Source organism: Nocardia sp. NPDC049220, from assembly GCF_040647855.1.
In the GTDB taxonomy this organism is placed as follows: Bacteria; Actinomycetota; Actinomycetes; order Mycobacteriales; family Mycobacteriaceae; genus Nocardia.
Genome location: NZ_JBEZDA010000001.1, coordinates 748,600 through 806,270 on the forward strand (window position 1 = coordinate 748,600; position 57,671 = coordinate 806,270).

Sequence of the window (57,671 nt, forward strand, 5' to 3'; positions counted from 1 at the left end):
CTAGCCTAATGACCTGTAGAGACGTTCACCCGGGTGGGAGTTTCTTATTCTCCAACCTGGGAGCATCCTGAATTCCCCATGTCATGAAGTCGGTATCCGGAAGCCAACCTTTCCCGACGATATTCCTTTCTGTCTGGATTTCTTTTAGGCGCGCGATCGCGCCATCGATGGCCTTATCGCCGAGATCGAGTTCCCGTAACGCCTGACGGAGAACCCCTGGATCGACCGCGTCGACACTTTCCAATACTCTTCGGTCCAGCGGCTGCCCTCTAAATTTATCCACGAAATGAGAACTAATGAATGGCGGCCCTTGGTTTTCTGGAAAAGAATACCCATGATCGATCGCTACGAGATCGCCGTTCGGCGTCACCCGAAAATTGCGAAGCGGACGGTCGAGATTGCCGATGATATAATCGAGCACTGCCATCTGTTGCGATTGCAGGCTATCATAGGTACGAATGCTGGTAGCAGGCTCCGAATGTACGAAATTCTGGTTCGATCCCAGCCCCTTGGGCCCTTTGATAATGGCGGTCGGCGGCACCAACGTGAAGCCGAGCAGTTCGTTAACCCGGTATGCCGCGACTTCCCGCTTGGCAAGTTCACCACTGATCTGCGGAATCAAATTTTTCATAGAAAAGTGAACATTTTCTCCAATAGCGGGCTTGTAGATGCTCATGCCGGTACTGGATACTACTTTGTAGGTCCCGTTTCTTCCTTCCCCGACAATCGGGATCAGCCTACGGAACTGAATATTTCCAATAGCACGTTCGGCGTCGCTGGGCAGGAATTCGACCCGCCGCATTGTGGCATCGGCGTTTAAATACTCACCCAACCCACTTTTGATGACATTGGAATCATTGCGCCAACTCGTTGCGCATATGTCGACAAGTCGTGCGAAAGATTTTTCTATACGGTCGCGCGCGACGATCAGGATTCTCATAATTGTTCCGACCTGGATCAGCCCGATGCCAGCCGGATATCGAGGATACTCAAAGGTGGTGAAATCGCATGGGGCGGACCGAAAACGGCACCCGGCCTGCCGCACCCGACGTCCGAAGCCACGAGTTCCATCCGCACAACCTCGATTCACACAACCGACGAGGCGACCAACGACTGGATCGAACTTCGCCGAATCCACTGGAGAAGAGTAAGCATACTCATCCACCAGAAATTCAATCTGTCGATGCTCCCCTGTCCTGGCTCGCCGCAACGAAAAACCCTTGCCGCAAAGGGGGGGGGGCTTGCCGACAGCGAGGACGACATTATCGCGCTCACGCTACCGGAGATCCGCCGCCTGTTGGTCGCGTTCGTCCCGACCTGCCATCACCTGCCCGACCACAACTGGGCCTGGTCACGCTGGCGACGACGACAACACCAAGCCCGGCTATCGCACTACCGCCGCCACGGCCACCCACTCAGCGAACGAGATCGAGTTTCAAACTTGACGGCGACCCACCCGACCCAATCCCCAGCCAGTCCAGGTTTTCCGCCCTCGCGGGCGATGCGTTGACCGTTTTCGACGGCCATCGTGCGTTGGGACTGGGGCGGACGGAGATGCGATAGTCGCGCGTCACCAACCTTGTCCAATGCCAGTCAACGCGGCAAGTTCTGTGCTTGGTGCCATTCGTTCAACCCGAGCAGCCACTCGATAAAGCAGATCAGATACTCCTCCCGGAGCAAGCGGTCGGGCCAGCCAGATCATCCACAACCCGTTGCCTGGACGCTGCGGCCCGCCGCTCGAGGTAGCGAAGCACAACAGCGTCTGCAACTGCTGATGCAGATGCGCCTCGGGCTCTTCGACCAGAAGCAAGGTCAGATCCGATTCGCGGGCGGTCTCGAACTCAGCCAACACCGTGGCGATGTAGAGGGCGTTCGCATAACCCAGCCCCGAGATATCGATGGAGGCGGTCAGCGGCAACTCTGCATCGCCGAGCAGCATCCGCAACGCGCGGGAGATCGCGGCCAGACTTGGATCCGTCATCGTTAGGCCTGTTGCCTGCCGGTGCGCACCGGACGTAATAGCCCCGAGGGGCGCAGGTTGACCGCAGTGTCGACATCTCGCACCGCGTCGTCTTGCGCGAGTGCAGTGAGATGTTTGCCAGCCCGCTCTACGAACGCGTCGACCTGCTCCCGCTCACCACGCAGAGCCTCGAGCATCACCCGAACGCGGACACCACCGGCGACACCGAGGTCGCGAACCGCATCGCGGAGGGCCGGCAAATGGACATGGCGGATCGCCGTGCGCAAAATCGGCTCACCGGCCGATTCTCGGCCTTCACCTATCTGCCAGACCGTCGCACCACGACGCCGCCCCATCGGCGGGCATGTGTAGGTCAAGGACCAGCGGGCTGACCGCTTGCCCTCGGCCGTCGCTCCGGCCAGAAATACATCGTGATAAGTGCCTCTGCCTGATCTGGGTCTATATCGGTGAGAACAGCGTACAACTGCACCTGTTCGTCCGGCCCGCACCCGTCGTTCACGTCACTTTCGGCCAACGCTGGTCCGCGCCGACCATCCAGAGCATCGGTAAGCTGCCGCAAAGCTTCGATCACCGTCGTTTTCCCGGCGTTGTTCTCGCCGGCGAGGAGCGTCACCTCTGGGCGCAGCCGCACCCGGACTTTGCGGCACGACCGGAAGTTCATCGCCCCGATCTCGGAAACAAACATGTGCACCCCCACTACCCCTTGTGGCCCCGAGGAGCCACGATCGCTCGGCCAGTATTACTGCGCACTCCTATCTTTCGCACGTTCCTGGCAGGAGAGTTACCGGACCTCGGAAACACGTGACGCTGGTTGCTCAAAGAGGAATGTGACCGATCGCCTCGTTACCGCGGTGGGGCTGGCCGGTGAGATCTGCTGTGGCCCAGAATATTCGGTGCTGGCCACAGGACGCCCTTCCCCTGGTGACAGACATGACGTCATGACCGACTAGACGACAGGCCTACCTGACCACAGCAACTAGGACGGTTCGATCTGTACGCCTGCCAGTATCTTCGACTGGTCCGAATCGCGGGTTTTCAGCCGCGAATTCGCGACCGAATCAACGATGATTTGGACCGATTGCGATCTCTTGCTAAATCATCGCTGTCTCAATGCTGAAAAGTTGCGTCTGCATCAAACGCTGGTGCCACCCGGCTGGCTTGCGCTGCGACCCCCTGGGTGTGATTCCATCGCCGTGGCAATTGCTCTTCGAGGTAGGCCGACGCCAACGCGCGCGCCTGTGCTTCCATCTGCATCTCCACACCGACGACGGTACCGCGGATTGCTGACGAAGCGGTCGGAGTTTCGTTGCGGACTGATGCTGACCAGGCGAAACCTGGTCGCGGCGGATGATGTCCGCTCAAAGGTTATTCTGCATCAAAACTTGCCCGCGTTTCACTCGTCTATCATCGCGCGTCGCGGCCTATCGGCGGACACCTGAACTGGGTCTGTCGCGACCTCGGCATCCCATGAGCTACCGGTGCGACCATCGCCCAGGCACCCCAGTGCGCGGATCAGCGCCGCGCAGCAGACGAAGCCGCCGATCAGGGCCATCGCGACAGCCGACATGGATCGATCCTCTCCACAACCGATGAGATGCCCGGTCCGCTGGAGTTTTCCGCGTGACCGGGCTCTGTCGTTTCTACCTCGACATGCCTCGCTGATCTCGATCTTTACGGTGTGTTGACGGGATGGCGGTCCACCTTGACGGCATTCTTTCACCGGTATCAGGCAGGGGTGTTAATGAAGTGTCAATGCTCGTCGCCGACCCGCTAAGGACTCATAAGGACGCTCGGCATCGGGCCGGATGCCCGATTGACTCACCTGGCGCGCTCCACGGAATGGGCGCGAAACGGAGGTTGCGTACGTTATGTCTGTCGTCGTGTTCACGGTGCTCACCGTGGCGGTGTTCGCCCTGCTGGGCCTGATCCAGCGGGGGGTGGAAAAGCTGTGATCGCCAACCTGATCGGTCTGATTCTGGCCATCCTCGTCGCGATCTACCTGGTCGTGGCCCTGCTCTTCCCCGAGAGGTTCTAGGTGAACACGACCACAGCGGGGATAGTCTTCGTCGCATCCCTGATCATCGCGCTCGCGCTGGTGCATGTGCCGCTCGGCGATTACATGTACCGGGTCTACAGCAGCGCGAAACATTCGCGCGCGGAGCGCGTCATCTACCGGGCCCTCGGGGTTCAACCCGGCGTGGAGCAGACCTGGGGTGTGTATGCCCGTAGTGTGCTCGCGTTCTCCGCGGTCAGCATCCTGTTCCTGTTCTTCTTCCAGCTGATCCAGGGCAAACTGCCGCTGCACCTGAACGATCCGGGCACCGAGATGACACCGGCGCTGGCGTGGAACACCGCGGTCAGTTTCGTGACGAACACGAACTGGCAGAACTACTCCGGCGAATCCACCCAGGGCCATCTGGTGCAGATGGCGGGGCTCGCGGTGCAGAACTTCGTGTCGGCCGCCGTCGGCATGGCAGTGGCCGTCGCGCTGGTCCGCGGCTTCGCCCGCAGGCACACCGGCGATCTCGGCAACTTCTGGGTGGATCTGGTGCGCGGGACCATCCGTATCTTGCTGCCGCTCGCCTTCGTGTCCGCGATCGTGCTGGTCGCCGGTGGCGTTATCCAGAACTTCCACCTGCACGACCAAGTCGCGCAGACGCTGAACGGCAGCGCGCAGACGATCACCGGCGGCCCGGTGGCCAGCCAGGAGGTCATCAAGGAACTGGGCACCAATGGTGGCGGCTTCTACAACGCGAACTCCGCGCATCCGTTCGAGAATCCGACGACCTGGACGAACTGGCTGGAGATCTTCCTGCTGATGGTGGTCAGCTTCTCGCTGCCGCGAACCTTCGGCCGGATGGTCGGCAGCCGAAAGCAGGGTTACGCGATCGTGGCGGTGATGGGCACGATCGCATTGATCAGTGTGACCTTGACCAACCTGTTCCAGTTGCAGGCTCATGGCACGGTGCCTACGGCGATCGGCGCGTCGATGGAAGGCGTCGAACAGCGGTTCGGCGTGGCGGATTCGGCGACCTTCGCGAGCGCGACCACGCTGACCTCCACCGGCGCCGTCGACTCGTTCCACGACTCCTACACCAGCCTCGGCGGCATGATGACCATGTTCAACATGCAACTGGGGGAGGTTGCCCCGGGCGGTACGGGTTCGGGCCTCTACGGCATGCTCATTCTGGCGGTGATCACCGTCTTCGTCGCGGGCCTCATGGTCGGCCGGACCCCCGAGTATCTCGGCAAGAAGATCACGCCGAAAGAGATCAAGCTGGCCGCGTCGTACTTCTTGATCAGCCCGCTGCTCGTGCTGATCGGTACGGCGATCGCCATGGCGATGCCGGGTCAGCGAGCGGGGATGCTCAATTCCGGGCCACACGGCCTGTCCGAAGTGCTGTACGCCTTCACCTCCGCCGCGAACAACAACGGATCGGCGTTCGCGGGGTTGACCGGCAACACCGAGTGGTACAACACCGCGCTCGGTCTGGCCATGGTCCTCGGCCGATTCCTCCCGATCATCTTCGTGCTGGCGCTGGCCGGTTCGCTGGCCCAGCAGGGCACCACTCCCGAGTCGATCGGCACGCTGCCGACGCACCGGCCGCAGTTCGTCGGCATGGTGGTCGGTGTGACGGTGATCCTGGTCGCGCTCACCTTCCTGCCCGCACTCGCACTCGGGCCGCTCGCTGAAGGAATCCACTGATGACCACTCCCGCAATCGAATCGACCGCATCGGCGGGCTCCGGCCCGAAGTCCGAGCATCGCGGCAAGGGTGTGCCGAAAGGTGTACTGGACCCGAAGATGCTGCTGACTTCGCTGCCGGATGCGCTGCGCAAGCTCGATCCGCGCACGCTGTGGCGCAATCCGGTGATGCTCATCGTGGAACTCGGCGCGGTCTGGTCGACCATCCTCGCGCTGGTCGATCCCAGTTTCTTCGCCTGGGCGATCGTGGTGTGGCTGTGGCTCACCGTCGTCTTCGCCAATCTTGCCGAGGCGGTGGCGGAGGGCCGCGGAAAGGCTCAGGCGGACACGCTCCGCAAGGCGAAGACCGACACGGTCGCCCGCAGACTGGTCGACTGGTCGCCCGGTGGGCGGATCACCGAGGAGAAGGTCGGCGCGCCCGAGTTGCAACGCGGTGATTACGTCATCGTCGAAGCGGGCCAGGTCATTCCGGGCGACGGCGATGTCGTGGAAGGTATCGCCTCGGTGGACGAGTCGGCCATCACCGGTGAATCCGCTCCGGTGATCAGGGAATCCGGTGGCGACCGTTCCGCGGTGACCGGCGGAACCACGGTGCTGTCGGATCGGATCGTCGTCCAGATCACCCAGGAACCGGGCGCCAGCTTCATCGACAAGATGATCGCTCTGGTCGAGGGCGCGAGTAGGCAGAAGACGCCGAACGAAATCGCGCTGAACATCCTGCTCGCCGCGCTCACCATCATCTTCGTTTTCGCGGTCGTCACGCTGCAGCCCATGGCGATCTTCGCGAAAGCGAACAACCCCGGCGTGCCGGACACGTCGGCACTGGACGTGCACGGCGTCACCGGCATCGTCATGGTCTCGCTGCTGGTCTGTCTGATCCCGACCACTATCGGCGCGTTGCTGTCGGCGATCGGCATCGCGGGCATGGACCGGCTGGTACAGCGCAATGTGCTGGCGATGTCCGGCCGCGCGGTCGAGGCCGCGGGTGATGTGAACACGCTGCTGCTGGACAAGACCGGCACCATCACCCTGGGCAACCGGCAGGCCTCGGGATTCGTTCCGATGCCCGGTATTCCGGACGACGAGCTGGCTGATGCCGCGCAGTTGTCCAGCCTGGCCGATGAAACCCCTGAGGGCCGATCGATCGTGGTCTACGCCAAGCAGGCGTTCAACAAGCGGGAGCGCACACCCGGCGAGTTGACCGGCGCGCACTGGGTGGAATTCAGCGCGCAGACTCGGATGTCGGGTGTCGACCTCGCTGATGGGCACCAGTTGCGCAAGGGCGCGGCCAGTGCCGTCACCGAGTGGGTGCGGGCGCAAGGTGGCGTCGTGCCCGATGCCGTCGGTGTCACCGTCGACGGCATCTCCGCGTCCGGTGGTACGCCACTGGTGGTCGGTGAGGTGATGGACGGCACCGCGCGACTGCTCGGCGTCATCCATCTCAAGGACGTCGTCAAGCAAGGCATGCGAGAGCGCTTCGACGAGATGCGCCGAATGGGTATCCGCACCGTGATGATCACTGGCGACAACCCGTTGACCGCGAAAGCGATCGCCGACGAGGCAGGCGTGGACGACTTCCTCGCCGAAGCCACTCCGGAGGACAAACTGGCGCTGATCAAGAAGGAGCAGGACGGTGGGCGGCTGGTCGCGATGACCGGTGACGGCACCAACGACGCGCCTGCGCTCGCGCAAGCGGATGTCGGCGTGGCGATGAACACCGGCACCTCGGCGGCCAAAGAAGCGGGCAATATGGTCGATCTCGACTCGGACCCGACCAAGTTGATCGAGATCGTCGAGATCGGCAAGCAACTGCTCATCACTCGTGGTGCGCTGACCACGTTTTCGATCGCCAACGACATCGCCAAATATTTCGCCATCATTCCGGCGTTGTTCGTGGCGCTGTTTCCCGGACTGGACGCGGTCAACATCATGCGGCTGTCCAGTCCGCAGTCGGCGATCCTGTCGGCGGTCATCTTCAACGCGATCGTGATCGTCGCGTTGATTCCGCTGGCGCTGCGCGGCGTGCATTATCGGCCGACCAACGCGTCGAATCTGTTGAGTCGCAACCTGACGATCTACGGCCTGGGCGGCATCATCGCGCCGTTCCTCGGTATCAAGATCATCGACCTCGTCGTCCAACTCCTCCCCGGGATGTCCTGAAATGCCAATTCTTGCCATGCGGAAGTCAACCTGGATCCGACAGCATCTCGCCGCGTTGCGCGCGTTGCTCGTTCTCACGGTGATCACCGGAATCGTCTACCCGGTGGCGGTATTCGCGGTCGCACAACTGCCCGGCCTACACGACAAGGCGAACGGGTCACTGCTCGAGTTCGATGGAAAGGTGGTGGGCAGCAGTCTGATCGGACAGTCGTTCACCGATTCCGACGGCAACGCGCTCGCGCAGTACTTCCAGAGCCGGCCGTCCGCGGCGGGCGACGGCTACGACCCGCTGTCCACCGCGGCCAGCAACCTCGGGCCGGAGGACGTCGTGGATTCCGCGCCGGACGCGCCGAGCCTACTCACCACCGTCTGCCAGCGCAGCAAGGAGATCGCCGACCGTGAGGGGGTCGACGGCACTCGCCCGTTCTGTACGGCCGATGGTGCGGGTGCGGTGCTCTCGGTGATCGGTCCGCGCGACGCCTATGGCCAGGTGTCGCATCCGGTGCGGGTCGTCAGCGTCAACGAGGCGTGCCCGGCGTTGCCGTTCCTGGCCACCTACCGTGGGGTCCGGGTCGACTGTGCCGAGCCGGGGCAGGATTACTCGGTCGGTCGCATCGTGCCGATCCCCGGCGACGCCCCGGCTGACCCCGCGGTGCCTGCCGACGCCGTCACCGCCAGCGGCAGTGGGCTGGACCCGAATATCTCCACGACATACGCGGCCATCCAGGTGGCCCGAATCGCCAAGGCGCGCGACATCTCCGAGGAGCAGGTTCGTGCGGTGATCGACGCGCACACCAGTGGCCGAACCCTCGGGTTCCTCGGCGAGCCGCGGGTCGATGTGCTCCAGCTCAATCTGGATCTGGACCGCCGCTACCCGTATCGCGGCTGACCTACGCGTTCGACAACCGCGGGCGGCGACATCGGGTCGCCGTCCGCGGTTGTCAGTGCCCGCGGGCGATCCAGTCGGCCAACGACGGTTTTTCGGCGCCGATGGTGGTGGAGTCACCATGACCGGTGTGCACGGTGGTCTCCTCCGGGAGAGTGAGCAGCCGGTTGCGGATCGAGTCGACGATGGTGTCGAAGTCGGAGAAGGAACGACCGGTCGCGCCGGGCCCGCCGGAGAACAGGGTGTCACCGGTGAACAGGGCCTTGGCCTCGGGAAGATGTAATGAGACCGATCCGGGCGAATGGCCGGGAGTGTGCAGGACCTGGAGGTCGGTGCGTGCCACGGGAATGCGCTCGGTGTCGGCGAGTGACCGGTAGGCGAGGTCCGGATGGGTCATCCGCCACAGCGGTTCGTCACCTGGATGCAGCAGGATCGGGGCGTCCAGGCGGTCGGCGAGTTCGGGGGCGACGGTGACGTGATCGTTGTGCCCGTGGGTGCAGATGATCGCGCGCACGGTGCGGCCGGCGACGGCCGCGACGATCGGATCGGCGTGATGGGCGGCATCGATCACGACGACCTCGTCGTCGTCGCCGATCACCCAGACGTTGTTGTCCACGTCCCAGGTACCCCCGTCGAGCGAGAAGGTGCCTGAGGTGACCACCCGGTCGATACGAACGGTCACCAGACCACCACCGAGCGTAGGACGTCGGCGGTGTGCATCTTGTCGAAGGCCTGCTCCACCTGGTCGAGCGCGATGCGTTCGGTGACGAAGCGCTCCAGCGGCAGCCGTCCCCGGCGATGCAGGTCGACCAGCGTCGGGAAGTCGCGTTCCGGCAGACAGTCGCCGTACCAGGAGGACTTCAGCGCGCCGCCGCGGGAGAACAGGTCGATCAGCGGCATCTCGATCGTCATGTCCGGGGTGGGGACACCGACGAGGACGACTGTTCCCGCCAGGTCGCGACCGTAGAACGCCTGCTTCCAGGTCTCCGGTCGGCCGACCGCATCGATGACGACATCGGCGCCCCAGCCGTCGGTGTACTCCTGGATCTTCGCCACCACGTCCTCAGTGCTCGCATCGATGGCATGGGTGGCGCCGAAGTCATTGGCCCAGCGCAACTTCTGCGCATTGGTGTCGACCGCGATGATGGTCGTCGCCCCGGCCAGTCGCGCGCCCGCGATCGCCGCGTCGCCGACACCGCCGCAGCCGATCACCGCAACCGAGTCGCCGCGGGAGACATTGCCGGTGTTCATCGCCGCGCCCATACCCGCCATGACGCCGCAGCCGAGCAGGCCGGCGACCGCGGGATCGGACTCCGGATCGACCTTGGTGCACTGACCTTCGTGCACGAGGGTCTTGTCGATGAACGCGCCGATGCCGAGCGCGGGGGTCAGCTCGGCGCCGTCGGCGAGTGTCATCTTCTTGCTCGCGTTGTGGGTGGCGAAGCAATACCAGGGGCGGCCGCGCTTACACGCCCGGCATTCGCCGCACACCGCCCGCCAGTTGAGGATCACGTAGTCGCCGGTCTCGACATGGCTTACCGCCGAACCGACGGTCTCCACCACTCCCGCGGCCTCGTGGCCGAGCAAGAACGGGAATTCATCGTTGATCGCGCCCTGCCGGTAGTGCAGGTCGGTGTGGCAGACCCCGCATGCCTGCACCCGTACCACCACATCGTGCGGTCCTGGATCGGGAACTATCACGTCGACGAGCTCGACCGGCGCGCCCTTGGAGCGGGCCACGACCCCGCGCACGGTTTCGGACACTGTGCCTCCTACCGGAATTGGCCAATTGCGTGTACCCGACCGCCGGCCGGGCCCGCGATCTGTGCACCGTCCATACTGCGGCGCTCTGACACTACCTTCGGGCGATCGGACAGCGCAGCGAATCGCCGCATGGTTGACATTCCACATTAGAGGTTTATGCTCTACGTATTCCACTATGGAATATGAAACTGTCGATAGGAACAGGCATGGACATCTCGACCGGTACCCGCGCCTCGAATGCCGAACGCGACAAGGTGGTGCGGCTGCTCGGCCAGCACATGGCGGACGGGCGGATCGATCTCGCCGAATACGACACGCGCGTCGCCCAGGTATACGTGACTGCCGCGCGGGAGGACCTGCAGGTGGTGCTGTCCGATCTGCCCGCGCTCCGCGCGGAGGCCACCGAACCGGCGCACACGCGGCCTCGTCTGCCGATCTGGCAGCGGATCGAGGGCACCGCCTGGCTTGGTGTGAGTGTGCTCGTGCTCGCCATCTGGGCGGCGATCTCGTTCGGGGTCGGCGAATTCACCTATTTCTGGCCGGTGTGGGTAATCGGCCCGTGGGGCGCGGTTCTCGCGTTCCGGATGGTGGCCGGCTTCGAAGGCGGCTATCGCACGAGCTGAGTCGATCTCGACGCTGCCACTCGGGCAGCGGGTGTCGGCGCCGAGTCGTGTCGGGGCTACCACCTACCCCGCGTGGTCGGCCTATCCGGCGGGGGGGGATGGTGGGTCGCGCCGGTGGCGACGTCCGGACGGGGATTGGCTGTTGGCCTGCTCGGCAGCGTGGTCGGACGGCGCGAGCCGAGGTCGGCGCCGGTACTCCTGCGAGGCTGTCCGGTCTCGTCCGAGAGGCCCGGAGTCTTCCGGCGGGTACGGGTCTCGATCAGGCCGTGCCGCGTCGGAATCGGTACGGCGCCGCGCGGTTCGGGGCGCCGGGTCATATCTCATGGGTGCTGGGCCGGACTGATCGGATCGCCGGTTCGGCCGAGCGGTCGGCCACTCGTCGTCTCGGGCTCGCCGGTCGGCATCCTCGGGGGTTTCGCGGTAAGGAGCGTCGTCGTGCTGCGGGTGGGCAGGCCTGTGTTGTGTGGAACGCGCGCCCTGGTTGTCCCGGGATGTCGCAGCGGCCGAAGGTCTTTCGCGGCGGGGTAAGAAACGCGGCTCGGCGGAATCGAACGCCTCGTGGTGATCGTGCGGAGTGGGCGAGGACGCGCCGCGAGCCCCGGCGCTCGACGACGCCGATCCCTGCTTGGAGCCGGTCCGCGCCGGTGTGAGTTCGGGCGGCCCGGGCCGGAGCGCGGGGAGTTCGCGAGTCGCCTGGGCGGCGCTGACGCCTTTCTCCCGATAGGTCGCCACAATGTCATGAGCGCGCAACCAGGCGCCCGGATCGTGGCGAGCAACCGGATCCAGCTGCGGCACGGTGTGTTCGAGCAGGTCGAGCAGGTCGAGCAGATCGCCCGGCGCGGCGCCGAGCGCGGCGCGGATGGCCGGGAAGGTGTCCGGGCGGAAGGTCCACTTCCACTCCCACTGCGGGTGGACATCGCTGCCCGCGCGTCCGTGGAAGACGAGGTCGCCGGAGCGGATGATCTTGGCGCGGATGGTCGATCCGCCGGATTCGATGATGAGCTCGCCGGTTTCGGTGCGCTCGATGTCGATTCCGTCGTGCTCGAGCAGGTCGGCGTCCTCGTCCGGCTCGCCGCGGCGCAGCCGAGTGGCGAGGGCATTCCACGCGGCGCGCGCCGACCACTCCGGCTCGTCGGCATTCCGACCGGTTTTGCCGATCCGCAGGGTCCGCGAAATCCAGGCGATGAGTTCGGTACGTGCCGAGATGCCGACGGGTGGCGATTCCTCGTCCGCGTCGCGCGGTCGCGTCGCGCGGCCGGTTCGCACGGTGTGGTCCTGTTCGTCGATGTCGTCCCAGCGCGGCGGCCCCGACCTGCGCGGAGAATTCCCACGAATGGGAGCCTCCTCGGGCTCGGCGGTGTCGTCCCAGCCGGCGCCCCGCCCGGCCGCGTCGCCATCGGCCAGCCGTGCGTTCAGTGCGACCTCGAACCACCCGACGATCAGTCCGGCTACCCCGAGGCCGCCTCCGATCGCCGCCTCCACCCACACATCGCCGAGCAGCGCACTTGTGCTCCGCTCACAGGCGTGCAGGAACACCAGGCAACCGAGCACCAGCGCCGTGATGCGCACAAGGCGGAACGTCGTGCAGGTCCCTGGTGAGGGGGCAGACATACTGTTGCGCTCCCGACATTCGCTGGCGAATCAGAGGGATCGTATGCGGCTGGACGCCCGGGCGTCACCGCAAGTTCGAGACTCGCCGGGAGGGTCGGATCCGCATCCGTCCGATATGTGTCGGGCAGCTGCCAGGTTCCGCACCACGCCGCGATGACCTGGCAACCGTCGGCGCACGCGTTGCGCGAGACGGTTCGGCGCGGTAGACATCGAGGTGCGCTGTCCCGGCAAACCTCGAGCGCATCGAAATGCGCGCGATCACGCGATGACTCGATAACCTACGTGTACCACCGACCGCGACTCGGCCACGTGCGCCGTCGGGCGTCGGGGGTGCCCGGCATTCGACGGATACCGTGATTGGTCGTCGAATCATCTGTGACCAGGCAGAACACGGAAAGGTCGTCGAACTTGCACCTGAAGAGTCTGACGCTGAAGGGGTTCAAGTCCTTCGCGTCCGCGACGACACTGCGGTTGGAGCCGGGCATCACCTGCGTGGTCGGACCGAACGGATCGGGCAAATCGAACGTCGTCGACGCGCTCACCTGGGTCATGGGCGAGCAGGGTGCGAAGGCGCTGCGCGGCGGCAAGATGCAGGACGTGATCTTCGCGGGCACCGCGGGCCGGGCGCCGCTCGGACGTGCCGAGGTCACGCTCACCATCGACAACTCCGACGGTGCGCTGCCGATCGACTACGCCGAGGTGTCCATCACCCGTCGCATGTTCCGCGACGGCGCGGGCGAATACGAGATCAACGGCAGCTCGTGCCGTCTGATGGATGTGCAGGAACTGCTGAGTGACTCCGGCATCGGTCGTGAGATGCACGTCATCGTGGGCCAGGGGCAATTGGCGGCGATTCTGGAATCGCGCCCGGAAGACCGGCGCGCGTTCGTCGAAGAGGCTGCCGGTGTACTCAAACACCGCAAGCGCAAAGAGAAGGCAGTCCGCAAGCTCGAGGCCATGCAGGCCAACCTGGCCCGGCTCACCGACCTCACCACCGAGCTGCGCCGCCAGCTCAAGCCGTTGGGCAGGCAGGCCGAGGTGGCCCGCAGGGCGCAAACCGTGCAAGCCGACCTGCGCGACGCACGCCTGCGCCTGGCCGCGGACGATCTGGTCACCCGTCGCCGGGAACTGGAGAGTCAGCAGAGCAAAGAGGCATACGCCCGCGAACAGCAGATCACCGTGCACACCGAGCTGGACGCCGCCAATGCCGCGCTGGCCCAGCAGGAGTTCCAGCTTTCCCGGCTGACCCCCAGCGCAGAGGCCGCGGCGCAAATCTGGTTCCAGCTCTCTGCGCTGGCCGAGCGGGTCAACGCCACTATCCGCATCGCGGGCGACCGCGCGCGTCATCTGGACACCCACACCCCCATTGGCACCGGCCGTGACCCCGAGCAGCTGGAGGCCGAGGCCGAACGTGTCGAGGCCGAGGAAGCCGAGTTGCGTGCGGCCGTCGAGATGGCCGCCGAAACCCTCGAGGCGGCCAGAGACCAGCTGGCCGAACGGGAGTACGCGGCCAAGGCCGCCGAGCAAGCGCACATGGCCGCCGTGCGGGCGATCGCCGATCGTCGCGAGGGCCTGGCTCGGCTCTCCGGCCGGGTCGACACCCTGCGCACCAGAACTCAGTCGGTGGACGCGGAGATCGCCAGGCTGTCGGTGGCCATCGGCGACGCCAGGCACCGCGGCGAGGCGGCTCAGGCTGAATTCGACACGGTGCAAGCCGAACTCGACGAACTGGATGCGGGCGAAGCGGGTCTGGACGCCCAACACGAGCACGCCGTCCAGGCGTTGGCACTGGCCGATCAGCGTGTCACCGAGTTGCGTGAGCAGGACCGCGAGGCGAGCAAGCGGGTGGCGTCGCTGACCGCGCGCATCGAGGCGCTCGGCATGAACCTTGCCCGCCGCGATGGTGTTGCCTGGCTGGTGGAAAACCGGGCGCAGGGGCTGCTCGGCCCGCTGTCGGAGGTGTTGCGGGTGCACGGCGGGTTCGAGGCGGCGGTCGCCGCGGCACTCGGCCCGCTCGCCGACGCCGTCGCCGCCGACACCGACCACGCCGCGCACGTCGCGATCCACGCGCTCAAGGCGGGTGACGGCGGGCGCGCCGCCGTGGTGTTCGGCGTGGACGGCGAGCAGCGGCCGCAGCTCGGCGCCCTGCCCGGGGCGGCGCAGTGGCTGAGTGAGGTGGTCGATTGTCCCGACCGCGTGCGCGGCGCGATCATGGCTCTGACCACGGGGATCGCGGTCGTCGACGATCTGACCGGCGCGCGTGCGGTCGTGGCCGCCCGGCCGGACGTCCGGGTCGTCACTCGCGACGGCGACCTCGCGGGAAACGGCTGGCTGCTGGGCGGCTCCGACCGGGCGCCGAGCCAGCTCGAGATCCAGGCCGACATCGATGCGACAAAGGCGGATCTGGTCGCGGCCCAGCGCCGCGCCGAGGAACTGGAGGCGGCGCTGTCCGGTGCGCTCGCCGAACAGACCGACCGTAAAGACGCCGTCGACCATGCGCTGCTGGCGCTGCACGAATCCGACCAGGCGCTGGTGGCGATCTATGATCGGCTCGGCAGGCTCGGCCAGACCGCGCGTACCGCGCGCGCCGACAGCGAGCGGCTGCTGGCCCAGCGCGCCGAAACGGAGGCGAGCCGGGAAGAAGCGCTCGCTGCGCTCGCCGACCTGGAGGATCGCCTGCGGCGCACCGAACTCGAGCAGTCCGAGGTCGATGCCGATGGACTCGGCACGGCCGGCACCGAATCCGCCGGCCGCGCGCGCGAGGAAGCGGCGTCCGCGCTCGCCGAGGTGCGTGCTATGGAGGTCGAGGCCCGCTTGGCCGTGCGCACCGCCGAAGAACGCGCGGAATCGGTGCGCGGAAAGGCCGACGGGCTGCGCAGGGCCGCTCGCGCCGAGCGAGAGACCCGTGCCCGCGCCGAGCGTGCGCAGGCCGCGCGCAAGCAGGCGGCTGAGGTGGCGGCCGCCGTCGCCGAATCGGGCACGAAGATCGCCGCCGAATTGGAGAAAGTGGTCGGCGAGGCCGTCGCCCGCCGTGATGACCTGGTGCGCAGGCGCGGCGAATGCGCTGCCCAGGTCGAGCAGGTCAAGGAGCGCGTGCGCGCACTGACCACGCAGCTGGCGCAGCTGACCGACGCGGTGCACCGTGACGAGGTGGCCAAAGCCCAGGCGGCGCTGCGCATCGAACAACTGGAGGCGACCATCGCCGAGCAGTTCGGCCTCGCATTGAGCGACCTGATCGCCGAATACGGCCCCGATGTGCCGCTGCCGCCGTCGGAACTAGAGATGCACGAGTACGAGCAGGCACACCAGCGCGGGGAACAGGTCAGTTTGCCTGCCCCGATGCCCTACGATCGGCAGACCCAGGAGCGGCGCGCCAAGCGCGCGGAGAAAGATCTCGCCACGCTCGGCAAGGTGAATCCCCTTGCGCTGGAAGAGTTCGCGGCCCTCGAGGAGCGTTACAACTTCTTGGCCACCCAACTCGAGGATGTCAAGAGCGCGCGCAAGGACCTGATGGACGTAGTCGCCGAGGTCGACGACCGGATCCTGCAGGTGTTCACCGAGGCCTACGCGGATGTTGAGCGCGAGTTCGTCGGGGTGTTCGCGAAGCTATTTCCCGGCGGGGAGGGGAGATTGCTGCTCACCGACCCCGCCAACATGCTCACCACAGGTATCGAGGTGGAGGCGAGGCCGCCGGGAAAGAAGGTCAAGCGGCTGTCGCTGCTGTCCGGTGGCGAGAAGTCGCTCACGGCGGTCGCCCTGCTGGTCGCCATCTTCCGTGCTCGGCCTTCTCCGTTCTACGTGATGGACGAGGTGGAGGCCGCGCTCGACGACACCAACCTGCGCCGCCTGATCGGCTTGTTCGAGCAGTTGCGCGAGAAGAGCCAGCTGATCGTGATCACCCATCAGAAGCCGACGATGGAGATCGCTGACGCACTCTACGGCGTCAGCATGCGTGGCGACGGTATCACCCAGGTGATCTCTCAGCGGTTACGCGGTGAGAACCTGACCCCGGCGGCGCGCCCGGCCGAGCCAGCACGGGTCTAGCGGCCGCTACGCCGGTCGCCGTGCCTGATACGGCTTGGCTGTGTGCCGTCAGAAAGCGCATCGGCGCCGCACCGCGGCGGGGCGATAGCGTCGAAGGACGCAGCTGCGTCAGTGCCGTGTCGATCGCTGCCGCGCCCGATGGATCAGCTTCCGATGGCGTTCGGTCCGGCGGGAGGAGGATCCGTCCGGCAGCCGTCACGGCCGCCGGCGGAGGGACGGGTCACGGGCTGTTCAGAGCAGGTCGCTGACGTCGTCCGGCACGTCGACGGCGTATTTGCGCAAGATGTCCACCGAGATCACTTCCAGGGCGTTCTCGTGGGTCGCTGCCAGCACGACAGGTGCGGCGACACCGTCCTCGTGTGCGTGCAACCACCGTACGGCCACCACGCACCACCGGTCGCCCGGCTGAAGGCCCGGAAAATTGTTCTCCGGACGCGGCGTACTGAGATCGTTGCCGATGGATGCCTGATGCTCCAGGAACTCCGCCGTCACAACGGTGCACACGGTATGGCTACCGAGATCCTCCGGCCCGGTGCTACAGCAGCCGTCCCGGTAGAAGCCGGTGAGAGGATCGGTGCCGCACTCTTCCAGCGGCCCCCCAAGCACGTTTCGATCGGTCACGTCGCCGATCCTATTGTCACTTCGCGAGAAGTTCCGCAGGACAAGAAATCTCGGGGGCTGTGTCGGTGCTCGACGGGTCGCTTCCGTGGTGCGGCACGCTCGGCGTCCGCCGAGCTCACGCCGTGGTCGCCGGGCCGGGCGCCGACCGCTTGGTACGGCTCGGCGACCCTCCCGGCGCGGTCCTTCTGCAAGGATGGTCCGCGTGAGACCCGAAGTGTGGATCCTGATCGCCGCGGTCGCCGCTCTGCTGCTGGTGGTGCTTGTCGCCGGTTTTGTCCGGTACAAGCGCGGCCGCGTGTCGCTGACCCCGCCGCCGCAGGACAAGGAGGTGACCGACCGGTCCGGCGGCTACACCGCGTCCGGTGGATTCAACTTCAGTCGCGGCGGCACGACGACCGCGGCCGAGCCGGAGCCGATCGAACGCACCGACACCGAGGGACAACCGCACGTCGGCGACGATGCCGCGATCCCGCGCGACGCACCCGTGCGCGGCATCACCAACGTGCCGCTGCCGGAGGCGGACGTCGTCGAGGCGCCGACCGAGTCCGAGAGCGCCCCGGTCGACACCACCGCCGATACCACGGGGGATGTGTCTTCCGCCGGTCCTGCCGCGGCTACCGAAGGCGTGGAATCCGTCAAGGGACCGGCCGCGGCGGCACCGACGGAGGCCGGATCCGGCACCACGCCGGTGGCGGACGCGGGCACGCACCCGACCACCGAGTCGAGCGCCACCGAGGAACCGACAGCGACCGTCGGGTCGGAGGCGACAGCGCCGCCCGCGCCCGCCGAGCCCGGCACAACCGCCGCCGACGCCGCCGGGTCCGGCACGGTGCCTCCCGAGTCGGACATCAGCGCCGCGGCCGACACCACCGAGTTCATCGCCCCGGATACCCCTGCGGGCGTCGAGACCGTGGCACCGCTCGAGGAGATCGAACCCACCGCCGGCCGTCTGGTCCGCCTACGCGGACGCCTGTCGCGCTCACAGAACGCGGTCGGCAAGAGTCTGCTCGGCCTGCTCGGCGGCGGCGACCTGGATGAAGACTCCTGGGACGAGGTGGAGGACACGCTCGTCCTCGCCGACCTCGGTACCGCCAGCACCGCGGCGGTCGTGGCCCGGCTGCGCGAGGAGATGGCGGCCCGCAGCGTGCGCAGCACCGATCAGGCGCGGACGGTTCTGCGCGAGGTGCTGATCGAGCAGCTGCGACCCGAGCTCGACCGCTCGATCCGCGCGCTACCGCACGCCGATCACCCGTCGATCCTGTTGGTCGTCGGTGTCAACGGCACCGGCAAGACCACCACCACCGGCAAGCTCGCGCGCGTGCTGGTCGCCGATGGACGCCGGGTGCTGCTCGGTGCCGCCGACACCTTCCGAGCCGCGGCCGCCGACCAGTTGCAGACCTGGGGCGAGCGCGTCGGCGCCGAGACCGTCCGCGGCCGGGAGGGCGCTGATCCCGCCGCTGTCGCGTTCGACGCGGTGGCAGCGGGCATCGACCAGGGCGTCGACGCGGTGCTCATCGACACCGCGGGCAGGTTGCATACCAAGACCGGCCTGATGGACGAGTTGGGCAAAGTCAAGCGCGTCGTGGAGAAGAAGGCCGCCGTCGACGAGGTCCTGCTGGTGCTGGACGCGACCGTCGGTCAGAACGGTCTGACGCAGGCACGGGTGTTCGCCGAAGTGGTGAACATCAGCGGTGTCGTGCTCACCAAACTGGACGGGACGGCCAAGGGTGGCATCGTCTTCCAGGTTCAGCACGAGCTCGGGGTGCCGGTGAAGCTGGTCGGCCTCGGCGAGGGTGCCGACGACCTGGCCCCCTTCGAGCCCGCCGCGTTCGTGGACGCCCTGCTGGGCTGATCCGCCGTATCGAGTTCGCCCGCGGCGCCACCGCAGTGTGTCTGGGCCGGCTCGATCGGCGCCGCGGCGCGGGAAACGGTGCCCGCCTCCGATCGGGTGCCGTGCCGAATGCCGCTCAGCTCCTCCTGCTCGCCTACCGCTACCCCGAACCCGCCGACACTGCTCGCACGCGGCACGAAACCGCGGGTATGCGCTACGAAACGTGGTAGCAACACAGCGGCGCCATCCGTTCACGTAGGTGAAACACCGCAGCTCTACGGATGAAACACCGAGTGAGGACCCTTCTGTGCAGGTCCATTTGCCGGAATCGGCAGGGCCCGAGATGAGGAGGACGTTGAGGTGGCTTTTCCCCTTACCGGTGCACCGGACACTGGTGATACGGCATGGATGCTGGCGAGTTCGGCGCTCGTGCTGCTGATGACACCGGGCCTGGCTTTCTTCTACGGCGGCATGGTTCGGTCGAAGAATGTGCTCAACATGATCATGATGAGCATCGGCGCCATGGGCCTGGTCGGCGTGTTGTGGTCGCTGTACGGCTACTCGACGGCTTTCGGTGACAACAAGTTCGGCGTGATCGGTGATCCCACTCAATTCTTCGGGCTCGCGGGCCTGATCGGTGGCAACTCGGTCGCCGAGGTCAAGGACGCGGCGGGCGTCGTCACCACGGAGGCGGTGAACATCCCGCTCGCGGGCACCATTCCGGCGACCGTCTTCGTCGCGTTCCAGCTGATGTTCGCCATCATCACGGTTGCCCTGATCTCGGGAGCGGTCGCCGACCGTCTGAAGTTCGGCTCGTGGCTGCTGTTCGCGGGCATCTGGGTGACGGTCGTCTACTTCCCGGTCGCGCACTGGGTGTTCGACTTCGACGTGAAGGATGCCGACGGCAACCTCGTGCACGAGGGCGGCTGGATCGCCAACAAGCTCCTCGCGGTCGACTTCGCAGGTGGGACGGCCGTGCATATCAACGCCGGTGCGGCAGGCCTGGCGCTGGTGTTGGTGCTCGGTAGACGCAAGGGCTGGCCGACCACTCCGTTCCGTCCGCACAACCTGCCGTTCGTCATGCTCGGCGCCGGTCTGCTGTGGTTCGGCTGGTTCGGCTTCAACGCCGGTTCCGCGGTGACCTCCGGCGGCCTCGCCGGTTCGACGTTCATCGTCACCGCGTTCGCGACCTGTGCCGGAATGCTGGCCTGGTTGCTGGTGGAGAAGTTCCGCGACGGAAAGCCAACGTCGCTCGGCGCGGCCTCGGGCATCGTGGCCGGTCTGGTCGCGATCACCCCGTCCTGTTCCGCGGTGAACGTACTCGGCGCGCTGGTCATCGGTGCGGTAGCCGGCGCGCTGTGTGCCCTCGCGGTCGGTCTGAAGTTCAAGTTCGGTTTCGACGACTCGCTCGACGTGGTCGGGGTACACCTGGTCGGGGGCCTCATCGGCACGGTGATGGTCGGTGTCGTCGCGGCGCCCGAGGCGGGTGCCGGGAAGACCGGTCTGTTCTATGGTGGCGGATTCGATCAGCTGTGGCGCCAGGCGGTGGGCGCCGGTGCGGTACTTGCCTTCTCCTTCCTCGCGTCGCTGATCATTGCCTATATCGTGAAGTTCACCATTGGGCTGCGCGCGAGCGAGGAAGCCGAGGTGGTGGGTTTGGACGAGTCCGAGCACGCAGAATCCGCCTATGACTTCGCCGCTGTGGGTAGCACGGCACGTTCGGCCGTCAAGGAGGCATGACGAACATGAAACTGATCACCGCCATCGTCAAACCGTTCACGCTCGAGGACGTCAAGACCGGGCTCGAGCAAGCGGGTGTGTTGGGCATGACCGTCAGTGAAGTGCAGGGATACGGCCGTCAGAAGGGGCACACCGAGGTGTACCGCGGTGCCGAATACTCGGTCGATTTCGTGCCGAAGGTTCGTGTCGAGGTCGTCGTGGACGATGCGTCCGTCGACAAGGTGGTCGAGGTGATCGTCGAAGCCTCCCGCACCGGCAAGATCGGTGACGGCAAGGTTTGGGTCACACCGGTGGAGTCGATCGTCCGGGTGCGAACCGGCGAACGCGGTATCGACGCGCTGTAACGGAATACCAGTCGAGCGGCGGCCCCGTTCCCACCGGATTCCCGGTCGGGGCGGGGCCGCACGCGTGAATGGACGGTGGATGGTGGGTAGTCGATCCGATCACGACGGTGATCCGACAATGACCGAAGCGGTCAACAGCAAGTCCAACGCGGCGGCCGATCTGGTCCGCGCACGATCCCACCTGCTCGACGGCGGCCTGCCCGGAAATCCTCGGCTCGACGCCGAATCCTTGCGGCAGGCCATGGTCGACCTCTTCGAGTTCTGGCTGACCAGCAAAGCGGCCGAACTGGGCATTACCGCGGACAGCGGCCTTGCTGTCCTGGCCGTCGGCGGCCTCGGCCGCCAAGAGATGCTGCCGTACTCGGACCTGGATCTCGTGCTGTTGCACGACGATATCGACCCCGCCAGGGTGGCCGAGGTCGCCGACCAGCTCTGGTATCCGTTGTGGGATGCGCACATCAAACTCGACCACAGCGTGCGGACCGTGCCGCAGGCGCTGCAGGTGGCGGCCGACGATCTGATCGCCGCGCTCGGCATGCTGGAGTCCAGGCACATCGTCGGTGCCGAGGATCTGAGTAACCTGCTGATCGGCGGGGTGCGCCGGGAATGGCGGTCCGGGATCCGCACACGGTTCGACGAGCTGATCGCCCAGGCCGAGGCCAGGTGGGAGCGCAGCGGCGAAATCGCGCACCGCGCCGAGCCCGATCTGAAGAACGGGCGTGGCGGATTGCGCGACATGCAGCTGCTCGATGCCCTCGCCCTCGCCCAGCTGACCGACGCCATGCCTGGGCTCGGCCCGGACGTACCCGGCGGCGGATTGCCGCAGGCACGCCGGCGACTGCTCGACGTGCGTACCGAACTTCATCGGGTGGCGCGGCGGTCCCGCGATCAGTTGCGTGCGCAGGACGCGGACGAGATCGGCGCGGCCCTGCGCATCGGTGATCGGTTCGATCTGGCGCGCACACTGAGCGATTCGGCGCGAACGGTGAGCTACTCCGTGGACGTCGGACTGCGTACCGCGGCCAACGCGCTGCCACGCCGGGGACTGGCACGGCTTCGTCGCATGCCGGTGCGGCGACCACTCGATGAGGGGGTGGTCGAGCACGCGGGCGAAGTCGTGCTGGCGCGGGACGCGCGCCCGCGGCGCGATCCCGGCCTGATCCTGCGCGTGGCGGCGGCGTCGGCGCAGACCGGGCTGCCGATGTCGGCCACCACGCTGAATCGGCTGTCAGAGGACGCGCCGGAGTTTCGCGAGCCGTGGCCGAAAGACGCACTCAATGATCTGCTCGTCCTGTTGGGCGCGGGCCGTGGCGCCATCGACGCGATCGAGGCGCTGGACCGAACAGGACTGTGGGGCAGGCTGTTTCCGGAATGGGGTGTCGTGCGTGACCTGCCACCGCGCGACGTACTGCACACCTGGACCGTCGACCGCCACCTCGTGGAGACGGTCGCTTACGCCGGTGCGCTGAGCACCCGGGTGGCCCGCCCCGATCTGCTTGTCCTCGGCGCGTTACTACACGACATCGGCAAGGGCCGCGCAGGCGACCACAGCATTGTCGGCGCGGACCTGGCCACCCACATCGGTCAGCGTCTCGGTCTGTGGCCCTCGGATGTGCGCACGCTCAGCGCCGTGGTGCGCCATCATCTGTTGCTGTCGGACATCGCCACTCGGCGTGATCTGTCCGATCCCGACACCGTGCAGCACGTGGTGGACGCGCTCGGTGGCGAGCCGCAATTGCTGGAACTGCTACACACTTTGGCCGAGGCGGATTCGCTGGCCACCGGTCCCGGTGTGTGGGGGGACTGGAAAGCCGCGCTGATCGGCGAACTGGTCCGGCGCTGCCGGCTGGTCATGGCAGGGGACGAGTTGCCGACGCCGGAGCCGATCGCGTCGGAACTGATCGCAAAGGCCGCCGCGGGCGGCGTCTACGTCGATCTAAAGCCGGGGGAGAGCAAACACACCTACACCGTCACCGTCATCGCGCCCGATAGCCCCGGTTTACTGTCCGACGCCGCCGGCGTGCTGGCGCTGCACTCGCTCCGGGTACTGTCGGCCGCGCTGGGCGTCGAAGGTGCGTCGGCAGTAGATACTTTCGTCGTCGCACCCATATTCGGCGACCCCCCGGACGCTGGACTACTGCGTCAGGAGTTGATCCGGGCAACGACTGGGCATCTCGATGTGGCCGCCGTTCTGGCCGAGCGGGAACGCGCTGCCGGCGGCGTCGGCGCGGGCCGGTACGCGCGGGCTCAGCCGCGGGTGCTTTGGTCCGGCACCTCGGTACCCGGCCAGGTGATCCTCGAGCTGCGCGTCGGGGACCGAATCGGTTTGCTGAGCCGACTCGCCGCCGCGCTGGCGGGTTGCGGTGCCGACGTCCGGTGGGCGAAGGTGGTCACGATGGGGTCGGCCGTGGTCGACAGTTTCTGCCTCGACCTCGGTGCCGACGATACCTCGGTTCGCCGGGACGCGATCGAGAAAGCCATCCTCGCAGTGGTTCCCAGAGTTGAGCCAAAGACGTCGTAATGCCGCGCTCAGTCCAGTGAAAGTAATTGTGAACTGCCATCTTATGCAGTGATCAATCTGTTGCACGCTATTTGCTAGATCCGGACTGCTAGAGATTCGGTGCGCCCTACGATCAGAGCGTCTGGCTATCGCGAGCACGAGGGGAGCAGGTCGGTGGCAATTGAAGTCGTTTCGGCGTCGATGATGACAAGTGATGAGACCACCCACATGGCGCGCTGCGTCGGCGGCGACCGCTGGGTGGTCTCCTGGCTACCAGGTCGCACATTCACCGGACAACAGGCGGTCACCGCGATGACGATCGCCTCCACGGTCGCCACGTCCCCGATCCCGTCGACGACCGAATGGGCCGTCCTCGACGACTTGGCACTCGAACTGGGCCTGACCGCCCGCGAGGCTGTCTTCATGGTGATCGAGGAAAACCGCGACTACCGTAAAACCGTCAAACCACGCCGCCGCGTCCTGGACTAGCCGGCCCGCTCCGACTCGAGGGCGCACCGCCTGCACGATCACGTTGGCGATCCCACTACCCTGGGAGAGAATGTGACGTCCCCCGAGATCAGGAGCGCGATCGGTGTTCGAATCCCTGTCCGACCGGCTTACCGGTGCCCTCAAGGATCTGCGTGGTAAGGGGCGTTTGTCGCCGGCCGACATCGACGCCACCTGCCGCGAGATCCGGCTCGCTCTGCTCGACGCCGATGTCGCGCTGCCCGTGGTGCGTGGCTTCATCGGCCGGATCAAAGAGCGCGCCAAGGGCGCCGAAGTCTCCGGGGCGCTGAATCCGGCCCAGCAGGTCGTGAAGATCGTCAACGAGGAGCTCGTCGGCATCCTCGGCGGCGAGACCAGACGGCTGAACCTGGCCAAGAACCCGCCGACGGTGATCATGCTCGCCGGTCTGCAGGGTGCGGGTAAGACGACGCTGGCGGGCAAGCTGGCGAAATGGCTGAAGGGCCAGGGGCATCAGCCGCTGCTGGTCGCCTGTGATCTGCAGCGTCCGGGTGCCGTCACGCAGTTGCAGGTGGTCGGTGAGCGCGCGGGCGTGCCGGTCTACGCACCGCACCCCGGCACCTCCGTCGGAGGTGGCGAGAACCCGCTGGGCATCACCGCCGCCGACCCGGTGAACGTGGCGCGCGGCAGTATCGTCGAAGCCGAGCAGAAGCAGCACGACGTCGTCATCGTCGATACCGCGGGTCGTCTCGGCATCGACACCGAGCTCATGCGGCAGGCCGCCGGCATCCGCGACGCGGTGCGTCCGGACGAGACCCTGTTCGTGCTCGACGCCATGATCGGTCAGGACGCCGTCAGCACGGCAGAGGCGTTCCGCGACGGTGTCGGCTTCACCGGCGTCGTACTCACCAAACTCGACGGTGACGCTCGCGGTGGCGCGGCGCTGAGCGTGCGTGAGGTCACCGGTGTTCCGATCCTGTTCGCCTCCACCGGTGAGAAGCTCGAGGATTTCGACGTCTTCCACCCGGACCGGATGGCCAGCCGCATCCTCGGCATGGGCGACGTGCTCACCTTGATCGAGCAGGCCGAGCAGGTCTACGACGCGCAGCAGGCCGAGGACGCCGCCCGCAAGATCGGCAGTGGTGAACTCACCCTCGAGGACTTCCTCGACCAGATGCTGGCCATCCGCAAGATGGGGCCGATCGGCAACCTGCTCGGCATGCTGCCCGGCGCCGGCCAGATGAAGGACGTGCTCGCCCAGATCGACGACAAGCAACTCGACCGCGTGCAAGCGATCATTCGCGGCATGACCCCCGCCGAACGCGACAATCCCAAGATCATCAACGCCTCCCGCAGGCTGCGCATCGCCAACGGCTCCGGTGTCCAGGTCTCCGAGGTCAATCAGCTCGTCGACCGGTTCTTCGAAGCGAAGAAGATGATGGCCATGATGGGCCGTCAGATGGGCCTGCCCGGCTCGCGGCGTGGCAATACCAAGAAGGGTAAGAAGGGCAAGAAGGGTGGGCGTGGTCCGACGCCGCCGAAGGTGCGCGGTGGGTTCCCCGGCATGCCGGGACTGCCCGCCGGCATGCCTGATATCTCCCAGATGCCTGCCGGTCTCGACCAGCTGCCGCCCGGCCTGGAGGGTTTCGATCTCTCCAAGTTGAATTTTCCGAAGAAGTAAATTTCTGCCCGAGCGTGGCATCGCTGGGGTAACTCTCATGCTGCCCGGACAGTAGGTTGGAGGTAGCTGACGAGTTCGGGAGGTTGCTGTGCATCTGCGAGGTGTGGTTCTGCCTGGTGCTGAGATGCGCGATCTGTGGGTGCGGAACGGCCTGCTGTCCTTCGAACCCGTGCCCGGCGCCGAAACGCTGTGTCGCACCGGGTGGATCGTCCCCGGCCTGGTCGACGCGCACTGCCACGTGGGCATCCGGTACGGCGGGGGCCATGAGGACCGAGTGGGCGCCATCGCGCAGGCCGAGACCGAGCGGGAGGCCGGCGCCCTGCTGCTGCGCGACGCGGGCTCGCCGATCGACACCCGGTTCATCGACGACCACGAGGAACTGCCCCGGATCATCCGTGCGGGCCGCCACATCGCCCGCCCGCGGCGTTATATCCGCGAGCTGGGTATCGAACTCGACGACGAACGTGACCTGCCGGACATCGTCGCCGAGCAGGCGCGCCTCGGCGACGGTTGGGTGAAGATCGTCGGTGACTGGATCGACCGTTCCGTCGGCGACCTTTGCCCGTTGTGGAGCGACGCGATCCTGAAAGAGGCCATCGACGCCGCCCACGCCAACGGCGCCCGCGTCACCGCACACGTGTTCGGCGAGGACGCACTGCCCGGCCTGATCAACGCTGGTATCGACTGCCTGGAACACGGCACCGGGCTCACCGACGAGACCATCGAGATGATGGTCGAACACGGCACCGCCCTGGTTCCCACACTGGTGAACATCGACACCTTCCCGGAGATCGCCGCGAGCGCGCACAGGTTTCCGGTATACGCCGCGCATATGCGGGACCTGCACCGCGGGGTTCGCGGTACCGTCGCCGCCGCACACGAGGCGGGTGTGCCCATTTTCGCGGGCACCGACGCGGGCGGATCCATCCGACACGGGCGCATCGCCGACGAGGTCGCCGCGCTCGGCGCTGCGGGCCTGTCCCGGCACGACGCGCTCGGCGCAGCCTCCTGGAATGCCCGTGCTTGGCTCGACCGGCCGAGTATCGAGCACGGCGCTCCCGCGGATTTCATTGTCTACCAGGACGACCCGCGCACCCATCCGGAGGTGCTCACCGCCCCGTACGCCGTCGTTCTGCGCGGACGAGTGTTCGGCACACGCGATCCGGTCACCAGCCACCGCTGACTTTCGGTCGGCGTGGGCCCATTTCGCCGGCGTGCGGCGAAGTTGCGGTCGGCACTGGTGAGCTGACCGGCGGAAACCTACCGCGAATGCCGTTGCCGCTCGATACACTTTGCCGATGATTGCCCCTCCGTGGCGAGCGTCGTACGGCATCGACGCGCCGTCGGTGTTGCGGCTGCTGGGAGTTCTCGCGGTCGGATACCTGGCGGCGGCGCTGGTGGTGGCGCTGTTCCAGCACATGCGCCCGTGCGTGCTGCTCCTGGTGATCGGTGTCGTTCTCACCGCGCAGTTCGGCTTGTTCCTGCACGCGACCAGGCGGGGCAAATTCCAGGTCTGGGCCCAACTGCTCGACGACCTCGACCTGCGCGGGGACGAGCGATTACTCGACATGGGCTGCGGTCGGGGCGCCGTGCTGCTCGCGGCGGCGCGGCGGCTGCCCGCCGGATGCGCTGTCGGCTTGGACCTGTGGCGCGCGGTCGACCACTCGTACGCCGGTCCAGCCGCCACCGAACGCAACGCCGTCGCGGAGAACGTCGCCGAACGCATCCAATTGCGCACCGGCGACATGACCCGAATGCCGTTCCCGGACGGCGCATTCGACGTGGTCGTTTCCAGCCTGGCCATCCACCGCATCCAGACCGTTGAGGGCCGGGCCGCCGCGGTCCGCGAGGCCGTGCGGGTGCTGCGCCCCGGCGGCAGGTTGGTCATCGTCGATATCGGCAGGACCCGCGAATACCGCACCGCCCTCGCCGCGAGCGGCGCCACGGCGCTTGCCGGTCGCCCGCTCGGCTGGCAGATGTGGTGGGGCGGCCCCTGGATGCCCACCCGAGCCCTGACCGCGACCGCGCCGGGGTAGCCGGCTCGTCGCTCGAGGATCAGTACCGGGCATCCGGCTGTCGGCTCGTCGACGCCGGGCGCGATTTCTGGCGAGACCGGCTCGTCTGGCACAATGGACCACCGTCCATCCGGACAAGTGTCAGCCCGTCTCCGGTTACGCACCGCGCGGCGGTCACACACGCCAAACGCAAAACCGGGCTCGCAGACCGTGCGGGTTGCTGAATTGCGTCGTGACCAACCAACGAAAGGCAGATCAGCAAGTGGCTGTTCGCATCAAGCTCACCCGTATGGGCAAGATCCGCAACCCGCAGTACCGTGTGGTCGTCGCGGACGCCCGCACTCGCCGGGACGGCCGGGCCATCGAGTCCATCGGCAAGTACCACCCGAAGGAAGAGCCGTCGCTCATCGAGATCGATTCCGAGCGCGCTCAGTACTGGCTGGGTGTCGGCGCACAGCCGACCGAACCGGTCCTCCAGCTGCTGAAGATCACCGGTGACTGGCAGAAGTTCAAGGGTCTCGACGGCGCCGAGGGCACCCTGAAGGTCAAGCCGGCCAAGACGTCGAAGCTCGACCTGTTCAACGCCGCGCTGGCCGCTGCCGACAACGAGCCGGTCGCCGAAGCGGTTACCCCGAAGAAGAAGGCGGCCAAGAAGGACGAGGCTGCCGAGACCGAGGCCGCCGAGTAATGCTGAGCGAGCGCAGCGAGGCGCGTTCATGAGCGCCGTCGTCGCCGATGCCGTCGAGCACTTGGTTCGCGGCATTGTCGCCAACCCCGAGGACGTCCGCGTCGAGCTGATCACCGGCCGTCGCGGACGCACGGTCGAGGTGCACGTTCATCCCGATGACCTGGGTAAGGTGATCGGTCGCGGTGGACGCACCGCGACCGCGCTGCGCACCCTCGTCGCCGGTATCGGTGGTCGGGGTATCCGGGTCGACGTGGTCGACACCGATCAGTAGATGCAACTCGTCGTAGGTCGGGTCGCCAAGTCACACGGCGTGCATGGCGAACTCGTCGTCGAGGTACGTACCGACGAGCCCGGGGCGCGTTTCTCGCCGGGTTCGGTGCTGCGTGGTCGGCTGGCGCGATCCGAGGAAATCCGCGATTTCACCGTGGAGTCGGCCCGAGAGCACTCGGGCCGACTTCTGGTGTCTCTGGCGGGTGTCGTCGATCGCACCGCCGCCGACGCGCTGCGCGGCACGCTGTTCGTGATCGACAGCGCGGACCTCCCGCCGTCGGAGGATCCGGACGAGTTCTACGACCATGAACTGGAGGGGCTGGAAGTCCGGCTCACCGACGGCACAGTGGTCGGATCCGTCCGCGAGGTGCTGCACTCCGCGGCAGGCGAACTGCTCTCGGTGCACGCCGCCGAGGACGGCCGGGAGATCTTGATTCCGTTCGTCACCGCCATCGTGCCGACGGTGTCGGTCACCGACCGCTTTGTCGTCATCGACCCGCCCGAGGGTTTGCTCGACCCGGAATGAGTCGGGGTGAGACGGTTCGCTCGGCCGACGGGGTGCGTCGACGCCCGGGTGACAGGAGGCAGGCATGAAACTCGATGTCGTCACGATCTTTCCGGAGTACTTGGAACCGCTGCGCACCGCGCTGCTGGGCAAGGCGATCGACAAGGGGCTGATCTCGCTCACGGTGCACGATCTGCGCCGCTGGACTCACGATGTGCACAAGTCGGTCGACGACTCCCCGTACGGCGGTGGACCCGGCATGGTCATGAAGCCGACTGTGTGGGGTGCGGCTCTCGACGAGGTCTGCCCGGATGACGCACTGCTGGTCGTCCCTACTCCCGCAGGCGTGCCATTCTCCCAGGCCACCGCGCATCGCTGGGCCGCGCAGCGGCATCTCGTCTTCGCCTGTGGTCGCTACGAGGGCATCGACCAGCGGGTCTTCGACGACGCGGCTCGCCGTGTCCGAGTGGAAGAGGTCAGCATCGGCGACTACGTGCTGATCGGCGGCGAGGCGGCGGTCCTCGTCATGACCGAGGCCGTGGTCCGGCTGCTGCCCGGCGTGCTCGGCAATCAGCAGTCCCACCAAGAGGATTCGTTCTCCGACGGCCTACTCGAAGGGCCCAGCTATACTCGCCCGGTCTCCTGGCGTGGCCTGGATGTTCCGCCGGTCCTGCTCTCCGGCGACCATGCGAAGGTGGCCGCTTGGCGCCGCGAACAGGGCCTCGCCCGCACGCGTGCGCGCCGCCCGGATCTGCTGCGGGACCATGACGCGTAACTCGGGGACCGGAGAATAGGTCGTGGCTCGGCGACCTGGACCGGCACCGGGAATGCGTCGAGCGATCAGACCTCATTCGACCCGGTCGAGGTCCTCCGGCTTGTGTCATGCTGCGTGGTCTGTGGATTCTCGCACATCGCAACGTCCATACCCGTGCGGTCGTCAGGGGAGAAGTCCGTGGCGGCGAGCCGTTACGACCGCTTCGTGGCGAGAATGCGCGTCGAGCTTGACCATCGCGTTGCGCAGGTAGCTCTTGACGGTTTCCGTTCCGAGCGAGAGACGTTGTGCTGCTTCCTGATTGGTGCAACCGAGCGCGACGTGGGAGAGCACATCGAGTTCGCGGCGCGACAGGGTCTGGCTGTCGGTGCGCGGTGTGCCGACCAGAGCGCGGGTGAGCCGTTCGGACACCGCGTGCAGGCGGCCGCGTAATCGGTCGTCCTCGGTGGAGCGGGCCATGCCGCGCAATTCGGCGTGGATGTCGCGCAGTTCCTCGGTGATCTCGGGTGTCGTATCGGCCGCGGGCACGGTCGCCGCGAGCAGCCGCAGCCGGCGGTCGACCTCGTCGCGGATGGTGATCTCGATGGATAGGCGGCGAGCCGCCTGGACGAGGAGATCCGCGGTGCGATCGCCCAGCGGGCTGCTGCCGCGGGTCGCGGCGTAGAGCACGGCGCGGGATCGCTGGTCTACGACCACCGGGACGGCGAGCACGGAGCGAATACCTTCGCCGGAGACCGGGCCGTCGTAATGGTGGGTGATCGAGGAGGAGTTGGGATAGTCCGCGACCGAGGCGGGATGCCCTGAATCCATCACACGCCCGCCCAGCCCCGAGGCGCGCGACACGGACAGACCGCGTAGGCCGTTGGTTACGGTGCCGACGAATTCCGACAGCAATAGCGCGTCCTCATGTACTTCCCCGCCGAAGACCACCGGCACTGCAGCCTTGCCCGCCACCCAGCGGATCTCGGCGCGCAACGCGTCCCCGTCACGCGGACGCAGCAATGCGGTGTGGGTCACGGGGACTCACCCCTTTTCGGGGGTAGTGGCAAACGGGATGTGACCTACATCCTATTGCACACCCGGGTTGCGCCGGGTCACGGTACGAGGAGAAGCGAGATGGGCACCGATCCGAATCAGCGGGTGCGCGACCTGCTGGACTGTTACGACCGGAGCGACGCGACGGCGGCGGATCTGCTGTGTGATCGGCATCCGGCCGAGCAGGTCGCCTTCACCGTCGTCGAGGCAGACCTGTCGTCGACCGATCTCACCTACGGCGAGCTGCGCGAACGTTCGGCCCGTTTCGCCGCGGCGCTCGCCGAACTCGGTGTGCGGCCCGGCGACCGGGTCGCCACGCTGATGGCGAAGTCGGCGGACCTGGTGGTCGCGCTGCTCGGCATCTGGCGCCGCGGAGCCGTGCACGTCCCGCTGTTCACCGCGTTCGCCCCGCCCGCGATCGCGTTGCGGCTCGCGGTCGCCCGCGTCTCGATCGTCGTCGCCGATGCCGACCAGGCGCCGAAACTGGCCGCCGGCCCGAATCTGCCGGCCGAGCCGCCGTGGCGACTGATCGTCACCGGCGCGGACGTTCCCGAGGGCGCGCTGCGCATGGCCGATCTGCTCGACGCCCACTCGGCCACCCACCCGCATGCCGGGCCGGTCACGATCGGTGGCGACGGACTGTTGGTTCAGTTGTTCACCAGTGGGACCACTGGCACGCCCAAGGGTGTCCCGATTCCGCTGCGCGCGCTCGCTTCCTTCCATGCGTATCAGGAATTCGCGCTCGACGTACGGGCGGACGACGTGTTCTGGAATGCCGCCGACCCGGGCTGGGCCTATGGCCTGTACTACGCCATACTCGGCCCGCTGGCCACGGGGATCCGCAGCATCCTGCTGCACGCGGGCTTCTCCGCCCTGCTGACGCGGCAGGTGCTCGAAAAATTCGGCGTCACCAATTTCGCCGCGGCCCCCACGGTGTACCGAGCGCTGCGTGCCGACCGCACCATGCCGCTGATGCGTTTCCAGCTGCGCCGAGCGTCTTCGGCGGGCGAGCCGCTCACGCCCGAGGTCGTCGCCTGGTCGATCGAGTCCCTGGGTGTCGCGGTGCGCGACCACTACGGCCAGACCGAGCACGGCATGGTCATCTGCAACGCCTGGCACGACGACCTCGATACCAGCACGCCGATGGGCTCGATGGGCCACTCGCTGCCGGGCTGGTCCTGTGCTGTGCTCGCCGACGACGCCGACACCATCGCTCCCGCAGGTGAACTGGGCCGGATCGCCATCGACACCGAGCACAGCCCGCTGCTGTGGTTCCTCGGCTATCTCGATGCCCCGGAACGTACCGCCCAGCGCTACACCGCCGACGGCCGCTGGTATCTGAGCGGCGACGCGGGATCGCAGGACGCGGACGGCTTCTTCCGCTTCTCCGCTCGCGACGACGACGTGATCATCATGGCGGGCTACCGTATCGGCCCGTTCGAGGTGGAGAGCGTGCTCGTGGTGCACGATCAGGTCGCCGAGGCGGCTGTGGTCGGCATGCCGGACGAGCTGCGCGGCGAGGTGCTGGAGGCGTTCGTGGTGCTGCGCGACGGCGGCGCGGGCGGCGCCGAACTGGAGGCCGAACTACAGAGTCTGGTGAAGACGAGGTTCGCCGCGCACGCCTACCCGCGCAAGGTCCATTTCGTGCCGAGTCTGCCGAAGACGCCCAGCGGCAAGGTGCAGCGATTCGTGCTCCGGCAGGGGGAGGTTCGGTGATGTCGCTGCCCAGTGATGCTTCCGGCGTCTCGGACACTGCGCTGCTCGTTCAGGTACGTGGCACGTGCGCCCGCTGCGGGAACTGGCCGAACCGCCACTGCCGCAGTTCGCTGTGCGTCCGAAGGACGGCGCGACGGCCCTGTTCCAGGCCGGTTTCGCCATGGACAGAGGTGCCGTGCTGGCCGGTTCGGCCAGCACGGTCAGCGCGCAACCCCACGGTGACCTGCAGCGGCGGCTGGCCCAGCGTCGCGTTCAGGCGCTACGTCTCGAGGATGAGACCGGCAGGTCACCCACCGAGCCGGCGCATGGCTCCACGACACTTCCTCGGCTTCCTCGCCCCCGCCCCATGCCTTCCCGAATTAGCTACTGGCGTCGGCGTGGCATTGGCAATGCTCGCGCCGGCAACGCCGGACAAGCAGATGGCCAACGGGACGATAGATGCTCGCATGACTATTCCTTCTGAAATTTGCTTGCCGCCGAGTATTCGAGGGGTTGGCGTGGGTCTTGCGGTGGGGATCATTGGTCCACCAACTCACGGAGTGCTTTTGCAATCCGCTGGATCGTCTCCATAGTGGGATCAGCACTTGCGATAAGTGCTTCTGTTACTTTCGGGTCGACATAGGGCTGAATCTCGTCAGGACACGTTGAATTGCGGGTGGTTCGGTCGATGTCCATTGCGGCTCAGTCGCTGGTGGGGGCTATGGACATGCCTGCGATGAAGCCGGTATGTCCTTTGTGGTACCAGCCCTGTGGTTTCACCACGAGCAAGTTGCAGGTCGTCAGTATCCTCTGAGGTCGATAGTCGATGTGCGCCAGCGAATATGTGACGATCGCGGCGGGACCGGTTCTGAGCGCTTCCTGGAGTGTCCATGGATGCTCATCACGCTCACGCTCATCGACAATGACCGACCGTCCCAGGTCCAGGCCGAAGGCGGGTGCGAGTGCCCCGCACCGAAGCTCTTGGAGGGTTCGACTTTCCTCGTCGGTGAACTGTTGGGCGTTCAGATACAGAATCGCGTACGACATAGCGCGCTCCAGTGGCTAGTCTTGGTGCGCGCCCGGTGCAGAGTCCGGCGGGGTTTCGCTCCGAGATACCGGACCATCACCGTTTGGCTCTCCAGGCCGTGCGGTGGTGTCCTCTCCCTCTGGGACGAGAGGGAGAGGCTGGTCTGTACCGGGCGCGCTTCTTCAGTGGACCTGCTGCACAGCAAGATTCGAAGCGCTATCGTGGATATTCCATGGGGGAATCAGTGCTCTTCCACCACGGAACCTGCCATATTTCACCGATCCACTTAGCGGGGGTAATGATGACCACTGGATCTACGCTTCCCAGACGGGCTTTGGGCCGTCAGTTGAAAGGGCTCCGAGAGCGAAACGGCATCACGCAAGCCGATGCCGCACGCATCGTGGAGGTTTCACCCCAGTCGTACGGTCGTCTCGAAGATGGCAGGGTTACCAAGATAACCAACTTGGGAATAAATGCCCTAGCTAACGCTTCGGGCCGACGACGAGGAACGCAGACTACTCCTCGATCTGGCGCAAGAGATACGTGTATCGCAAGCTTCGGGCGGGGGCTGGTGGCGGGCCTATGCTGATGCCATTCCATCCGCGTTCAGTTACTACCTGGCACTGGAAGAGTCTGCCAATCACGTCATCTCGTGGCAGACGACACTTGTGCCCGGGTTATTGCAGACCCGCGAGTATCGCCGAGCGCTCATGTGGGCCGAGCGGCCAGACATGCCACCGGAGGAAGTTGAGCGCATCCTAGATATGGTAGGCAAACGGCAAGATCTGCTGACCAACAATGACTTTCGGTTCGAGGCGATCCTCTCTGAGGCGGTGCTGCGCTACATGGTAGGCGGCCGAAGAGTCGTTGCGGATCAGTTTCGGCACCTTATCGACTTGTCGGCGCTACAGAACGTATCGGTGCGCATCGTGCCGTTTACCGCAGACAGCCCGGTGGGTCTGCTAACCCGGTCGTACGTCCTGTTCGAGTTCCCTCCGCTGCCGACATCTAGGCTTATCGAACCGCCCGTGGCCTATATGGAGGGATTCGTCGGTGATCTCTACCTGGAGCGGGACGTTGAGGTGGCTCAGTATGTAGACGTAACCCGCAGGTTGGCACATGTAGCGTTACCCGAAGCGGCATCCAGGGATATGGTGCTGACAAACCTGAAGGAGTGGGATAAATGATCGACCTGTCCGGGGCGAAGTGGTTCAAGAGCAGCCGGAGCCAGGGGGCCAAGGATTGCGTGGAGGTGGCGCATCTGGACGGGGGCATGGTCGGCGTGCGGGATAGCAAAAACCCTTCCGGCCCCGCGCTGGTCTTCACCCCAACCGAGTGGGATGTATTCCTGTCGGGTGCACACAACGGCGAATTCAACCGTTACTGACTGGAGTTCGCACTCGTGAAGCCCCGCTTCGGCGGGGCTTCGCTGTTCCGGTGCCGGTGAGTGCTTGCGCATGGTGTCGGAGCGTCCCAGTGGATGTCATCGCCGAGCCAACTGCTACGACATCAACGCGGTCGCGGAGAACTTCCTCGGCCACCGCGGAGAAGAACTGTTCCACCACCATCGCTTCCACACCGTCGAAGCGTTCGCGACCGCGCTCGACGACTACATCACCTGGTACAACACGACTCGAATCAAAAGCTCGAGGGCCTGACCTCGGTGCAATACCGGCTCGAGCCCTTGCCGCCTGAAAACTGATCACCGGTCCAACTTTCGGAGCAGTTGCGGTTCATCGCGGGAGGACGGTTTTGCGTTTCGGAGCGCCGGGAGCCCTGCGGTGGTCGGTGGCGATGATGGCGTCGAGTCGTTCCCGATGTATCGAGACGAGTTCGACGTCGGTGCTGCGCTCCAGCGGTTCACCGAACCTGCGGCCCTGCGCCTTCCGGCGCGGCGTGACGCGGTCGCCGGGCCGCGGAACCAGCCATCCGGCTGGCCAGGTCACAGTTTCAGTGCGTTGTCGGACCGGGGGTTCGGTGAGTGCGAAGGACATCAGTCGTGGCATGCGTCCTCCTTTCGGCTGCGGAGTCGGGCTCGGCGGTAGGCGCTGGCGCCGATGCCGTTGCGTTGGGTAAAATGCGCCGATCGGTGACGATGTCGCGCACCGGGTCCGGGGAGGTCATGACCTTGATGTTGTCGCGTTCGCCGATCACGCGGACTTCGATCGTGTCGGTCACCACGGCTCCAATGTGCTCGACCCGTACCGGCAAGGGCAGATTCGGGACGACCAAGGACAAGCTGGACAGCGTTGGCCGTGGTTGCGGTTCGTATTTATTCGGCTGACGTGGTGACCAACTCAGGTGTGAGTAAGCCGTTGGAGGTCGATCTCGACGGGCTCCGAGCCCACGGAGCAACTGTCGAGAAGATCGGCGAGCAAGCTCGGCAGATGGTGGAGGGACTGCGACGCAGTCTTGCCCTGGAAGGCCGACCTTGGGGTGACAACGAGTCCGGCAAGGCCTTCGAGAAGTACTACCTGCCCGACGCGGAGAAGGGATTGGCCGGCCTCGGTGCTCTCGCGCAGGCGCTGAGCTCGTTCGGTAGCCAACTGACCGCCGCCGCAAACAGTTTCGAGGCGCAGGACCGTCACGGCGCCGTGCAACTGCACAATACCGGCGGAAGGCCGGCCGAACCTGGAGCAGATGACGCCAGCCCCCCGGGCCACACGCTGCCCGGCGCTGTCGGGGGCGAACCGCGATGGGCGCCATCGTCGTCCACCGCGGACAAGGCATGGGATCCGGCACCGCCGACCGGTAGTGACGAGTCGGCCGTGCCCGATGCCGCGGACCGTTCCGCTTCCCCATCACCTGGCGATACGGGATCCGGTACACCGCAACCGACCGACGGTTCGACCGAGCAACCCGGCGCGATGCCGGGGGCTCCGTATCCCCGACCCGATCGCGATACTCGGCCAGGAGCACCGCCCGCCGTGAACTCCTCGGTCTCCGCCGACCGCAACCACTCCGCGGCGACGACTCCGCGACGTGGCGAGACAGCCGCGGTGCCACAGCCCGTCGGCAAGATCGCACCGCAAGGCGTCACCGCACCGAACGCTGGCAAGCCGCCGGGCACGCCATGGTCGAGAGCGGGCGCGCAGCCTCCTCGGCGGACAGCGGACGAAACCCCCCGACCGACGCCCAAACCGACACCGCGCCGACGGAAAGACCCCGATAAGAAGCCACGCCCCGCGCCGACCGCGGCACCCTGGCCGCACACCGATCCCGTTGCGGTCGAGCGCCTGGCCCGGTCGCTGGCGGCACGGCACGATATCGACGTGGTCGGATTCAACGACCCCCACCTCGACCACCTCACGGTCGCGGAGTTCGCCACGGCCCTCGATGACGTGCTCACCAGGTACCGGGTACCGGGCCTCCGCGTGGTCGAGATCTCACCACTCGCAGGCACTGTCGTGGCCACGCGGCGCGATGACGTCATCGAGATCGACGGGCGGATGGTGTCGCACTGGTCGGTCGTCCTCGACGCCGGGGTCGCGAAAGATCGGCGTCGACTGGCCGAGGTGTTGGCGGCTATCCGGTCACCGGAACCGGTCGTGGCCTGCTCCACCGAGCGTCCTGTCTACGCGGCGACTGTCCGGCAGCTCGGCCGCGTCCTCGACCTCGGCGCGGGTGGCGTCGCTCGGCGCCGCGCGCAGCGAGCACTGATCGCCGAGTACCTCGAACTCGTGGGTACCGGGCACTATTCCGACGACCTCGGCCGGGTGCTGCGCGGCTTCAAGCACTGGCGCAGCGCGCTCAGCGGCCGAAGTTTCGAGCACGGGCGGCTCGAACCCGGCGAAGCGCTGGCGGAGGCGTTCACCGATGTCGTGCTGAACGGTCGCTACGCCACCGCACCCGCGCGGACATTGCATCGGCATCTTGTCGAGAGCACGCAAGGAGATGTAATTCACCGCAGATGGGAATAGTGTCCTCGCGCGAAAGCTGACGTAGCCTCGATTCGTTCATCCTGCCGGAATGCATGTGGCTGGCGCGTCATTGGGGAGGCGCCAGCTCTGTGGTATGGCGGTTCGAACTCGAGCGGAAGTGGTGCGTCGATGACAACGGCGACGACGATGTACCCGTTCGATGTGCTGGCCGCAATTCCAGCTCCCGTCCAGTACGCGCTGTGGCAGGACCAGTATCCGTCAGAACAGCAAGTGTACGGCCCGCTCCGGATGGAGGGTTACTGGCGGGCTGCGGGCGACCGGTTTCTCCAGCACAGTCAGGCATTGCAGCCCACGGTTTCCGGCCTGCCCGAGGTGATCAATCGCGAAGAACCGGTCAGGGCCGCAGCAGAGTTCGAAAAGGCCCTCCAGCAGCACGCCGCAGTTTGCTACAACTTCGCTGACCAGTGCAGGGAGCAGCACGAGACGGCTCTGCGGACGGCAGTAGAACTAGCGCTGTTCGGGATCACCGCGGCCTGGCAGTTTTATGTCGCCTGGACGGGATCCTCGGGCCTGGGCGGCATCGCCGTTCTGGCCACATGGAGGCAGAAGTGTCTGGCCTATCTGGCCGCCTGGTCGGAGCGCGTAGCCGTGCGATCGGCGGCGAGAGCGGCCGAGCGGGTGAGCCTGCTGAACAATATCGTTGTGCGCGTGGCCCCATCGGCCGCGAGCATGATCGAGCGTGCGGCCCTGCCCGCCGCTTATGGGGTGGGTTCCGGTGCGCTGGACGCCGGGATCGATATCACCGCACAAACGATCGCCCTCGACGGTGTGCAGGACTGGGATTCGGTCGGTCTTTCATTCGCCACCGGTGCGGGCGCGACCTTCGCTGGCATAGCCGGCGCACGATGGGCCGAAAAGTATATGCCACACGCGCAGTCCAGCCGCGGGGGCCGAATGGCGGTTGCGGGCATCAGCGGGACGTTCGGCGTCGTGGGTGGTGTGCTCACCGCCCGCCTGTTGACCGGAGAGTTTCATCTGAGCCCGGCGGACCTACTCGGCGGTGCCGCCCTCGGCATGGTGGGTCAGCACGCGCACGCGAGGCCCGAGCCGACCACCCCTGGCGATGCCACCCGCTACCTGCACCAGCCTCCTGCTCGGGAGGTTATAGATGCGGTCGACCAGAAGACCCACAACACAGTGGAGGCAGCCGACGCGAAAGTCTCGGAGGGCGGGATGCGGCCCCCGGAGAAGGGCGCGGTTCCAGCTCGACCCGTGCCGGAGGCGCCGGAAACCACTGCTGCGGGTGGGGAGGGAATGCCTTCGGAGTGGTCGGGAATCGTCGCCGGGACAGGCCGGTTCCGCGAGTTTCAGCCTGACACGGCACAGCCGCACGCGCCCATAGCAGTCACCGGTGGGGTGGGGACGCATCCGGTGTTGCAGCAGGCACCAGGCATCGTCGAACACGTCAAACCCAAGGCCATACCTCTGGATGCCCCACCAGCCCCGATACTTTCCGGTGTGGGTGCAGATCCGGCCCGGGCACCGAGAATGTCTGCCCACGGCGACGGCAGCCCGGGCGAAAACCGGGGAGCCGATCCCATGCCGAGGCCATCGCCGCCACCCGCTTCGGGGTCGGTATACGCATCCGGTACCGTTCCGGGCCCCTACTCCGGATCCGGCGGTTCGGGACCGGTCATGAGCGGCCCGAGCGCAAAGAGCCCCGGCGGCAACGAGCCACCCTCGTCCCCTCCGCCTGCTGGCGGCCCGCCGCCACCACAACACGATCCGGGCATCGCGACTACGCGCGCCGATCCCTCCCCAACGACATCACGGGGAGACCCCCCCGATTCCCGAACGAACGCGGTATCGAAGGACATAACCGATGCCGCGACATCACCGGCTCGTCCGGACCCCGGTGACGCAGACACCGGGACGAACGTGCATGCACACCACAATGATGCCGACGCTGGCGCGCGTCACGACGCGATGTCAGTGACCCGGGACTTCGGTCCAGGCGATATCGTCCGAGCGCCCGCGGCTGGGCAGGCAGTCGCCGAATTGATGCATCGCTCGGGTTGGCGGGACACCGACCGAGTCCAGTCGGCGGCCCGGATGACCACCCAAGTGGTGACCTTCGGGCTTGCCCGTATGCAGACCAGAGTGACACTGGCAGCGACAGCGCTGCCGTGGAATGGGGCCGTTACGCTCCGGTTCACCTTTCCTGACCGTGCCCCACGGTTAGAACACCTCGCCACCCTACGGCCGCTGTTGGACAAGGCGACGGGCTCGAGCTGGAGAGTCGAACAGTTCTCCGACGGCAACAAGACAATCACCGCTATCCGAGCCGATCTCGTCGATGAACAGCGAACGGGTGGTCACGACCCAGCAACTGAACCGCACACGCCAGGTACGCAAGGCCCCGTCCAGCCACACATGAATGTGCACACCAGGCTATTCGACGGGGCACAGTTGCGCACCGCGCGCGAACGAATGAATCTGACGCAGCAACAGTTCGCGGAAGCGATACGCCAGGCGGGTCAGAAATTGGGGGAACCGAACAACTGCACCAACGGCGAGGTATCGAAGTGGGAGTCCGGCCGACACATGCCAGGGCCGCGTTACCAGCGGGCGTTGACGGAAGTGACCGGTGAGCATTTCGGGTCGTCGACAGAGCCGGCCATCATGGGAAGGTTGTCCGATGGAGAGCGATTGCGCGCTGCCCGCGAAGGGTTGAACCTGTCTCAGGATGAGTTCGCCGCCGAGATACGCCGGGCAGGAGAAGAATTGGGGCGACCAAACGACTGCAGCCGCCACGCGATACAGAACTGGGAGGATAATCGCACGTCGCCTGGGTGGCGTTACCGGTCGGCGTTGGAGTTGGTGACCGGTGAGCGGTTCGGGCCGTCGACCGAAACAGCGCAGACTACTGGAACAGATTTCGCGGTGCCGGATGATGTGAACACACAGTTATCCGATGGCGAACGGGTGCGCGCCGCGCGCGAGCGGATGGGCTTGTCGCAGAACGAGTTCGTGGACGAGATACGTCGAGCGGGAGAGGAATTGGGGGAACCGAACAACTGCACTCGCCCCCAGCTATCGAAGTGGGAGTCCGGCCAAAGTACGCCACGGCCGCACTACCTGCGTGCGTTGGAGGAAGTGACCGGTGAGCATTTCGGGTCGTCGACAGAGGCGGCCTTCACGAAGGGACTGTCCGATGGAGGGCGATTGCGCGCCGCGCGCGAACGAATGAACCTGACGCAGCCACAGTTCGCGGAAGAGATACGCCGGGCCGGGAAGGAGCTAGGGCAACCGAACTACTGCGGCTCGCGCGTAGTACAAGATTGGGAGCACAATCGCACGTGGCCTGGGCCGCGTTACCAGAGAGCGTTGGAGGCGGTGACCGGTGAGCGGTTCGGGTCCTCGACCGAAATTGCGCAGATGGCTGAAACGTCCTTCGGGGCGCGGGCGCGCGCCGCTCGCGAACGCCTGGGCATGTCGCAGGAGGAGTTCGCCGAGGCACTGCAGCAGGCAGGGCGAGAGCTGGATGAACCGAATGAATGTGGCAGGCAACTCGTGGGGGAATGGGAGACCGGGCGTGTGACGCCTGGGCCGCGTTACCGGCGTGCGTTGGAGGCGGTCACCGGCGAGGACTTCGGGCAGTCGACGGATACCGCACAGACAGCTGGAATATCCTTTGGGTCGCAGGTGCGCGCTGCGCGCATCCGGATGGGCTTGTCGCAGGAAGAGTTCGCTGCCGAGGTACGCCAGGCAGGAGAGAAATCCGGACAACCGAACAACTGTAGTGCGGACGCGGTACAGGACTGGGAATCGAACGGCAGAATGCCCAGGCGTCTTTACCGGCGTGCGTTGGAGGCGGTGACCGGTGAGGACTTCCGGTCGTGGACGAAAGAAACGCAGACGGCGACGGAAGAAGCGCTGACGGCTGGAGCATCTTTCGGGACGCGGGTGCGCGCCGCCCGCGAACGACTGGATCTGTCGCAGGAAGAGTTCGCTGCCGAGATACAGCGGGCAGGACAGGAGTCCGGACAGCCGAACAACTGCACCCCGATGATGGTGTCCAGGTGGGAGAGGGATCAGGTGATGCCGCAAGCCCGTTACCGGCGTGCGTTGGAAGCGGTGATCGGCGAGGACTTCAGGCCGCCGACCGAAGAAGCACCGGCAACTGGAACATCTTTCGGAGCGCGGTTGCACTTCGCGCGTGAGCGGATGGGTTTGTCCATGGAGGAGTTAGCCGTCAAGATACGCGAGAAAGGACTGGAATTGGGAGAACCGAACGGATGCACAAAACAACTCGTATCGAAGTGGGAGAAAGATCGCGTAACGCCGGGCCCGCGATACCAACGAGCCCTGACAGCAATAATGGGTGAGCCATTCTGAATCGCTGCTCTCTGGCCGGGTGCTGACCGGCCGCATCATCGGTATCTCTGTGCGTAGATCTGCGCACAGAACACGGCCAAACGGCCCGGTCGAGGTGAGATCCGATGGGACCTCCAGTTCGCTTCGGGCTGACTCTCCGGCCGGACGGAAAGCGGCGAACCTCGGTGGACCGCAACGCGAATCCTCATAATTCAGCGATCTGATCACGGGCTGTACCGGGTGTGTCGACGTCCATTCCGACAACAATCGCGACGACCGCCGAGCATCGAGTACCGGACCGACCGTGGCCCTGGTCGACAACCGAGACGACCGCCATGCCACCTGCTGATAACTGTTGTTGACCGCCCTGACCCGCTGCTGGTGCCCGCGCCGTGTTCACCGAGGCTGCGATTCTCCGGGAACTACGTGGACAAGACCGCCTCGGCCAGTGATGACGCCCGCTGGATGCACATCGGCGACAACGGCGCGATGGGCGACGAGGGTTACCTGGCGATTCCGGCGGGATCAAGGACGCAGTCATCCGCGGCGGCGATACCATCTGCCCGTACGCGATCGAGGAGTTCCGCTACGTCCACCCCGACATCCTGGACGACCAGGCGATCGGTGCGCCGGCCCTGAAACACGGTGCGGAGTTGATGGCCTGTCCAGGTGCGCGCGGGCGCGACCTGCCGGTGGACGCGGCGAAGTGGGTGCGTTCCACCGGCGAGTTGGCGCGCTTCGACATCCTCGCTACGTCCACGTGCTCGAGGAATTCCCGATGACCGTCGCCGCACGGACGAGATGCGGGAAATATCCAGGCAACTGCTCGGACCGGGCGACAGCTGATGTGGGCCGGTTCGCCCGGGCACGAGTCATGTGTCGGGCGGCGACGGTAGTGTCTCGGGACGTGACGACAGCGCCCGAGACCGCCAGTGCAGAGTCCGACCCGACCCAGTTCCCTCCCGCGACCCCTCGCTTCGACAGCGCGAGCAGCGTCGGTGTGAACCGTCGCATCGCCGAGGAACTGGCGGTGCGCGAGACCCAGGTGCGCGCCGCCGTCGAGCTGCTCGATGCGGGCTCGACCGTGCCGTTCATCGCGCGGTACCGCAAGGAGGTCACCGACGGTCTCGACGACGCGCAGCTACGCCTGCTCGATGAGCGCCTGCACTATCTGCGTGAACTCGACGAGCGCAGGGCCACGATCCTCGAGTCGATCCGCGGCCAGGGCAAACTGGACGACGCGCTGCACCAGCAGATCATGCTCGCCGAGACCAAGGCCCGGCTCGAGGACATCTACTTGCCGTACAAGCCGAAGCGGCGTACCAAAGCGCAGATCGCGCGCGAGGCGGGTCACGAGCCGGTCGCCGATGCTCTGATCGGTGACCCGGCCACCGATCCGGCGCAGTACACCGCCGAACAGCTCGACGGCGCGCGCGCGATCCTGGTCGAGCGATTCGCCGAGGACGCCGACCTGGTCGGCGAATTGCGCGAGTTGATGTGGCACCGCGGTCAGGTCAGCTCGACGGTGCGGGCGGGCAAGGAGGAGGCCGGCGCGAAGTTCGCGGATTACTTCGAGTTCAGCGAGCCGTTCACCAAGTTGCCATCGCACCGCATCCTCGCGCTGCTGCGCGGTGAGAAGGAGGAGGTGCTCTCCCTGCAACTCGCGCCGGACGTCGAGGAGCCGGAGCCGGGTGAGCGCACGATCTACGAGGGTCGTATCGCGGTTCGGTTCGACATCGCCGACCGGGGCCGTCCCGCCGACTCTTGGCTGCTGGACACGGTCCGCTGGGCGTGGCGCACGAAACTTCAAGTGAGCCTGGGCATCGACACTCGGATGCGGCTGCGCCAGACGGCGGAGAAGGACGCGGTCGACGTGTTCGCCGCAAATCTGCGCGATCTGCTGCTCGCGGCGCCCGCGGGTACTCGCACGACCATGGGCCTGGATCCCGGCTACCGCACGGGAGTGAAGGTCGCGGTGGTGGATGCCACCGGGAAGGCGGTCGCCACCGAGGTGATCTATCCGCACAAGCCGCAGGGGCAGACGGAGAAGTCGCTCGCGGTGCTCGGCGCGCTGGTCGCCAGGTTCGGCGTCGAACTCATCGCCATCGGCAACGGTACCGCTTCGCGGGAGACCGATGCTCTTGCCGTCGAGTTGATTGCGCGCATTCCGGAGAACAAGCCGACCAAGATCGTGGTGTCCGAGGCAGGCGCCTCGGTGTACTCCGCCTCGGCCTACGCCTCACAGGAACTGCCCGACATGGACGTGTCGCTGCGCGGCGCAGTGTCGATCGCACGGCGGCTGCAGGATCCGCTGGCAGAGCTGGTGAAGATCGAACCGAAGTCGATCGGCGTCGGCCAGTACCAGCACGACGTGTCCGAGACCCTGCTGGCCCGCTCGCTGGGCGCCGTGGTCGAGGACGCGGTGAACGCGGTCGGTGTCGACGTGAATACGGCGTCGGTGCCGCTACTGTCGCGAGTATCCGGCATCGCCGGATCGGTGGCGGAAAGCATTGTGGCGCATCGGGATCACAATGGCCCGTTCCGCAGCCGGACGGCTCTGCTGGACGTACCGCGGCTCGGTCCGAAGGCGTTCGAACAGTGTGCTGGCTTTCTGCGCATCCGCGGCGGTGACGACCCGCTCGACACGTCCGCCGTGCACCCCGAGGCGTACCCGGTGGTGCGGCGGATCCTGGAGTCGACCGGCCGCGGCGTCGCGGAACTCATCGGCAACACCACCGCACTGCGCTCGCTGCGTGCCGACGAATTCACTGACGATCGCTTCGGTGTGCCCACCGTCACCGACATCATCGCCGAACTGGAGAAGCCGGGCCGCGACCCGCGTCCGGAATTCAAAACCGCCGAGTTCGCCGCGGGTGTCGAGAAGGTCGCCGACCTCGAACCGGGCATGGTGCTCGAGGGTGTCGTCACGAACGTGGCCGCGTTCGGCGCGTTCGTCGACATCGGTGTCCACCAGGATGGCCTCGTGCACGTTTCGGCCATGTCGCACAACTTTGTCAAGGACCCCCGCGAGGTGGTCAAGTCCGGCGATGTGGTCAAGGTGAAGGTGCTCGAGGTCGATGTCGCGCGGCAGCGAATCGGCCTGTCGCTGCGCCTGGACGACGAACCCGGAGTATCGGGAAAGGGCGGCGACAACCGTCAGCGTGCTCAAGGTGGCCGATCCGGCGGCGGCGAACCGAGGCAGCGGCAGAATGGTGAGAACAAGCAGCAAAGCCAAGGTCGCACTCAGGGACAACGGCGCGACGGCAATCAGCGCCGCAGCGCGCCCGCGCCCAGTGGTGCGATGGCGGACGCGTTGCGCAAGGCAGGATTCGGCCGGTAGTCCGGTGAACGGGAGGGAGTAGGACGGTGCGACGGTGGATCCAGGAGGACGTGATCGCACAGGGGCGACTGCCCCTGCTGTGCTTCCTCCTCGGGTTCATCGTCGGCTTCCTGTTCATCCGCCTCAGCGTGCGGCTGATCCGCGCGCGGGTGCGTTGGTGGCCGGGCAACCTGCGGGCGGGCGACACCCATATCCACCACATGGTGTTCGGGGTGGTCTTGGTGCTGGCATCCGGTATCGGCATGGTCACCGTGCTCGAGAGTGCGAACGCGGCGACGGCCGGCGCCCTGGCCGCCGCCTTCGGTGTCGGTGCCGCACTGGTGCTCGACGAGTTCGCGCTGATCTTCTACTTGCGCGACGTGTACTGGGAGAAGCAGGGGCGCACCTCGGTGGACGCGGTATTCGTCGCGCTCGCGGTGACCGGATTGCTGCTGCTGGGTTTCCACCCGTTGTGGTTGCTGGATATCAATGATTTCCGGCGCGATACCAGCACCGAGGTCAGGTTCTTCGTCGTCGTGTTCGCGGTGGTCAACCTCGCGTTGGCCGCCATCGTCATCGCCAAGGGCAAAATCTGGACCGGTCTGTTCGGCATGTTTTTCCTGCCGCTGTTGTTCGTCGGCGCGCTGCGGCTGAGCCGCCCCGGCGCGCCGTGGGCGCGCTGGCGCTATGCCGACCGTAGACGCCTGAGGTACCGATCCATCGTCCGCGAACGTCGCTATCGCCGCCCGGTGATCCGCGCCAAGATCTTCGTGCAGGATCTGGTCGCGGGAAAACCGGACGTCGAACACGTGCGTACGGCTGCGGAAGCAGAGCTGACCCGCAGCGTGGTGCCCGCGCCACCGCCCCCGCACCGCCCTCATCTGTTCTGGCACGCCGACCACAGCACCTCGAATCCGTCGTCCGCGTCTTCTGAGCAGGACTCGGTGTCCGGTGAACCGCACAGCGAACCGGCTGAACGGCATCGCGAACCCGCCCCGTAGTGGGGGTATAACCGGGGTGTTTTCACGCGTAGGCCCGGACATCGTTCGACACCGCGGCCGCCGATCGATGGACGCGGCGACGACCGCGGTTGCCAAGTGAACGTGGTTGCCTGGTGAATATGCCGCCGGGATCCGGCGCATCACATTCGAAAGATCGGGCGGGCTGGTTGGCGATGGCGAGTTCGACATGATCACCGCGTCGATCGCGGCTGTTGGCGATCTGTGTCGGGCCGATTTTTTTCGTCGCCGATGGATCTGGCACAATGCTCAGGTTGCCCTGGGCGATCATCGACCCGGCGCACCCCCCTTAATCGGAGCATGAACCGGTCGAGCACTTCCAGTGCCGCCAGGGTCCTCTGTTCGCGCGAACCAGAAGGATGGAAATGAACACCCTTGACTTCGTCGACGAGAAGTCGCTGCGCAGCGACGTCCCCGACTTTCGGCCGGGCGACACGCTCAATGTGCACGTGAAAGTCATCGAGGGCTCGAAGGAGCGCATCCAGGTCTTCAAGGGCGTCGTGATCCGCCGCCAGGGCGGTGGCATCCGCGAGACCTTCACGGTCCGCAAGGTGTCGTTCGGTGTCGGCGTGGAGCGTACCTTCCCGGTGCACAGCCCGAACATCGACCACATCGATGTCGTGACCCGCGGTGACGTCCGCCGTGCCAAGCTGTACTACCTGCGTGAATTGCGCGGCAAGGCCGCCAAGATCAAGGAAAAGCGCTGAGTTAGCGTTTCCGGCACAACAGATCTCGTTGGCCCGGCATCGGACGTCAGTCCGGATGCCGGGCTAATCTGTTCCGCGTGGCAGACGAAAGTGGGTCGGTATCGGTGTCCGAATCGGGCGACGAGGGGTCTAGGGTTGGCCGCGGGAAACGGCGGACGAAGAAGAAACAACGGCCGTTCTGGCAAGAGTTGCCGATCCTCATCGTGATCGCCGCGGTGATCGCCGCGCTGATGGTCACGTTTGTCGGCAGACCGTACGTGATTCCGTCGGAGTCGATGGAAACCACCCTGCACGGGTGCGCGGGATGCACCGGTGACCGTATCTACGTAGAGAAGCTGAGCTACTACTGGGGTGAGCCCGAGCCGGGCGACGTGGTCGTGTTCGTCGGCCCGCCTTCGTGGAACACCCTCTACAAGTCGAACCGCTCGGACAACCCTGCCATCCGCGGCGTGCAGAACTTCTTCTCGTTCTTCGGCCTGGTGCCACCGGACGAGAACGACCTGGTCAAGCGCGTCGTCGCGGTCGGCGGCCAGACCGTCCAGTGCTGTGACCCGCAGGGGCGGGTCATGGTGGACGGCAAACCGTTGGACGAGCCATATGCCCGCTATCTGTATCCCTATGTGCCGGGCCAGCCCTACGGTCCCAGCGGCGGACGCGAATTCAAGCCGGTGAAGGTCCCCGAGGGACATTTGTGGGTGATGGGCGACAACCGCAACCAGTCCGCCGACTCCCGCGCCCACATCACCGACGAGTTGCAGGGCACCGTCCCGGTGGACAACATCCGCGGCAAGGCGGTATTCAAGATTTGGCCGCCCGCCCGGATCGGACCGGTGCGCACGCAGAATCCCCAGACGAATTGATCGGGCGGCACGCAGCATAATTGGATCGTGGGGCAGATTCGAGTGCCGATAACCAATGGGTGGCCGCCGCGCGTCGTCATGCGCAAGTCCGGTGGTCTGCGCACGCTCGAGGCGGCATTGATCCGCAGCGGTCTCGGGCCGGTCGCCGGGGTCGACGAAGCGGGCCGTGGTCCGTGCGCGGGGCCGCTGGTGGTGGCCGCCTGCCTGCTCGCTCCGAAGGCATACGACAAGCTGGCGGGTCTCGACGACTCCAAGAAGCTCACCGAGGCCACTCGTGAGGCGCTATACCCGGTTATCACGCGGTTGGCACTGGCCTACCAGGTCGTCGTCATACCGGCCTGGGAGATCGACTCGATCGGCATCCACGTCGCCAACATCGAGGGCATGCGCCGTGCCGTCGCTGGGCTCGGTAGACAGCCGGGGTATGTGCTCACCGACGGGTTCCGGGTGCCCGGCATCCCGGTGCCCTCGTTGCCGGTGATCGGCGGCGACGCGACCGCGTCCTGTATCGCGGCGGCCAGCATCCTGGCGAAGGTGACCAGGGACCGGATGATGGTCGAACTGGACGCGCGGGTGCCCGGCTACGGGTTCGCGGTGCACAAGGGCTATAACACGCCCGAACACACGGCCGCGCTCCGGCGCCTCGGTCCGTGCAGCGAGCATCGCCGGTCGTGGCGCAACGTCCGCGAGGTCGCGGGGTTGCGGCCGGTCGCGGCGGCTGCTGATGATGCCGACGCGATACTGTCAGGCAGCCTCGATGCGGCGTTGTCCGAGGACTCCCGGAGCGGGGGTACGGATAGTCGAGTGGCTACCGATGCCGCTCATGCGCGATGATGTCAGCACACGCAGTGCGGCGAGAAGGAGGACGTCCCACCCGATGAGTGCCGAGGACCTCGAGAAGTACGAAACCGAGATGGAACTGTCGCTGTATCGCGAGTACAAGGACATCGTCGGTCAGTTTTCGTACGTGGTGGAGACCGAGCGCCGTTTCTACCTGGCCAATTCCGTAGAGCTACGGCCGCAGAACGCGGACGGCGAGGTGTACTTCGAGGTGCGGATGAGCGATGCGTGGGTGTGGGACATGTATCGTCCGGCCCGCTTCGTCAAGCACGTCCGAGTCATCACCTTCAAAGACGTCAACATCGAGGAATTGGAGAAGCCGGACCTGCGGCTGCCGGAGTGAGCGGTAGTTCTGCACAGCCTGCCGGCTATCAACAGGTTTTGTGTTCTCCCACGTGGACTTCGCTGACTTGATTTCGTCCCGGCGCAGTCTGGCGGAGTGACGGATAGACAGGCGCTCGGCGCGCATGGGGAAGAACTGGCGGCGGAGTTTCTGTGCGCCGCGGGGATGGAGATCGTCGCCAGGAATTGGCGGTGCCGCTACGGCGAGCTCGATCTGATCGCACGCGATCGGGATGTGACCGCGTTCGTAGAGGTCAAGACCCGTTCGGGGCTCGGTTACGGGATTCCGGCCGAGTCGGTCACCTTCACCAAGCAACAGCGCATCCGAAGGCTCGCTCTGCTCTGGCTGGCCGAGCAGGACGGTCCTTGGCGGCGCATCCGATTCGACGTGGTGTCGGTGCTGGTGGCGCGCGGGCAGCAGCCCGTCATCGACCACCTCGAGGCGGTGTTCTGAATGGCGCTCGGTCGTGCGCATTCGGTCGCGGTGACCGGTGTCGACGGCGTACTGGTCGAGATCGAGGCCGATATCGGGCAGGGGCTGCCCTCCGTGCACTTGGTGGGATTGCCGGACACCGCCCTCCAGGAATCTCGCGACCGGGTCCGGTCCGCGGTGGCGAACTCGGGAGAGAAATGGCCCGATGGCCGGGTGATCCTCGCGCTGTCTCCCGCGACCTTGCCGAAGCTCGGAAGCGTGTACGACCTGGCCCTGGCGGTCGCCGTGCTCGACGCGTCCGGCGCCGTTCCCTCCGAGCGGTCTGCGACGACGGTGCTGCTCGGGGAACTCGCGCTGGATGGGCGAGTGCGGCGGGTCCGCGGGATCCTGCCCGCCGTGATCGCGGCGCGACGGGCCGGCTGGTCGGCTGTCGTGGTACCGGAGGCGGCCCTGGCCGAGGCCGGACTGGTCGACGGCATCGCGGTCCTGGGGGCGAGCAGTCTGCGCGCGGTGGTGGCCTGGCTGCGCGGCGAAGCGGCGCTCGCCGAACCGGACGGCCCCCCGCCCGACATCGTTCACCATGGCGGCGATCTCTGCGACGTGGTGGGACAGGACGAAGCGCGCTGGGCGCTGGAGGTAGCTGCGGCGGGCGGACACCACCTGCTGTTGACAGGTCCGCCCGGCATCGGGAAAACCATGCTGGCGCAACGTCTTCCCGGCCTGCTGCCGCCGCTCACGGAGCCCGAGGCGCTGGAGGTGACGGCCATCCATTCGATGGCGGGAATGCTTTCCGGCGAGCACCCGCTGATCACCGTGCCACCGTTCGTCGCCCCGCACCACTCGACGTCGGTGACCGCGATGATCGGCGGTGGATCGGGGACCGCACGCCCAGGTGCGGTGAGCCGGGCCCACCGGGGCGTGCTGTTCCTCGACGAATGTGCCGAGATCGGTACGAAAGTGTTGGAGGCGATGCGAACACCGTTGGAGGAAGGCGAGGTACGGATCGCCCGTCGTGATGGTGTGGCGCGGTATCCGGCGCGATTCCAGCTCGTCCTCGCCGCTAATCCATGCCCGTGTGCGCCGGCCCGCGACGTCGACTGCGTCTGTGCGCCGCTCGTTCGCCGCCGCTATCTCGGCAAACTGTCCGGTCCGCTGATGGATCGGATCGATATCCGGGTCCAGATGCACGGGCAGGTCGGTGCCGCGTTCAGCACTGACCTGGCCGAGAGCAGCAAGGTGGTGCGCGATCGCGTCGCAGTCGCCCGCCGCGCTGCGAGCGAGCGCTGGTACGAATACCAATGGGTCACCAATGCTGAAGTGCCCGGCCATATCCTGCGTCAGCAATTCCGGCTGCCGCGGGAATCGCTCGCTCCCGTCGAGGATGCCCTGCGGTCGGGTCGCATGTCCGCTCGCGGCGCCGATCGCGCGATCCGAGTCGCGTGGACCATCTGCGACTTGCGCGGCGGTGAGCTTCCCACAGTGCAGGATGTGCTGGCGGCGTTGAATTTCCGGCAGCGAGGGGTGCGGTGAGCGCAGTGTTGCCGCAGGGGAAAGACGGGTCGGGTGACACGGCGGCCGGCCGGGATCAACCGGGCAGCCGTCCGGGCTCCGACGCAGATGCGCGGCGGCTGGCATGGGTGTATCTGTCGCGGGTGGTGCAAGGGCCGTGCGCACCGCTGTCGGCGTTGATCGAGTCGGTCGGGGTGGTCGAGGCCGCGCGCGCCGTACGGGAATGCGCGCTGCCCGAATTGTTGCGGGCGCCGACCGCGCGGCGGCGTGAGATCGACCTCGCGGCACGGGATCTGGAGTCGATCCACCGTCTTGGTGGCCGGGTGGTGACGCCGGACGACCCGGAGTGGCCGGCGTGGCGCATGCTGGGCCTCGAGCAACTGGAACCGGGCCGGGACCGGGACGGGGCGGTGCCGCTGGTGCTGTGGGCACGCGGGCCACGCACGCTGGTGGAATCCAGTGAACGCGCTCTGGCGGTGGTGGGTGCGCGGTGCAGCACCGGATACGGCGACCAGGTGACGGCGGAGATCGCGGGTGATCTTGCTGCGCAAGGGTGGACCATCGTGTCCGGCGCGGCTTTCGGGATCGACAGCATGGCGCATCGGGCGGCGCTCGCGGTCGATGGCTCGACGATCGCCGTACTGGCCTGCGGTATCGACCGGCCCTACCCGGCCCAGCACGACCGGCTGCTGTCCGATATCGCTGAATCCGGCCTGGTGGTCAGCGAATATCCGCCTGGAGTCGCCGCGCACAAGCATCAATTCCTGGCTCGAAACCGCCTGATCGCCGCTCTTGCCGACGGCGTGCTCGTCGTCGAGGCGGGCCTACGCAGTGGTGCCCGCAACACCGTAAAATGGGCGCGCCGCCTCAGCCGTCCGGCCCTGGCGGTTCCCGGCCCGGTCACCTCGGCCGCATCCGTGGGCTGCCACCGCATGATCCGCGACGGCGAGGCGCTCCTGGTCACCCGCGCCGAGGAGGTCGTCGATGAAGCGGGTCCGCTGCGATTGCCGTTCCCCGGTGCCGCTGGCGCGCACGACAACCCGGAAGATCAGCTGACCGGCGAGGCGGCCCTGGTCTTCGCCGCACTTCCCAAGGTTGGCTCCCGGGTGCCGCTCGAGCTCGCCCAGCACTGCGCGTTGCCCCTCGCCGCAGTCCGCGCCGCCCTTCCCGCCCTCGAACTGGCGGGTCTGGTGGCGGCCGACAACAGCGGCTGGCGCCGAACGACGCGCCGGAACTGATGGCTCGGTGCGGTGGCTTGCCAAGCGGGACGGTCACCGGGACGGTGGGGGGATGGAGGAATTGCCAGAGGATCTGGAAGCGCTGCTGGTGGAATACGGCAGGCATTTGCAGCTCGGGCGGAATCGGTCGAAGCACACAGCGCGGGCGTACCTAGGGGATGCGCGGTCGCTGTTGGGGCATTTGTATGCGTGGTCGACGGATTCGGCGATTCGTGAGCTGGATCTGTCGTTGCTGCGGTCGTGGCTGGCACGGCAAGCGGCGGCGGGCTCGGCACGGACAACGATGGCGCGGCGGGCCTCCTCGGCGCGCACATTCACCGCGTGGCTCACCGCGACCGGGCGGTTGTCCATCGATCCGGGCCTGCGACTGGGCTCGCCGAAAGCCCATCGCATCCTCCCTGCCGTGCTGGGCCGACAGCAGGCGATCGACGCGATGGACGCGGCGAAATCCGGTGCAGCCCAGCATGATCCGATGGCATTGCGGGATCGGTTGATCGTCGAGCTGTTGTATTCCACCGGCATCCGGGTCAGCGAACTGTGCGGGCTGGACGTCGATGACGTCGACCGCGAGCGGCGCGTGGTTCGCGTGCTAGGCAAGGGCAATAAGGAGCGATCCGCGCCGTTCGGCCTCCCTGCTGACGAGGCTGTCGGAAACTGGCTGCAGTACGGGCGCCCCGCCTTCGCCATGGCCGAGTCCGGCCGCGCGCTGCTACTCGGCCGCCGCGGCAAGCGCCTCGATCAACGCCAGGCCAGAACCGTGGTGCACGAGGTGGTCGCGGCGATTCCCGGCGCCCCCGCGATGGGCCCGCACGGTTTGCGCCACACCGCGGCGACCCACTTACTCGAGGGTGGCGCCGACCTGCGAGTGGTCCAGGAACTCCTCGGCCATGCCAGCATGGCCACCACCCAGCTCTACACCCACGTCTCCATCGATCGCCTCAAGAAAGTGCACGACCAGGCCCATCCCCGCGCCTGAGTGCGGCGGACCCCTGTGCGCGGCTTATCACGAGAACGCTTGTGTCTCCGTGGCGGCTGCTTGGTCGCGCACGCGGTTGGTTCCGGCCGCCCTGGTCCGCCTGAGGCCTCGGCTCACCCGTTCGTGACCACGGCGGTATCCGGCTGTTCGGTCGGTTCGGGACTACGGCTACGCAACAGCGCCACGCCGAGCAGGGCAGCCGCGATGCTGAAACCAGCGCTGATCCATGCTCCGGTGGACATCGCGGCGGTGAACGCGTCCTCGGCGGCTTCGGCATAGCCGAGTCGGAAGGCCGCCCCGATGGATTCGCGGGCCGCGTCGGGTGCGTCCGCGGGCATGTTCGAGGTGAAGACACCGGCCAGCACACTGCCGAGGATCGCGATGCTGATCGCCATGCCGACCTGCTGCAGCGTGTCGTTCATCGCGGAGCCGACACCGGCGTGTTCGAGCGGGATGGCACTCATGATGGCGGCATACGCGGCCGGCCCGGCCAAGCCACCGCCGACGCCCATGACCAGCATGCTGACCAGGACCCAGAGGTATCCACTGCCCAGGGCGAGGAGGGCGAACGCCGTGCCCATGACGAACAGACCGGAAACGATGAGCACCTTGTTGCTGAGCGTCTTGCCGAGCGTGGCGCCGAGCCCATTGCAGACGGCCGCCGCGACGGCGTATGGCAGCAGCGCCAGGCCCGCCTTCATCGGCCCATAGCCGAGCACGAACTGTAGATACTGGGTGAGCATCAACATGATCGCGCCCATCCCGAAGACCATCAGCAGCAGGGTGAAGCAGGTGCCGGTGAAATCGCGGTTGCGGAACACCGCCAACGGCAGCATCGGATGCTCCGATCGGCGTTCCCACACGACGAACGTGATGGCAGTACCAATCGCCAGCACGATCATGCCGATATTCCATTCTCGCTCGATGATCACGTAGACCGTCGCGCCCAGCGCCACGATGGACAGCCCGACCCCGACGACATCGACGGGCCGCTGCTCACCGGTGGTCTCCGGCATCAGTACTACGGCCGCCACGATCGCGAGCGCCGCCACCGGGATGTTCAGCAGGAACACCGAACCCCACCAATAGTGCTGGAGCAGAAAGCCACCCAGCGTCGGTCCGGCGACAATGCCTACCACCGAGACGGTCGACCACGCGGCCATCGCCGTGCGTCGTTCGTCCTCTGCGAAGGTGGTCATCAGGATCGACAGCGTCGAGGGCATCAGCAGCGACCCACCGACACCCATCGCGGCGCGGGCGGCGACGACCTGCCACGGCTCGGTCGCCAGCACCGCCATCAGCGACGACACTCCGAACACGGCCAGACCGGTGATCAGCATGCGGCGTCTGCCGAACCGGTCGGACAGACTTCCTGCGGTGAGCAGTAGCCCCGCGAATACCAGTACGTACGCGTCCAGAATCCACTGCACATCCGACGGGGTGGCGTCCAGTTCCCGGATCAGCGACGGGATCGCGAGATTCAGCACGGTGCCGTCGAGCATCAGGACCAGCAAAGACAGACAGAGGACCCCTAGAACCCACCATCGGCGTGGGTCTCGTACAACGTTCGATTTCACTCGCACAGCGTACGAGAAAATGGAACGGTGTGCGAGTATCACTAGGATTATGGTGTGACCAAGCAGTTCGCGTCGGTATTTACCAAGCAACCCCGCCAGCCCAAAGCCTCCGGGCTGCGCCGCGAGCACATCATCGCCGCGGCCGTCGAGATCCTCGACGCCGAGGGATTGGAGTCGCTGAGTATGCGCAAACTCGGCGCGAAACTCGGCGCAGGCGCGACCAGCCTGTACTGGTATGTCGCGAACAAAGAGGAGTTGCTCGAGCTGGTACTCGACGAGTTCTGGGGAATGGTGCGGATTCCGGAGCCGGGACAGGCGTCCTGGCGCGAGCTGCTGACCACTTTCGCCTATAGCCTCCGTGCGACGATCCGTGCCCATCCGTGGATGGCGTCCCTGGTCGGGCAGTTGCCCAGCGTTGGGCCGAACTCGCTGCGGTTGAGCGATCGCCTGCGTCGCGCGTTTGTCCAGGCGGGCTTCCGGGGGGTGGACATCTATCTGGCCAGCGCGACGGTGATGTGTTACGTGCTCGGCCAGGTGATTCCGGAGATCGCCTGGGCGAAGGCGTACAACGCCGAGGAGATCGACGCCGATGGCATGCTGCGGGTGATGGACGAACTCGCCGGGGACTATCCCGAATTGCTCGCGGACTATCGGGCTACGGCGCCGACCGACCCGGAGGTCGGGCGCGCGCTGGCCTTCGATTTCGGCCTGCTGTGCGTCATGGACGGTTTGCAGGTTCGTTTGCGCGACATGTCGGAATCCGGATAGCCGCCCTGGTCGACGCATCGCGCACCGGTTGGGTCGTGTCGATTCTTGGGGCTCGCGATGACCTTCGTGGTGGCGACCGTGGTCGCCACCACGTTCGACCTAGCGTCACTGCCAGATTACGGCCGTGTGAGGTGCGTGGACGGTCCCCGTCCGCCCAGTTAGGCTGACATAGCGGATCGTTTGCTAGAAACTCGGAACATACCGGCGATGAAGAGGTGCCCGTGATCTTCGACGACCAACGCTGTGTCGCAGATCAGTGTCGCGACCTGGGTTCGATAGCGCGATTGCCGAGAAGGATGCGGAGTGTGTCCGGTTCCCGGCTGCCGCTGAACGCGACTATGCGGACGATCCAGCTTCTCCTTGGCTACCAATCCGTCTTGCTGCCTGCCGCAGTTCAGGTGCCTGCGGCGGTCTTCGTGCAGCCGGAGCGGCCCACGTCCGAGGCGCGGGGGCCACGGCGTCTTCGAGCGTCGACGAACCGGCTCGCGGCCCGAGTCGAGACGGCGTGACACTACCGAATCCGGACGCCGAGTCAGCAGACGGCGAGGAGGAGATCGACTACCGCTTCACGCTCGCGAACGAGCGCACTTTTCTGGCCTGGATGCGAACCTCGTTGGGCCTGCTCGCCGGTGGCGTCGCGGTGCACACCCTGGTTCAGCCGTTCCGGATGTCTGGTTTCCGGCGCGCGATCGCGCTGAGTTGCCTGGTGCTCGCGATGGTTGTCGCGGTCGGCGCCTACGCGCACTGGCGCAAGGTCGATGCGGCCATGCGGCGCGGCGGTTCGCTGCCGGACACGGTGCTGGTGCCGATCCTGTGCGCCGGGATCACGGCGGTGTCGCTGCTGGCCTGCGTTGCGGTGCTGCTGCGATGAACCGCCCTGGCCTGGCCGCCGAACGCACCGCGCTGGCGTGGCGGCGAACCGCCGTGGCGGCGGTGGTCGTCGGCGTGCTGTTTCTCGACCACGCCGCTGTCAACGGATGGCGACCGGCCATGATCGCGCCGTTGTGCGCCGCGATCACGTCGGCGGTGCTGGCCGGGACATGTTACGTACGCAATCGAAGTTTGCAGGCGGGCCGTTATGGGCACGGTGGTCCGATCGTCGCCGCGACAACGACGGCAGTATTCGCGATCGCGGTAGTAGCTGTCGCGATCGGTCTCACCGATCCACTTCCCTGACGGCACAACAAGGTCGGTCGACACGACAGGAAGGGCGACAATGAGCACAGCGAGCGAGCCGAGTGACTTCATCATCGCGGCGCAGCAGCGTGCGGCCGCCGCACTGCCGTTCGCCGACGATGCCGATCTGGCCGATGCCGAGCGCGGGTTCATCGCCGCGCTCGAGCCAGGGGTGGTCACCTCCGCGGACGGAACGGTGCTGTGGGACAACGACTCCTATGCCTTCCTGCGTGAACCGTGCCCGGCTTCGGTCCATCCCGGTCTGTGGCGGCAGTCCGGGCTCGTAGTCGGACAGGGACTGTTCCGAGTCGCCGAAGGGATCTATCAGATCCGCGGCTTGGACCTGTCCAATATGACGCTTGTCGAGGGCGAAACCGGTGTCGTCGTGATCGATCCACTGATCTCGGCCGAGACCGCGGCCGCCGGTTTGGCGCTCTACCGCGCGCATCGCGGCGACCGTCCGGTGACCGGCCTCGTCTACACCCATTCGCACGCCGATCATTTCGGCGGCGCCACCGGGGTGACCACCGCCGCTGACGTCGCCGAGGGTTTATGCCCTGTGCTGGCGCCGGTGGGGTTCCTGGAACACGCGGTGGCCGAGAACATCTATGCGGGCACTGCGATGGCGCGCCGCGCGGGGTACATGTATGGGGCGGTGCTGCCGCGGGGGCCTCTCGGTGCGGTGG

At 66.4% G+C, this 57,671-nt stretch carries 52 protein-coding genes (1 of these 52 running past the window's edge); 39 read left to right on the forward strand and 13 right to left on the reverse strand.

All coding sequences use genetic code 11. From position 1 onward, the window contains the following. Window positions 1-25: 25 nt before the first annotated feature. From AB0C34_RS03180 to AB0C34_RS03200, 5 genes are all read right to left on the reverse strand, one after another. The gene (locus tag AB0C34_RS03180) at window positions 26-1,138 is read right to left on the reverse strand and encodes a hypothetical protein (RefSeq protein WP_357066928.1); all 1,113 of its coding nucleotides are present in this window, start codon (window positions 1,136-1,138) and stop codon (window positions 26-28) included. Window positions 1,139-1,570: 432 nt separating this feature from the next. Continuing rightward, a complete protein-coding gene (locus tag AB0C34_RS03185) occupies window positions 1,571-1,981 on the reverse strand; it encodes an AAA family ATPase (protein ID WP_357066930.1) in 411 nt (136 codons plus the stop codon). A gap of 2 nt (window positions 1,982-1,983) precedes the next feature. Continuing rightward, complete coding sequence (locus tag AB0C34_RS03190) at window positions 1,984-2,220, reverse strand: hypothetical protein (protein ID WP_357066932.1); 237 nt, start codon at window positions 2,218-2,220, stop codon at window positions 1,984-1,986. 113 nt (window positions 2,221-2,333) lie between these two features. Further along, window positions 2,334-2,666: an AAA family ATPase gene (locus tag AB0C34_RS03195; protein ID WP_357066934.1), complete on the reverse strand. Its 333-nt coding sequence runs from the start codon at window positions 2,664-2,666 to the stop codon at window positions 2,334-2,336. A 708-nt stretch (window positions 2,667-3,374) separates the two neighbouring features. After that, window positions 3,375-3,548, reverse strand: coding sequence for a hypothetical protein (locus AB0C34_RS03200; RefSeq protein WP_357066926.1), 174 nt, complete (start codon window positions 3,546-3,548; stop codon window positions 3,375-3,377). Window positions 3,549-3,929: 381 nt separating this feature from the next. Between AB0C34_RS03200 and kdpF the strand changes: the two genes are divergently transcribed. From kdpF to AB0C34_RS03220, 4 genes are read left to right on the forward strand one after another with little or no spacing between them, the layout of a single operon-like run. After that, a complete protein-coding gene (gene kdpF, locus AB0C34_RS03205) occupies window positions 3,930-4,016 on the forward strand; it encodes a K(+)-transporting ATPase subunit F (protein ID WP_357068432.1) in 87 nt (28 codons plus the stop codon). After that, window positions 4,017-5,687, forward strand: coding sequence for a potassium-transporting ATPase subunit KdpA (gene kdpA, locus AB0C34_RS03210; RefSeq protein WP_357066936.1), 1,671 nt, complete (start codon window positions 4,017-4,019; stop codon window positions 5,685-5,687). Further along, complete coding sequence (gene kdpB, locus AB0C34_RS03215) at window positions 5,687-7,846, forward strand: potassium-transporting ATPase subunit KdpB (protein WP_357066938.1); 2,160 nt, start codon at window positions 5,687-5,689, stop codon at window positions 7,844-7,846. Before kdpA ends, kdpB begins: the two co-directional genes overlap by 1 nt. Window positions 7,847-7,862: 16 nt before the next feature. Beyond that, a complete protein-coding gene (locus tag AB0C34_RS03220) occupies window positions 7,863-8,735 on the forward strand; it encodes a potassium-transporting ATPase subunit C (RefSeq protein ID WP_357066940.1) in 873 nt (290 codons plus the stop codon). 52 nt (window positions 8,736-8,787) lie between these two features. On the opposite strand, the gene AB0C34_RS03225 is transcribed toward AB0C34_RS03220, so the two are convergent. Together AB0C34_RS03225 and AB0C34_RS03230 are read right to left on the reverse strand one after the other, a co-directional pair. Continuing rightward, window positions 8,788-9,414, reverse strand: a complete 627-nt coding sequence (locus AB0C34_RS03225; RefSeq protein WP_357066942.1) for an MBL fold metallo-hydrolase — start codon at window positions 9,412-9,414, stop codon at window positions 8,788-8,790. After that, entirely contained in the window at window positions 9,411-10,496 is a 1,086-nt protein-coding gene (locus AB0C34_RS03230; protein ID WP_357066944.1) for an S-(hydroxymethyl)mycothiol dehydrogenase, read from the reverse strand. The genes AB0C34_RS03225 and AB0C34_RS03230 overlap by 4 nt, the downstream gene beginning before the upstream one ends. A gap of 206 nt (window positions 10,497-10,702) precedes the next feature. On the opposite strand from AB0C34_RS03230, the gene AB0C34_RS03235 reads away from it, so the two are divergent. Then, on the forward strand, window positions 10,703-11,119 hold the full coding sequence (locus AB0C34_RS03235; protein ID WP_357066946.1) for a DUF1707 domain-containing protein: 417 nt from the start codon (window positions 10,703-10,705) through the stop codon (window positions 11,117-11,119). Window positions 11,120-11,200: 81 nt separating this feature from the next. Here the strand turns inward: AB0C34_RS03235 and AB0C34_RS03240 are convergent, their stop codons facing one another. Next, on the reverse strand, window positions 11,201-12,730 hold the full coding sequence (locus AB0C34_RS03240) for a hypothetical protein (protein WP_357066948.1): 1,530 nt from the start codon (window positions 12,728-12,730) through the stop codon (window positions 11,201-11,203). A 408-nt stretch (window positions 12,731-13,138) separates the two neighbouring features. Here AB0C34_RS03240 and smc point away from each other — a divergent pair, with 408 nt between their 5' ends. Further along, complete coding sequence (gene smc, locus AB0C34_RS03245; protein ID WP_357066950.1) at window positions 13,139-16,774, forward strand: chromosome segregation protein SMC; 3,636 nt, start codon at window positions 13,139-13,141, stop codon at window positions 16,772-16,774. Between the two features lie 231 nt (window positions 16,775-17,005). Here the strand turns inward: smc and AB0C34_RS03250 are convergent, their stop codons facing one another. Beyond that, window positions 17,006-17,395: a DUF2237 domain-containing protein gene (locus AB0C34_RS03250; protein WP_120041702.1), complete on the reverse strand. Its 390-nt coding sequence runs from the start codon at window positions 17,393-17,395 to the stop codon at window positions 17,006-17,008. 193 nt (window positions 17,396-17,588) lie between these two features. On the opposite strand from AB0C34_RS03250, the gene ftsY reads away from it, so the two are divergent. From ftsY to trmD, 12 genes are all read left to right on the forward strand, one after another. Next, the gene (ftsY, locus tag AB0C34_RS03255; protein WP_357066952.1) at window positions 17,589-19,247 is read left to right on the forward strand and encodes a signal recognition particle-docking protein FtsY; all 1,659 of its coding nucleotides are present in this window, start codon (window positions 17,589-17,591) and stop codon (window positions 19,245-19,247) included. A 339-nt stretch (window positions 19,248-19,586) separates the two neighbouring features. After that, the gene (locus AB0C34_RS03260; protein WP_357066954.1) at window positions 19,587-20,966 is read left to right on the forward strand and encodes an ammonium transporter; all 1,380 of its coding nucleotides are present in this window, start codon (window positions 19,587-19,589) and stop codon (window positions 20,964-20,966) included. 5 nt (window positions 20,967-20,971) lie between these two features. Beyond that, the gene (locus AB0C34_RS03265) at window positions 20,972-21,310 is read left to right on the forward strand and encodes a P-II family nitrogen regulator (protein WP_357068434.1); all 339 of its coding nucleotides are present in this window, start codon (window positions 20,972-20,974) and stop codon (window positions 21,308-21,310) included. A 118-nt stretch (window positions 21,311-21,428) separates the two neighbouring features. After that, entirely contained in the window at window positions 21,429-23,831 is a 2,403-nt protein-coding gene (locus AB0C34_RS03270) for a [protein-PII] uridylyltransferase (RefSeq protein ID WP_357066956.1), read from the forward strand. Window positions 23,832-23,984: 153 nt separating this feature from the next. Continuing rightward, window positions 23,985-24,299, forward strand: a complete 315-nt coding sequence (locus AB0C34_RS03275) for a hypothetical protein (protein WP_357066958.1) — start codon at window positions 23,985-23,987, stop codon at window positions 24,297-24,299. A 103-nt stretch (window positions 24,300-24,402) separates the two neighbouring features. Next, window positions 24,403-25,956 (forward strand): signal recognition particle protein, encoded by a 1,554-nt coding sequence (gene ffh / locus AB0C34_RS03280; protein ID WP_357066960.1) that lies wholly within the window; start codon window positions 24,403-24,405, stop codon window positions 25,954-25,956. A 124-nt stretch (window positions 25,957-26,080) separates the two neighbouring features. Beyond that, window positions 26,081-27,139 (forward strand): amidohydrolase family protein, encoded by a 1,059-nt coding sequence (locus AB0C34_RS03285; RefSeq protein ID WP_357066962.1) that lies wholly within the window; start codon window positions 26,081-26,083, stop codon window positions 27,137-27,139. A gap of 115 nt (window positions 27,140-27,254) precedes the next feature. Next, window positions 27,255-27,992 carry a class I SAM-dependent methyltransferase gene (locus AB0C34_RS03290; RefSeq protein ID WP_357066964.1) on the forward strand — a complete coding sequence of 246 codons (738 nt, stop codon included), beginning with the start codon at window positions 27,255-27,257 and terminating at the stop codon, window positions 27,990-27,992. Between the two features lie 241 nt (window positions 27,993-28,233). Then, window positions 28,234-28,659 (forward strand): 30S ribosomal protein S16, encoded by a 426-nt coding sequence (gene rpsP / locus AB0C34_RS03295; RefSeq protein WP_357068435.1) that lies wholly within the window; start codon window positions 28,234-28,236, stop codon window positions 28,657-28,659. A 28-nt stretch (window positions 28,660-28,687) separates the two neighbouring features. Beyond that, window positions 28,688-28,930, forward strand: a complete 243-nt coding sequence (locus AB0C34_RS03300; RefSeq protein WP_040708791.1) for an RNA-binding protein — start codon at window positions 28,688-28,690, stop codon at window positions 28,928-28,930. After that, window positions 28,931-29,455, forward strand: a complete 525-nt coding sequence (gene rimM / locus AB0C34_RS03305) for a ribosome maturation factor RimM (protein ID WP_357066966.1) — start codon at window positions 28,931-28,933, stop codon at window positions 29,453-29,455. It begins immediately after the preceding gene. A gap of 64 nt (window positions 29,456-29,519) precedes the next feature. Beyond that, on the forward strand, window positions 29,520-30,209 hold the full coding sequence (gene trmD, locus AB0C34_RS03310; protein WP_357066968.1) for a tRNA (guanosine(37)-N1)-methyltransferase TrmD: 690 nt from the start codon (window positions 29,520-29,522) through the stop codon (window positions 30,207-30,209). A gap of 162 nt (window positions 30,210-30,371) precedes the next feature. Here the strand turns inward: trmD and AB0C34_RS03315 are convergent, their stop codons facing one another. Further along, entirely contained in the window at window positions 30,372-31,223 is an 852-nt protein-coding gene (locus tag AB0C34_RS03315) for a LuxR C-terminal-related transcriptional regulator (protein WP_357066970.1), read from the reverse strand. A 99-nt stretch (window positions 31,224-31,322) separates the two neighbouring features. Between AB0C34_RS03315 and AB0C34_RS03320 the strand changes: the two genes are divergently transcribed. Beyond that, a complete protein-coding gene (locus tag AB0C34_RS03320) occupies window positions 31,323-32,957 on the forward strand; it encodes an AMP-binding protein (RefSeq protein WP_357066972.1) in 1,635 nt (544 codons plus the stop codon). A gap of 681 nt (window positions 32,958-33,638) precedes the next feature. On the opposite strand, the gene AB0C34_RS03325 is transcribed toward AB0C34_RS03320, so the two are convergent. After that, window positions 33,639-33,983, reverse strand: a complete 345-nt coding sequence (locus AB0C34_RS03325; protein WP_357066974.1) for a hypothetical protein — start codon at window positions 33,981-33,983, stop codon at window positions 33,639-33,641. Between the two features lie 281 nt (window positions 33,984-34,264). Here AB0C34_RS03325 and AB0C34_RS03330 point away from each other — a divergent pair, with 281 nt between their 5' ends. The 4 genes from AB0C34_RS03330 (at window position 34,265) to AB0C34_RS03345 (ending at window position 35,621) form a co-directional block, all read left to right on the forward strand. Beyond that, entirely contained in the window at window positions 34,265-34,552 is a 288-nt protein-coding gene (locus AB0C34_RS03330) for a helix-turn-helix domain-containing protein (protein ID WP_357068437.1), read from the forward strand. Window positions 34,553-34,586: 34 nt separating this feature from the next. Beyond that, window positions 34,587-35,150, forward strand: a complete 564-nt coding sequence (locus AB0C34_RS03335) for a DUF5753 domain-containing protein (protein ID WP_357068439.1) — start codon at window positions 34,587-34,589, stop codon at window positions 35,148-35,150. Beyond that, complete coding sequence (locus tag AB0C34_RS03340; RefSeq protein WP_357066976.1) at window positions 35,147-35,350, forward strand: DUF397 domain-containing protein; 204 nt, start codon at window positions 35,147-35,149, stop codon at window positions 35,348-35,350. Before AB0C34_RS03335 ends, AB0C34_RS03340 begins: the two co-directional genes overlap by 4 nt. A gap of 70 nt (window positions 35,351-35,420) precedes the next feature. Continuing rightward, complete coding sequence (locus AB0C34_RS03345; RefSeq protein ID WP_357066978.1) at window positions 35,421-35,621, forward strand: IS3 family transposase; 201 nt, start codon at window positions 35,421-35,423, stop codon at window positions 35,619-35,621. Between the two features lie 75 nt (window positions 35,622-35,696). Here AB0C34_RS03345 and AB0C34_RS03350 read toward each other — a convergent pair whose 3' ends face one another. Then, a complete protein-coding gene (locus tag AB0C34_RS03350) occupies window positions 35,697-35,969 on the reverse strand; it encodes a hypothetical protein (RefSeq protein ID WP_357066980.1) in 273 nt (90 codons plus the stop codon). Between the two features lie 297 nt (window positions 35,970-36,266). Here AB0C34_RS03350 and AB0C34_RS03355 point away from each other — a divergent pair, with 297 nt between their 5' ends. The 12 genes from AB0C34_RS03355 to AB0C34_RS03410 all read left to right on the forward strand — a co-directional run bounded on the left by AB0C34_RS03355 (window position 36,267) and on the right by AB0C34_RS03410 (window position 53,464). Continuing rightward, window positions 36,267-37,883, forward strand: coding sequence for a hypothetical protein (locus AB0C34_RS03355; RefSeq protein WP_357066982.1), 1,617 nt, complete (start codon window positions 36,267-36,269; stop codon window positions 37,881-37,883). Window positions 37,884-38,012: 129 nt separating this feature from the next. Next, a complete protein-coding gene (locus tag AB0C34_RS03360; RefSeq protein WP_357066984.1) occupies window positions 38,013-42,242 on the forward strand; it encodes a helix-turn-helix domain-containing protein in 4,230 nt (1,409 codons plus the stop codon). Between the two features lie 886 nt (window positions 42,243-43,128). Beyond that, window positions 43,129-45,561: a Tex family protein gene (locus tag AB0C34_RS03365; RefSeq protein WP_357066986.1), complete on the forward strand. Its 2,433-nt coding sequence runs from the start codon at window positions 43,129-43,131 to the stop codon at window positions 45,559-45,561. A gap of 26 nt (window positions 45,562-45,587) precedes the next feature. Beyond that, window positions 45,588-46,541, forward strand: coding sequence for a hypothetical protein (locus tag AB0C34_RS03370; RefSeq protein WP_357066988.1), 954 nt, complete (start codon window positions 45,588-45,590; stop codon window positions 46,539-46,541). Window positions 46,542-46,924: 383 nt separating this feature from the next. Beyond that, entirely contained in the window at window positions 46,925-47,266 is a 342-nt protein-coding gene (gene rplS / locus AB0C34_RS03375) for a 50S ribosomal protein L19 (RefSeq protein WP_067514127.1), read from the forward strand. A gap of 77 nt (window positions 47,267-47,343) precedes the next feature. Continuing rightward, window positions 47,344-48,126: a signal peptidase I gene (lepB, locus tag AB0C34_RS03380; RefSeq protein WP_357066990.1), complete on the forward strand. Its 783-nt coding sequence runs from the start codon at window positions 47,344-47,346 to the stop codon at window positions 48,124-48,126. A gap of 48 nt (window positions 48,127-48,174) precedes the next feature. Continuing rightward, window positions 48,175-48,960 carry a ribonuclease HII gene (locus AB0C34_RS03385; protein ID WP_357068441.1) on the forward strand — a complete coding sequence of 262 codons (786 nt, stop codon included), beginning with the start codon at window positions 48,175-48,177 and terminating at the stop codon, window positions 48,958-48,960. A gap of 43 nt (window positions 48,961-49,003) precedes the next feature. Continuing rightward, entirely contained in the window at window positions 49,004-49,309 is a 306-nt protein-coding gene (locus tag AB0C34_RS03390; RefSeq protein ID WP_011210678.1) for a DUF2469 domain-containing protein, read from the forward strand. A 96-nt stretch (window positions 49,310-49,405) separates the two neighbouring features. Then, window positions 49,406-49,762: a YraN family protein gene (locus tag AB0C34_RS03395; protein WP_357066992.1), complete on the forward strand. Its 357-nt coding sequence runs from the start codon at window positions 49,406-49,408 to the stop codon at window positions 49,760-49,762. Further along, window positions 49,763-51,271, forward strand: a complete 1,509-nt coding sequence (locus AB0C34_RS03400) for a YifB family Mg chelatase-like AAA ATPase (protein WP_357066994.1) — start codon at window positions 49,763-49,765, stop codon at window positions 51,269-51,271. A 98-nt stretch (window positions 51,272-51,369) separates the two neighbouring features. Beyond that, window positions 51,370-52,488 (forward strand): DNA-processing protein DprA, encoded by a 1,119-nt coding sequence (dprA, locus tag AB0C34_RS03405; RefSeq protein ID WP_357068443.1) that lies wholly within the window; start codon window positions 51,370-51,372, stop codon window positions 52,486-52,488. 52 nt (window positions 52,489-52,540) lie between these two features. Beyond that, complete coding sequence (locus AB0C34_RS03410) at window positions 52,541-53,464, forward strand: tyrosine recombinase XerC (protein ID WP_357066996.1); 924 nt, start codon at window positions 52,541-52,543, stop codon at window positions 53,462-53,464. A gap of 113 nt (window positions 53,465-53,577) precedes the next feature. On the opposite strand, the gene AB0C34_RS03415 is transcribed toward AB0C34_RS03410, so the two are convergent. Continuing rightward, entirely contained in the window at window positions 53,578-55,041 is a 1,464-nt protein-coding gene (locus AB0C34_RS03415; protein ID WP_357066998.1) for an MFS transporter, read from the reverse strand. A gap of 54 nt (window positions 55,042-55,095) precedes the next feature. Here AB0C34_RS03415 and AB0C34_RS03420 point away from each other — a divergent pair, with 54 nt between their 5' ends. The 4 genes from AB0C34_RS03420 to AB0C34_RS03435 form a co-directional block, all read left to right on the forward strand. Further along, on the forward strand, window positions 55,096-55,809 hold the full coding sequence (locus AB0C34_RS03420) for a TetR/AcrR family transcriptional regulator (protein WP_357067000.1): 714 nt from the start codon (window positions 55,096-55,098) through the stop codon (window positions 55,807-55,809). Between the two features lie 505 nt (window positions 55,810-56,314). Continuing rightward, a complete protein-coding gene (locus AB0C34_RS03425) occupies window positions 56,315-56,680 on the forward strand; it encodes a DUF202 domain-containing protein (RefSeq protein WP_357067002.1) in 366 nt (121 codons plus the stop codon). Next, a complete protein-coding gene (locus AB0C34_RS03430; protein WP_357067004.1) occupies window positions 56,677-56,985 on the forward strand; it encodes a DUF202 domain-containing protein in 309 nt (102 codons plus the stop codon). The genes AB0C34_RS03425 and AB0C34_RS03430 overlap by 4 nt, the downstream gene beginning before the upstream one ends. Window positions 56,986-57,025: 40 nt before the next feature. Then, a protein-coding gene (locus tag AB0C34_RS03435; protein WP_357067006.1) for an alkyl sulfatase dimerization domain-containing protein crosses the window boundary here: on the forward strand, window positions 57,026-57,671 show its start. Its footprint extends 1,256 nt past the window's final position; 646 of the gene's 1,902 nt are visible here — the first part of the coding sequence; its start codon is at window positions 57,026-57,028; its stop codon lies beyond the right edge, outside the window.

Excerpts from the sequence above, each read along its gene's own strand:
- AB0C34_RS03300 (WP_040708791.1), top strand. The coding sequence starts at position 28,688 with ATGAGCGCCGTCGTCGCCGATGCCGTCGAGCACTTGGTTCGCGGCATT.
- AB0C34_RS03265 (WP_357068434.1), top strand. The coding sequence starts at position 20,972 with ATGAAACTGATCACCGCCATCGTCAAACCGTTCACGCTCGAGGACGTC.
- AB0C34_RS03290 (WP_357066964.1), top strand. The coding sequence starts at position 27,255 with ATGATTGCCCCTCCGTGGCGAGCGTCGTACGGCATCGACGCGCCGTCG.
- AB0C34_RS03240 (WP_357066948.1), bottom strand. The coding sequence starts at position 12,730 with ATGTCTGCCCCCTCACCAGGGACCTGCACGACGTTCCGCCTTGTGCGC.
- AB0C34_RS03430 (WP_357067004.1), top strand. The coding sequence starts at position 56,677 with ATGAACCGCCCTGGCCTGGCCGCCGAACGCACCGCGCTGGCGTGGCGG.
- trmD (WP_357066968.1), top strand. The coding sequence starts at position 29,520 with ATGAAACTCGATGTCGTCACGATCTTTCCGGAGTACTTGGAACCGCTG.
- rplS (WP_067514127.1), top strand. The coding sequence starts at position 46,925 with ATGAACACCCTTGACTTCGTCGACGAGAAGTCGCTGCGCAGCGACGTC.
- ftsY (WP_357066952.1), top strand. The coding sequence starts at position 17,589 with ATGGTCCGCGTGAGACCCGAAGTGTGGATCCTGATCGCCGCGGTCGCC.
- AB0C34_RS03330 (WP_357068437.1), top strand. The coding sequence starts at position 34,265 with ATGACCACTGGATCTACGCTTCCCAGACGGGCTTTGGGCCGTCAGTTG.
- rimM (WP_357066966.1), top strand. The coding sequence starts at position 28,931 with ATGCAACTCGTCGTAGGTCGGGTCGCCAAGTCACACGGCGTGCATGGC.
- AB0C34_RS03270 (WP_357066956.1), top strand. The coding sequence starts at position 21,429 with ATGACCGAAGCGGTCAACAGCAAGTCCAACGCGGCGGCCGATCTGGTC.
- AB0C34_RS03235 (WP_357066946.1), top strand. The coding sequence starts at position 10,703 with ATGGACATCTCGACCGGTACCCGCGCCTCGAATGCCGAACGCGACAAG.
- AB0C34_RS03195 (WP_357066934.1), bottom strand. The coding sequence starts at position 2,666 with ATGTTTGTTTCCGAGATCGGGGCGATGAACTTCCGGTCGTGCCGCAAA.
- AB0C34_RS03350 (WP_357066980.1), bottom strand. The coding sequence starts at position 35,969 with ATGCCACGACTGATGTCCTTCGCACTCACCGAACCCCCGGTCCGACAA.
- AB0C34_RS03360 (WP_357066984.1), top strand. The coding sequence starts at position 38,013 with ATGACAACGGCGACGACGATGTACCCGTTCGATGTGCTGGCCGCAATT.
- AB0C34_RS03390 (WP_011210678.1), top strand. The coding sequence starts at position 49,004 with ATGAGTGCCGAGGACCTCGAGAAGTACGAAACCGAGATGGAACTGTCG.
- kdpB (WP_357066938.1), top strand. The coding sequence starts at position 5,687 with ATGACCACTCCCGCAATCGAATCGACCGCATCGGCGGGCTCCGGCCCG.
- AB0C34_RS03200 (WP_357066926.1), bottom strand. The coding sequence starts at position 3,548 with ATGTCGGCTGTCGCGATGGCCCTGATCGGCGGCTTCGTCTGCTGCGCG.
- AB0C34_RS03340 (WP_357066976.1), top strand. The coding sequence starts at position 35,147 with ATGATCGACCTGTCCGGGGCGAAGTGGTTCAAGAGCAGCCGGAGCCAG.
- AB0C34_RS03185 (WP_357066930.1), bottom strand. The coding sequence starts at position 1,981 with ATGACGGATCCAAGTCTGGCCGCGATCTCCCGCGCGTTGCGGATGCTG.
- AB0C34_RS03410 (WP_357066996.1), top strand. The coding sequence starts at position 52,541 with ATGGAGGAATTGCCAGAGGATCTGGAAGCGCTGCTGGTGGAATACGGC.
- AB0C34_RS03285 (WP_357066962.1), top strand. The coding sequence starts at position 26,081 with ATGCGCGATCTGTGGGTGCGGAACGGCCTGCTGTCCTTCGAACCCGTG.
- AB0C34_RS03400 (WP_357066994.1), top strand. The coding sequence starts at position 49,763 with ATGGCGCTCGGTCGTGCGCATTCGGTCGCGGTGACCGGTGTCGACGGC.
- AB0C34_RS03325 (WP_357066974.1), bottom strand. The coding sequence starts at position 33,983 with ATGTCGTACGCGATTCTGTATCTGAACGCCCAACAGTTCACCGACGAG.
- AB0C34_RS03345 (WP_357066978.1), top strand. The coding sequence starts at position 35,421 with ATGGTGTCGGAGCGTCCCAGTGGATGTCATCGCCGAGCCAACTGCTAC.
- AB0C34_RS03220 (WP_357066940.1), top strand. The coding sequence starts at position 7,863 with ATGCGGAAGTCAACCTGGATCCGACAGCATCTCGCCGCGTTGCGCGCG.
- AB0C34_RS03320 (WP_357066972.1), top strand. The coding sequence starts at position 31,323 with ATGGGCACCGATCCGAATCAGCGGGTGCGCGACCTGCTGGACTGTTAC.